This is a genomic window from Salmonella sp. GDC200615 (assembly GCF_050574145.1).
Classification (GTDB): Bacteria; Pseudomonadota; Gammaproteobacteria; order Enterobacterales; family Enterobacteriaceae; genus Salmonella; species Salmonella enterica.
On sequence record NZ_CP192247.1, the window covers coordinates 2,126,743 to 2,180,929 of the forward strand.

Below are 54,187 nucleotides of genomic sequence, written 5' to 3' on the forward strand. Positions count from 1 at the left end.
GCAGAAAAGATGTTACAGCAACTTTCTGACAGGAGCTAAAAATGAATCGAATTCACAGTAATAGCGACAGCGCCGCAGGAGTAACCGCCTTAACACATCATCACTTAAGCAATGTCAGTTGCGTTTCCTCGGGTTCGCTGGGAAAGCGCCAGCATCGTGTGAATTCTACTTTTGGCGATGGCAACGCCGCGTGCCTGTTATCAGGGAAAATTAGTCTTCAGGAGGCAAGCAATGCGTTGAAGCAACTGCTTGATGCCGTACCCGGAAATCATAAGCGTCCATCATTGCCTGACTTTTTGCAGACCAATCCCGCGGTTTTATCAATGTTGATGACGACATTAATACTCAGCGTTTTTGGTAATAACGCTCAATCGTTATGCCAACAGCTTGAGCGGGCAACTGAGGTGCAAAATGCATTACGTGATAAGCAGGTAAAGGAGTATCAGGAGCAGATCCAGAAAGCGATAGAGCAGGAGGATAAAGCGCGTAAAGCGGGCATTTTTGGCGCTATTTTTGACTGGATTACCGGCATATTTGAAACTGTGATTGGCGCCTTAAAAGTTGTGGAGGGGTTTCTGTCCGGTAATCCCGCAGAAATGGCTAGCGGCGTAGCTTATATAGCCGCAGGTTGTGCAGGAATGGTTAAAGCCGGAGCCGAAACGGCAATGATGTGCGGTGCTGACCACGATACCTGTCAGGCAATTATTGACGTGACAAGTAAGATTCAATTTGGTTGTGAAGCCGTCGCGCTGGCACTGGATGTTTTCCAGATTGGCCGTGCTTTTATGGCGACGAGAGGTTTATCTGGCGCAGCTGCAAAAGTGCTTGACTCCGGTTTTGGCGAGGAAGTGGTTGAGCGTATGGTAGGTGCAGGGGAAGCAGAAATAGAGGAGTTGGCTGAAAAGTTTGGCGAAGAAGTGAGCGAAAGTTTTTCCAAACAATTTGAGCCGCTTGAACGTGAAATGGCTATGGCGAATGAGATGGCAGAGGAGGCTGCCGAGTTTTCTCGTAACGTAGAAAATAATATGACGCGAAGCGCGGGAAAAAGCTTTACGAAAGAGGGGGTGAAAGCCATGGCAAAAGAAGCGGCAAAAGAAGCCCTGGAAAAATGTGTGCAAGAAGGTGGAAAGTTCCTGTTAAAAAAATTCCGTAATAAAGTTCTCCTCAATATGTTCAAAAAAATCCTGTATGCCTTACTGAGGGATTGTTCATTTAAAGGCTTACAGGCTATCAGATGTGCAACCGAGGGCTCCAGTCAGATGAATACTGGCATGGTTAACACAGAAAAAGCGAAGATCGAAAAGAAAATAGAGCAATTAATAACTCAGCAACGGTTTCTGGATTTCATAATGCAACAAACAGAAAACCAGAAAAAGATAGAACAAAAACGCTTAGAGGAGCTTTATAAGGGGAGCGGTGCCGCGCTTAGAGATGTATTAGATACCATTGATCACTATAGTAGCGTTCAGGCGAGAATAGCTGGCTATCGCGCTTAATCTGAGGATAAAAATATGGAAGCGAGTAACGTAGCACTGGTATTACCAGCGCCTTCCTTGTTAACACCTTCTTCCACTCCATCTCCCTCCGGGGAGGGAATGGGTACTGAATCAATGCTTCTGTTATTTGATGATATCTGGATGAAGCTAATGGAGCTTGCCAAAAAGCTGCGCGATATCATGCGCAGCTATAACGTAGAAAAACAACGGCTGGCCTGGGAACTGCAAGTCAATGTTTTACAGACGCAAATGAAAACAATTGATGAAGCGTTTAGAGCATCAATGATTACTGCGGGTGGCGCAATGTTGTCGGGTGTACTGACGATAGGATTAGGGGCCGTAGGCGGGGAAACCGGTCTTATAGCGGGTCAAGCCGTAGGCCACACAGCTGGGGGCGTCATGGGCCTGGGGGCTGGTGTAGCGCAACGTCAAAGTGATCAAGATAAAGCGATTGCCGACCTGCAACAAAATGGGGCCCAATCTTATAATAAATCCCTGACGGAAATTACGGAGAAAGCAACTGAAATTATGCAGCAAATCATCGGCGTGGGGTCGTCACTGGTCACGGTTCTTGCTGAAATACTCCGGGCATTAACGAGGTAAACATGGTGCAAGAAATAGAGCAATGGTTGCGTCGGCATCAGGTGTTTACTGAGCCTGCATATTTAGGGGAGACCGCCATATTACTTGGGCAGCAGTTTATATTATCGCCTTACCTGGTGATCTATCGTATTGAGGCAAAAGAAATGATTATTTGTGAGTTCAGGCGCCTGACGCCCGGGCAACCTCGACCACAGCAATTGTTTCACTTACTGGGACTTTTACGCGGGATATTTGTGCATCACCCGCAGTTAACATGTTTAAAGATGTTGATAATCACCGACGTTCTGGATGAAAAAAAAGCCATGCTACGCAGGAAATTATTGCGCATCCTGACAGTAATGGGAGCGACCTTTACACAGCTTGATGGCGATAACTGGACAGTTTTATCCGCCGAGCATCTTATCCAGCGACGTTTTTAAATGACCTTCCTAACGTAAATCATTATCACGTGAAAATAACAATCAATAGGTATGATGATGAAAGAAGATCAAAAAAATAAAATACCCGAAGACATTCTGAAACAGCTATTATCCGTTGATCCGGAAACCGTTTATGCCAGTGGTTACGCCTCATGGCAGGAGGGGGATTATTCGCGCGCCGTAATCGATTTTAGTTGGCTGGTGATGGCCCAGCCATGGAGTTGGCGTGCCCATATTGCATTGGCTGGCACCTGGATGATGCTTAAAGAATACACAACGGCCATTAATTTCTATGGACATGCCTTGATGCTGGATGCCAGCCATCCAGAACCGGTTTACCAAACGGGCGTCTGTCTCAAAATGATGGGGGAACCCGGGTTGGCGAGAGAGGCTTTTCAAACCGCAATCAAGATGAGTTATGCGGATGCCTCATGGAGTGAGATTCGCCAGAATGCGCAAATAATGGTTGATACTCTTATTGCTTAAATAACAGAACGAAATATGAAAATTCATATTCCGTCAGCGGCAAGTAATATAGTCGATGGTAATAGTCCTCCTTCCGATATACAAGCGAAGGAGGTATCGTTTCCTCCCCCTGAAATTCCAGCGCCTGGTACCCCCGCAGCCCCTGTGCTGCTTACGCCTGAACAAATAAGGCAGCAGAGGGATTATGCTATACATTTTATGCAATACACTATTCGTGCGCTGGGTGCGACAGTCGTGTTTGGGTTATCGGTTGCTGCAGCGGTAATTTCTGGCGGGGCAGGATTACCCATTGCTATTCTTGCGGGGGCGGCGCTCGTGATTGCTATTGGGGATGCTTGCTGTGCGTATCATAATTATCAATCGATATGTCAGCAAAAGGAGCCATTACAAACCGCCAGTGATAGCGTTGCTCTTGTGGTCAGTGCGCTGGCCTTAAAATGTGGGGCAAGTCTTAACTGCGCTAACACCCTTGCTAATTGTCTTTCTTTATTAATACGTTCAGGAATCGCTATTTCTATGTTGGTTTTACCCCTACAGTTTCCACTGCCCGCGGCTGAAAATATTGCGGCCTCTTTGGACATGGGGAGTGTAATTACCTCCGTTAGCCTGACGGCGATAGGTGCGGTACTGGATTATTGCCTTGCCCGCCCCTCTGGCGACGATCAGGAAAATTCTGTTGATGAACTTTATGCCGATCCCAGTGCGTTATTGGCGGAACAAATGGCAGCGCTCTGTCAATCTGCTACTGCACCTGCATTAATGGACAGTTCTGGTCATACATCTCGGGGAGAACCATGAAACCTGTTAGCCCAAATGCTCAGGTAGGAGGGCAACGTCCTGTTAACGCGCCTGAGGAATCACCTCCATGTCCCTCATTGCCACATCCGGAAACCAATATGGAGAGTGGTAGAATAGGTCCTCAACAAGGAAAAGAGCGGTTATTGGCCGGACTTGCGAAACGAGTGATAGAGTGTTTTCCAAAAGAAATTTTTAGTTGGCAAACGGTTATTTTGGGCGGACAGATTTTATGCTGTTCCGCTGGAATAGCATTAACAGTGCTAAGTGGTGGAGGCGCGCCGCTCGTAGCCCTGGCAGGGATTGGCCTTGCTATTGCCATCGCGGATGTCGCCTGTCTTATCTACCATCATAAACATCATTTGCCTATGGCTCACGACAGTATAGGCAATGCCGTTTTTTATATTGCTAATTGTTTCGCCAATCAACGCAAAAGTATGGCGATTGCTAAAGCCGTCTCCCTGGGCGGTAGATTAGCCTTAACCGCGACGGTAATGACGCATTCATACTGGAGTGGTAGTTTGGGACTACAGCCTCATTTATTAGAGCGTCTTAATGATATTACCTATGGACTAATGAGTTTTACTCGCTTCGGTATGGATGGGATGGCAATGACCGGTATGCAGGTCAGCAGCCCATTATATCGTTTGCTGGCTCAGGTAACGCCAGAACAACGTGCGCCGGAGTAATCGTTTTCAGGTATATACCGGATGTTCATTGCTTTCTAAATTTTGCTATGTTGCCAGTATCCTTACGATGTATTTATTTTAAGGAAAAGCATTATGGATATTGCACAATTAGTGGATATGCTCTCCCACATGGCGCACCAGGCAGGCCAGGCCATTAATGACAAAATGAATGGTAATGATTTGCTCAACCCAGAATCGATGATTAAAGCGCAATTTGCCTTACAGCAGTATTCTACATTTATTAATTACGAAAGTTCACTGATCAAAATGATCAAGGATATGCTTAGTGGAATCATTGCTAAAATCTGAAGTTATTAGCGACGATGTTCGACGGTTGCTGCTGGAAATCATGTTTGCGGGCGTTAACCATAGCCTGATTTCCCAGGTACATGCGATGTTACCAGCGCTAACGGTTATTGTTCCGGATAAAAAATTACAGTTGGTATGTCTGGCATTATTGTTGGCGGGTTTAAATGAGCCGCTAAAAGCCGCGAAAATTTTATCGGATATAGATTTGCCAGAGGCTATGGCGCTGCGTCTGTTATTTCCTGCACCAAATGAGGGGTTTGAAAATTGAATATTTCTGATATGAGCGTAGTGCCTGTAAGCACTCAATCTTATGTAAAGTCCTCTGCAGAACCGAGCCAGGAGCAAATTAATTTTTTTGAACAATTGCTGAAAGATGAAGCATCCACCAGTAACGCCAGTGCTTTATTACCGCAGGTTATGTTGACCAGACAAATGGATTATATGCAGTTAACGGTAGGCGTCGATTATCTTGCCAGAATATCAGGCGCAGCATCGCAAGCGCTTAATAAGCTGGATAACATGGCATGAAGGTTCATCGTATAGTATTTCTTACTGTCCTTACGTTCTTTCTTACGGCATGTGATGTGGATCTTTATCGCTCATTGCCAGAGGATGAGGCGAATCAAATGCTGGCATTACTTATGCAGCATCATATTGATGCGGAAAAAAAACAGGAAGAGGACGGTGTTACCTTACGTGTCGAGCAGTCGCAGTTTATTAATGCGGTTGAGCTACTTAGACTTAACGGTTATCCGCATCGTCAGTTTACAACGGCGGATAAGATGTTTCCGGCTAATCAGTTAGTGGTATCACCCCAGGAAGAACAGCAGAAGATTAATTTTTTAAAAGAACAAAGAATTGAAGGAATGCTGAGTCAGATGGAGGGCGTGATTAATGCAAAAGTGACCATTGCGCTACCGACTTATGGTGAGGGAAGTAACGCTTCTCCGAGCTCAGTTGCCGTATTTATAAAATATTCACCACAGGTCAATATGGAGGCCTTTCGGGTAAAAATTAAGGATTTAATAGAGATGTCAATCCCTGGGTTGCAATACAGTAAGATTAGTATCTTGATGCAGCCTGCTGAATTCAGAATGGTAGCTGACGTACCCGCGAGACAAACATTCTGGATTATGGACGTTATCAACGCCAATAAAGGGAAGGTGGTGAAGTGGTTGATGAAATACCCTTATCAGTTGATGTTATCGTTGACAGGACTGTTATTAGGAGTGGGCATCCTGATCGGCTATTTTTGCCTGAGACGCCGTTTTTGAGCCGACCTGATCCCGAGGTGTTGCAACTTTATCGTTATTTCTGGCAACCTGCTCGTTACGCTGTACCGGAATGGCTGGATAAGCTGGGCTTTCATCTTTCAAACTGCTGGCGTTATGGCGATCGGCCCGAGTTGGATCGTCTTCTTGACAGAGCGTTAAATAGACTAAGAGGAAGCTCTGTTATTCCAGCCTGTTTAAATGACAGGCAAAAACGGCAGGTTCGTCTTGCGCCGCGTATATCGGCATTTGCCTTTGGGCTGGGATTATTCAAACTCAGGTGTAGTGACTATTTTATGCTACCAGAGTATCGGCAATTGCTTCTACAGTGGTTTAGCGAGGATGAGATCTGGCAGCTATATGGTTGGTTGGGGCAAAGAGATGGCAAATTACTTCCTCCGCAAGTGATGCAACAAACTGCATTGCAGATCGGTACCGCCATTCTTAATCGGGAAGCGCATGACGATGCGGTTTTACATGCGCTATTAGTATTATTACCCCCTCCGCAGCGTATACTTTGGCCGAAGACTTCTCTTACCGAGATTATCTTCATGGAGCATTTGCTATGAGTTTTACTTCACTTCCTCTGACGGAAATTAACCATAAGCTACCCGCTCGAAATATTATTGAGTCACAGTGGATAATATTACAATTAACTTTATTTGCGCAAGAGCAACAAGCTAAGAGAGTTTCACATGCTATTGTGAGCTCCGCTTACCGTAAGGCTGAAAAAATCATCCGAGACGCCTATCGTTATCAGCGTGAACAGAAAGTTGAGCAGCAACAAGAACTAGCGTGCTTGCGTAAAAATACGCTGGAAAAAATGGAAGTGGAATGGCTGGAACAGCATGTAAAACATTTACAAGAAGATGAAAATCAATTTCGTTCATTGGTCGATCACGCAGCGCATCATATTAAAAATAGTATAGAACAGGTTCTGTTGGCCTGGTTCGACCAACAGTCGGTAGACAGTGTTATGTGCCATCGTCTGGTACGCCAGGCCACGGCTATGGCGGAAGAGGGAGCGCTTTATTTGCGTATTCATCCTGAAAAAGAGGCATTGATGCGTGAAACTTTTGGCAAGCGGTTTACGTTGATTATCGAGCCTGGTTTCTCTCCCGATCAGGCTGAACTTTCCTCAACACGATATGCCGTTGAGTTTTCACTTTCTCGTCATTTCAACGCGTTACTGAAATGGTTACGTAATGGTGAAGATAAAAGAGGTAGCGATGAATATTAAAATTAATGAGATAAAAATGACGCCCCCTACAGCATTTACCCCTGGCCAGGTTATAGAGGAACAAGAGGTTATTTCGCCTTCAATGTTAGCTCTCCAGGAGTTACAGGAAACGACGGGGGCAGCGCTCTATGAGACGATGGAAGAAATAGGAATGGCGCTGAGTGGTAAACTGCGCGAAAGTAATAAATTCACTGATGCTGAGAAACTGGAGCGCAGGCAGCAGGCTTTGCTGCGTTTGATAAAACAAATACAGGAGGATAATGGGGCAGCGTTGCGTCCGCTTACCGAAGAGAATAGTGATCCTGATTTACAGAATGCGTATCAAATTATCGCTCTTGCAATGGCGCTTACTGCCGGCGGGTTGTCAAAAAAGAAAAAACGCGATTTGCAATCGCAACTGGATACGCTTACAGCGGAGGAGGGATGGGAACTTGCCGTTTTTAGTTTACTGGAACTTGGCGAAGTGGATACCGCTACGCTGTCCTCGCTGAAGCGTTTTATGCAACAGGCGATAGACAACGATGAAATGCCCTTATCGCAGTGGTTCAGACGCGTGGCAGACTGGCCGGATCGCTGTGAACGGGTCCGTATTTTGCTAAGAGCAATAGCCTTTGAACTTAGCATATGCATCGAACCCTCGGAGCAAAGTCGTTTGGCCGCAGCATTAGTACGTTTGCGTCGTTTGCTGTTATTCCTTGGCCTTGAAAAAGAGTGCCAGCGTGAGGAGTGGATTTGCCAGTTGCCGCCTAATACATTACTGCCGCTACTACTCGATATTATTTGTGAGCGCTGGCTTTTCAGTGATTGGTTGCTTGATAGACTTACCGCTATAGTTTCTTCATCGAAGATGTTCAATCGGTTACTCCAACAACTTGATGCGCAGTTTATGCTGATACCCGATAACTGTTTTAACGACGAAGATCAACGTGAACAAATTCTCGAAACGCTTCGTGAAGTAAAGATAAATCAGGTTTTATTCTGATACCTGGCTTTCAATATTTAGGTAAATTGGCTTTCTGGCTCATCATGAGGCGTCAGGATGGATTGGGATCTCATTACTGAACGTAATATTCAGCTTTTTATTCAATTAGCAGGATTAGCTGAACGGCCTTTAGCGACCAATATGTTCTGGCGGCAAGGACAATATGAAACCTATCTAAACTATCATAACTGTCGTATTCACTTATGTCAGATACTCAAGCAAACCTTCTTAGACGAAGAACTGCTTTTTAAAGCGTTGGCTAACTGGAAACCCGCAGCGTTCCAGGGTATTCCTCAACGATTATTTTTGTTGCGCGATGGGCTTGCAATGAGTTGTTCTCCACCTCTTTCCAGCTCCGCCGAGCTCTGGTTACGATTACATCATCGACAAATAAAATTTCTGGAGTCGCAATGCGTTCATGGTTAGGTGAGGGAGTCAGGGCGCAACAGTGGCTCAGTGTATGCGCGGGTCGGCAGGATATGGTTCTGGCGACGGTGTTATTAATCGCTATTGTGATGATGCTGTTACCTTTGCCGACCTGGATGGTTGATATCCTGATTACTATCAACCTTATGTTTTCAGTGATCCTGCTCTTAATTGCTATTTATCTTAGTGACCCTCTCGATTTATCGGTATTTCCGTCTTTATTACTTATTACTACATTATATCGTTTGTCACTCACAATCAGCACATCACGGCTGGTACTGTTACAACATAATGCCGGTAATATTGTGGATGCTTTCGGTAAGTTTGTCGTAGGAGGAAATCTCACCGTTGGGTTGGTCGTATTTACCATCATTACTATCGTGCAATTTATTGTCATTACAAAAGGTATCGAGAGGGTGGCGGAAGTTAGCGCACGTTTCTCGCTTGATGGGATGCCAGGCAAACAAATGAGTATCGATGGCGATTTGCGTGCCGGAGTTATCGATGCAGACCATGCCCGTACATTAAGACAGCATGTCCAGCAGGAAAGCCGCTTTCTCGGTGCGATGGACGGTGCGATGAAATTTGTTAAAGGCGATACGATTGCCGGTATTATTGTTGTTCTGGTGAACATTATCGGCGGTATCATTATCGCTATCGTACAATATGATATGTCGATGAGTGAGGCTGTTCACACTTATAGCGTACTGTCAATCGGAGATGGTTTATGTGGGCAAATTCCATCGCTGCTGATTTCCCTTAGCGCGGGAATTATTGTCACCCGTGTCCCGGGTGAGAAACGCCAGAACCTGGCGACAGAGTTGAGTTCTCAAATTGCCAGACAACCTCAGTCGCTCATATTAACCGCTGTGGTTTTAATGCTCCTCGCTTTAATTCCTGGCTTTCCTTTTATCACTCTCGCTTTCTTTTCAGCGTTGTTAGCATTGCCAATTATCCTCATTCGCCGCAAAAAGTCTGTGGTTTCCGCAAATGGCGTCGAAGCACCGGAAAAAGATAGTATGGTTCCCGGCGCATGTCCTCTAATCTTACGTCTTAGCCCGACATTACATTCTGCCGACCTGATTCGTGATATTGACGCCATGAGATGGTTTTTATTTGAGGATACCGGCGTCCCTCTCCCTGAGGTGAATATTGAGGTTTTGCCTGAACCCACCGAAAAATTGACGGTACTGCTATATCAGGAACCCGTATTTAGTTTATCTATTCCCGCTCAGGCGGATTATTTATTGATAGGCGCGGACGCTAGTGTGGTGGGTGACAGCCAGACGTTACCGAACGGGATGGGGCAGATCTGTTGGCTTACAAAAGACATGGCCCATAAGGCGCAAGGTTTTGGACTGGACGTTTTCGCGGGCAGCCAACGTATCTCTGCCTTATTAAAATGTGTCCTGCTTCGGCATATGGGAGAGTTTATTGGTGTTCAGGAAACGCGTTATCTAATGAATGCGATGGAAAAAAACTACTCTGAGCTGGTGAAAGAGCTTCAACGCCAGTTACCCATTAATAAAATCGCTGAAACTTTGCAACGGCTTGTATCAGAACGGGTTTCTATTAGAGATTTACGTCTTATTTTCGGCACCTTAATTGACTGGGCGCCACGTGAAAAAGATGTCCTGATGTTGACAGAATATGTCCGTATCGCGCTTCGCCGTCATATTCTGCGTCGTCTTAATCCGGAAGGAAAACCGCTGCCGATTTTGCGGATCGGCGAAGGTATTGAGAACCTCGTGCGTGAATCCATTCGCCAGACGGTAATGGGGACCTATACTGCGCTGTCGTCTCGTCATAAGACGCAGATCCTGCAACTTATCGAGCAGGCGCTGAAGCAGTCAGCCAAATTATTCATTGTCACTTCTGTCGACACCCGACGTTTCTTGCGAAAAATTACAGAAGCCACCTTGTTCGACGTACCGATTTTGTCATGGCAGGAATTAGGAGAGGAGAGCCTTATACAAGTGGTAGAAAGTATTGACCTTAGCGAAGAGGAGTTGGCGGACAATGAAGAATGAATTGATGCAACGTCTGAGGCTGAAATATCCGCCCCCCGATGGTTATTGTCGATGGGGCCGAATTCAGGATGTCAGCGCAACGTTGTTAAATGCGTGGTTGCCTGGGGTATTTATGGGTGAGTTGTGCTGTATAAAGCCTGGAGAAGAACTTGCTGAAGTCGTGGGGATTAATGGCAGCAAAGCTTTGCTATCTCCTTTTACGAGTACAATCGGACTTCACTGCGGGCAGCAAGTGATGGCCTTAAGGCGACGCCATCAGGTTCCCGTGGGCGAAGCGTTATTAGGGCGAGTCATTGATGGTTTTGGTCGTCCCCTTGATGGCCGCGAACTGCCCGACGTCTGCTGGAAAGACTATGATGCAATGCCTCCTCCCGCAATGGTTCGACAGCCTATCACTCAACCATTAATGACGGGGATTCGCGCTATTGATAGCGTTGCAACCTGTGGCGAAGGGCAACGAGTGGGTATTTTTTCTGCTCCTGGCGTGGGGAAAAGCACGCTTCTGGCGATGCTGTGTAATGCGCCAGACGCAGACAGCAATGTTCTGGTGTTAATTGGTGAACGTGGACGAGAAGTCCGCGAATTCATCGATTTTACACTGTCTGAAGAGACCCGAAAACGCTGTGTCATTGTTGTCGCAACCTCTGACAGACCCGCCTTAGAGCGCGTGAGGGCGCTGTTTGTGGCTACCACGATAGCAGAATTTTTTCGCGATAATGGAAAGCGAGTCGTCTTGCTTGCCGACTCACTGACGCGTTATGCCAGGGCCGCACGAGAAATCGCTCTGGCCGCCGGAGAGACCGCAGTTTCTGGAGAATATCCGCCAGGCGTATTTAGTGCATTGCCACGACTTTTAGAACGTACAGGAATGGGGGAAAAAGGCAGTATTACCGCATTTTATACGGTACTGGTGGAAGGCGATGATATGAATGAGCCGTTGGCGGATGAAGTCCGTTCACTACTTGATGGACATATTGTGCTATCCCGGCGGCTTGCAGAGAGGGGGCATTATCCTGCCATTGACGTGCTGGCAACGCTCAGCCGCGTTTTTCCAGTCGTTACCAGCCATGAGCATCGTCAACTGGCGGCGATATTGCGGCGGCGCCTGGCGCTTTACCAGGAGGTTGAACTGTTAATACGCATTGGGGAATACCAGCGAGGAGTTGATACTGATACTGACAAAGCCATTGATACCTATCCGGATATTTGCACATTTTTGCGACAAAGTAAGGATGAAGTATGCGGACCCGAGCTACTTATAGAAAAATTACACCAAATACTCACCGAGTGATCATGGAAACTTTGCTGGAGATAATCGCGCGGCGTGAAAAGCAATTACGCGGCAAGCTTACCGTACTTGATCAGCAGCAACAGGCGATTATTACGGAACAGCAGATTTGCCAGACGCGCGCTTTAGCAGTGTCTACCAGACTGAAAGAATTAATGGGCTGGCAAGGTACGTTATCTTGTCATTTATTGTTGGATAAGAAACAACAAATGGCCGGGTTATTCACTCAGGCGCAGAGCTTTTTGACGCAACGGCAGCAGTTAGAGAATCAGTATCAGCAGCTTGTCTCCCAGCGAAGCGAATTACAGAAGAATTTTAATGCGCTTATGAAAAAGAAAGAAAAAATTACTATGGTATTAAGCGATGCGTATTACCAAAGTTGAGGGAAGTCTTGGGTTGCCATGCCAGTCTTATCAGGATGATAACGAGGCGGAGGCGGAACGTATGGACTTTGAACAACTCATGCACCAGGCATTACCCATTGGTGAGAATAATCCTCCTGCAGCATTGAATAAGAACGTGGTTTTCACGCAACGTTATCGTGTTAGTGGCGGTTATCTTGACGGTGTAGAGTGTGAAGTCTGTGAATCAGGGGGGCTAATTCAGTTAAGAATCAATGTCCCTCATCATGAAATTTACCGTTCGATGAAAGCGCTAAAGCAGTGGCTGGAGTCTCAGTTGCTGCATATGGGGTATATAATTTCCCTGGAGATATTCTATGTTAAGAATAGCGAATGAAGAGCGTCCGTGGATGGAGATGCTTCCAACGCAAGGCGCTACCATTGGTGAGCTGACATTGAGTATGCAACAATATCCAGTACAGCAAGGGACATTATTTACCATAAATTATCATAATGAGCTGGGTAGGGTGTGGATTGCAGAAGAATGCTGGCAGCGCTGGTGTGAAGGGTTAATTGGCACCGCTAATCGATCGGCTATCGATCCTGAATTGCTATATGGAATAGCTGAATGGGGGCTGGCGCCGTTATTGCAAGCCAGTGATGCAACCCTCTGTCAGAACGAACCGCCAACATCCTGCAGTAATCTACCACATCAGCTAGCGTTGCATATTAAATGGACAGTTGAAGAACATGAGTTCCATAGCATTATTTTTACATGGCCAACGGGTTTTTTGCGCAATATAGTCGGAGAGCTTTCTGCTGCGCGACAACAGATTTATCCTGCCCCTCCTGTAGTAGTCCCTGTATATTTAGGCTGGTGCCAGCTTACGTTAATTGAACTTGAGTCTATCGAAATCGGCATGGGCGTTCGGATTCATTGCTTTGGCGACATCAGACTCGGTTTTTTTGCTATTCAACTACCTGGGGGGATCTACGCGAGGGTGTTGCTGACAGAGGATAACACGATGAAATTTGATGAATTAGTCCAGGATATCGAAACGCTACTTGCGTCAGGGAGTCCAATGTCAAAGAGTGACGGAACATCTTCAGTAGAACTTGAGCAGATACCACAACAGGTGCTCTTTGAGATCGGACGTGCGAGTCTGGAAATTGGACAATTACGACAACTTAAAACGGGGGACGTTTTGCCTGTAGGTGGATGTTTTGCGCCAGAGGTGACGATAAGAGTAAATGACCGTATTATTGGGCAAGGTGAGTTGATTGCCTGTGGCAATGAATTTATGGTGCGTATTACACGTTGGTATCTTTGCAAAAATACAGCGTAAACCTGATAAGAAAAATAATATGCGAACAATATAATAGCGTTCTAGGTCGTGTCATGAGAGATACAGTATGTCTTTACCCGATTCGCCTTTGCAACTGATTGGTATATTGTTTCTGCTTTCAATACTGCCTCTCATTATCGTCATGGGAACCTCTTTCCTTAAACTGGCGGTGGTATTTTCGATTTTACGAAATGCTCTGGGTATTCAACAAGTTCCCCCAAATATCGCACTGTATGGCCTCGCGCTTGTACTTTCCTTATTCATTATGGGGCCGACGCTATTAGCTGTAAAAGAGCGCTGGCATCCGGTTCAGGTCGCTGGCGCTCCTTTCTGGACGTCTGAGTGGGACAGTAAAGCATTAGCGCCTTATCGACAGTTTTTGCAAAAAAACTCTGAAGAGAAGGAAGCCAATTATTTTCGGAGTTTGATAAAACGAACCTGGCCTGAAGACATAAAAAGAAAGATAAAACCTGATTCTTTGCTCATATTAATTCCGGCATTTACGGTGAGTCAGTTGACGCAGGCATTTCGGATTGGATTACTTATTTATCTTCCCTTTCTGGCTATTGACCTGCTTATTTCAAATATACTGCTGGCTATGGGGATGATGATGGTATCGCCAATGACCATTTCATTACCGTTTAAGCTGCTAATATTTTTACTGGCAGGCGGTTGGGATCTGACACTGGCGCAATTGGTACAGAGCTTTTCATGAATGATTCTGAATTGACGCAATTTGTAACGCAACTTTTATGGATCGTCCTTTTTACGTCTATGCCGGTGGTGTTGGTGGCATCGGTAGTTGGTGTCATCGTAAGCCTTGTTCAGGCCTTGACTCAAATACAGGACCAAACGCTACAGTTCATGATTAAATTATTGGCAATTGCAATAACCTTAATGGTCAGCTACCCATGGCTTAGCGGTATCCTGTTGAATTATACCCGGCAGATAATGTTACGAATTGGAGAGCATGGTTGAATGGCACAACAGGTAAATGAGTGGCTTATTGCATTGGCTGCGGCTTTTATTCGACCATTGAGCCTCTCTTTATTACTTCCCCTATTAAAAAGTGGCAGTTTAGGGTCCGCGATTTTACGTAATGGCGTGCTTATGTCACTTACCTTTCCCATATTACCAATCATTTACCAGCAGAAGATTATGATGCATATTGGTAAAGATTACAGCTGGTTAGGGTTAGTCACCGGAGAGGTGATTATTGGTTTTTTAATTGGGTTTTGTGCGGCGGTTCCCTTTTGGGCCGTTGATATGGCGGGGTTTCTGCTTGATACTTTACGTGGCGCGACAATGGGTACGATATTCAATTCTACAATAGAAGCTGAAACCTCACTTTTTGGCTTGCTTTTCAGCCAGTTCTTGTGTGTTATTTTCTTTATAAGCGGCGGCATGGAGTTTATATTAAACATTCTGTATGAGTCATATCAATATTTACCACCAGGGCGTACTTTATTATTTGACCAGCAATTTTTAAAATATATCCAGGCAGAGTGGAGAACGCTTTATCAATTATGTATCAGATTCTCTCTTCCTGCCATAATATGTATGGTATTAGCCGATCTGGCTTTAGGTCTTTTAAATCGGTCGGCACAACAATTGAATGTGTTTTTCCTCTCAATGCCGCTCAAAAGTATATTGGTTCTACTGACGCTCCTGATCTCATTCCCTTATGCTCTTCATCACTATTTGGTTGAAAGCGATAAATTTTATATTTATCTAAAAGACTGGTTTCCATCTGTATGAGCGAGAAAACAGAACAGCCTACAGAAAAGAAATTACGTGATGGCCGTAAGGAAGGGCAGGTTGTCAAAAGTATTGAAATAACATCATTATTTCAGCTGATTGCGCTTTATTTGTATTTTCATTTCTTTACTGAAAAGATGATTTTGATACTGATTGAGTCAATAACTTTCACATTACAATTAGTAAATAAACCATTTTCTTATGCATTAACGCAATTGAGTCATGCTTTAATAGAGTCACTGACTTCTGCACTGCTGTTTCTGGGCGCTGGGGTAATAGTTGCTACTGTGGGTAGCGTGTTTCTTCAGGTGGGGGTGGTTATTGCCAGCAAGGCCATAGGTTTTAAAAGCGAGCATATAAATCCGGTAAGTAATTTTAAGCAGATATTCTCTTTACATAGCGTAGTAGAATTATGTAAATCCAGCCTGAAAGTTATCATGCTATCTCTTATCTTTGCTTTTTTCTTTTATTATTATGCCAGTACTTTTCGGGCGCTACCGTACTGTGGGTTAGCCTGTGGCCTGCTTGTGGTTTCTTCTTTAATAAAATGGTTATGGGTTGGGGTGATGGCTTTTTATATCGTCGTTGGCATACTGGACTATTCTTTTCAATATTATAAGATTAGAAAAGATCTAAAAATGAGTAAAGATGACGTAAAACAGGAGCATAAAGATCTGGAGGGCGATCCTCAAATGAAGACACGGCGTCGGGAAATGCAGAGTGAAATACAAAGTGGGAGTTTAGCTCAATCTGTTAAACAATCTGTTGCGGTAGTGCGTAATCCAACGCATATTGCGGTTTGTCTTGGCTATCATCCCACCGATATGCCAATACCACGCGTCCTGGAAAAAGGCAGTGATGCTCAAGCTAACTATATTGTTAACATCGCTGAACGCAACTGCATCCCCGTTGTTGAAAATGTTGAGCTGGCCCGCTCATTATTTTTTGAAGTGGAACGCGGAGATAAAATTCCTGAAACGTTATTTGAACCCGTTGCAGCCTTGTTACGTATGGTGATGAAGATAGATTATGCGCATTCTACCGAAACACCATAAATGCTTTTGGTATGCTTCTTCAGGCCACTGCGAAGGTTAAGAGGGTAATAGCGTATAGAGCAGTGCTTGACGATAAAGGTGAGAGACTGAAAATAATCGCTTTTAGCCTGGCACAAGCACCAGATAGCGTATTTTAAAATTAAACAAGATAATGGATTGGTGCGTCTGAATGGACTCGAACCATCGACCCCCACCATGTCAAGGTGGTGCTCTAACCAACTGAGCTACAGACGCATTAAAATGATGGTGCGTTCAATTGGACTCGAACCAACGACCCCCACCATGTCAAGGTGGTGCTCTAACCAACTGAGCTATGAACGCAACGTTGTAGGTGACAACGGGGACGAATATTAGCGTCACAACCGCAATGAGGCAAGAGGGAAATCGCAATTTTCTTCCTGAAATCACCTGATTGCGGTGGAAATATGCAACATGTCGAGAAAATAGCCGCCATGCGACGGCTATCGTCGTATTATCGCGCAGCGCGCTGCAAAATGATGGCGGACGGCTGACGTTGTAGATAGCGCATCCGTAGCATCATTAACACCGCCGCCGAGGTCAGGCCGATGATGAACCCCATCCAGAAGCCTGCCGGTCCCATACGATCCACCACCAAATCCGTTAACGCCAGGATATAACCGCTGGGTAAACCTAACACCCAGTAGGCGGTAAAGGTTATAAAAAAGATGGAACGCGTATCTTTATAACCGCGCAGAATACCGCTGCCGATAACCTGTATAGAGTCGGAAATCTGGTAAACCGCAGCGAGCAGCATTAATTGCGCGGCAAGCGCCACGACCTCAGGGTTGTCATTGTAGAGCAAAGCAATATGCTTACGCAGAGTAACGGTAAAAATAGCGGTAACCACAGCCATACAAATGCCGACGCCTAAACCGGTACGCGCTGCGGTTTGCGCATCCAGCGTTGAGCCCTGGCCCAGACGATAACCCACTCGAATCGTTACCGCCGCAGCCAGCGACATCGGCAGTACGAACATCAGCGAGCTAAAGTTAAGCGCAATCTGATGACCGGCGACATCCACAATACCTAATGGCGAAACCAGCAGCGCAACGACCGCAAATAACGTCACTTCAAAGAACAGCGCCAGCGCAATCGGCAACCCCAGTTGAATCAGGCGCTTCATGACGATGCTATCAGGTTTGCCAAAGCCTTTTTCATTACGAATATCACGCATTGAACGCGCGTGTTTAATGTAAGAAAGCATGGCGATAAACATCACCCAATAGACCGCCGCAGTCGCAACGCCGCAGCCGATACCGCCGAGTTCCGGCATACCAAAATGGCCATAGATAAAAATATAGTTCACCGGAATATTCACCAGCAGGCCCAAAAATCCCATCACCATACCCGGTTTGGTTTTGGCCAGACCTTCGCACTGGTTTCGCGCTACCTGAAAGAAAAGGTATCCTGGCGCGCCCCACAGCAGCGCGCGAAGATAACCCACGGCTTTATCGGCCAGCGCCGGATCAATATTATGCATAGAGCGGATAATGTATCCGGCATTCCACAGGACGATCATCACCAGCACGGAGACAAAGCCCGCCAGCCAGAACCCTTGTCGAACCTGATGCGCGATACGCTCACGACGGCCGGAGCCATTGAGTTGCGCAATCACAGGCGTCAAGGCCAGCAGTAAGCCGTGACCAAACAAAATGGCGGGAAGCCAGATAGAGGTGCCGATAGCGACGGCAGCCATGTCCGTAGCGCTATAGCCTCCCGCCATGACGGTATCGACGAATCCCATTGCGGTCTGTGCCACTTGCGCAAGGATCACCGGTATCGCTAACGCTAATAACTGACGCGCTTCACTGGTATACTTCTGCACGTATTCACCTTTTATTTTGTTGTTATATGAAAGACTAAAAAGCCGCCGTAGTGGCAGCCAAAAGAAATAGCAGGGGAAATTTCAGTCTATTGTAGCGGGGTATTACTATTTCTCCAGTGAAAAAACAGTTGTTAACGGCGCATTGCTGGCAAGCTGTTTTTCCACCTGCTATTGTGCTGAACAGTTCTGCTTTTATTTATTTCAGGAGTTGAAGATATGTTTACGGGGATCGTACAGGGTACCGCGAAACTGGTATCGATTGATGAAAAACCCAACTTTCGCACCCATGTGGTGACGTTACCGGACTACATGCTGGAGGGGCTGGAGACGGGGGCGTCGGTAGCGCATAACGGATGCTGTTTGACGGTGACTGAAATAAACGGCAACCAGATAAGTTTTGATCTGATGAAAGAAACGTTGCGCATCACCAATCTGGGCACGTTGAGGGTAGGTGATGAGGTCAACGTAGAGCGTGCCGCTAAATTCAGCGATGAAATCGGTGGTCATCTGATGTCGGGGCATATTATTACGACGGCGGAGATCGCGAAAATCCTGACCTCCGAAAATAACCATCAGGTGTGGTTTAAAGTGCAGGATGCGTCCCTGATGAAGTATATCCTGTACAAAGGCTTTATCGGCGTCGACGGCATCAGTTTGACCGTCGGCGAGGTAACGCCAACGCGCTTCTGCGTGCATCTCATTCCGGAAACGCTGGAACGTACTACGCTTGGCAGAAAAAAACTGGGTGAGCGTGTGAATATCGAGATCGATCCGCAAACGCAGGCGGTTGTCGATACCGTAGAACGCGTACTGGCTGCGCGAGAAAATGCGGTCAGAAATCAGGCCGATATTGGCTAACGGAAAATAAGATTCCCCCGCATGAAATGCGGGGGAGATGATTAGCGAGGAACGCGCAGTCCGTTTTCAACGCCGCGCGTAAATACCACCTGCCAAAGCTGGATATCACGCGCGCGAAACGCACCCGCGCAGGCGTTGAGATAATAGCTGAACATACGTTTAAAGCGCTCGTTATAATTGCCCGCAATCTCTGGCCAGGCATTGATAAAGCGCTCATGCCACGCCATCAGAGTCGTGTCATAGTCGGCGCCAAAGTTATGCCAGTCTTCCATTACAAAGTGTGATTCGCTGGCCTCGGCGATTTGACGAACAGACGGCAAGCAACCGTTGGGGAAAATATACTTATTGATCCACGGATCGACATTATGATCGGTTTTTTTAGAACCAATAGTATGGAGCAGGAAAAGACCATCCGGTTTTAAATTCCTGTCAACAACCTCAAAATAGGTGTTGTAGTTTTTTGGCCCGACATGTTCGAACATGCCGACGGAGACGATTCGGTCAAACTGATCGTTAAGGTCGCGATAATCTTCCAGGAGAATGGAGACATCCAGACCTTCGCAACGCGTCTGCGCCATTTTTTGTTGTTCAGCGGAGATCGTTACGCCCACCACGCTAACGCCATAATGGGTCGCCATATATTGCGACAGACCGCCCCAGCCGCAGCCGATATCCAGCACACGCATCCCCGGTTGTAGCTGTAGCTTTTCGCAAATTAATTTCAGCTTGGCTTGCTGTGCCGCTTCCAGCGTATCGGCATCTTTCCAGTAGGCGCAAGAATATTGCATATAGGGATCGAGCATACGGGAAAAAAGGTCATTACCAAGATCGTAATGTTCCTTGCCGACAATCCAGGCGCGTTTTTTACTTTGTAGATTAATCAGACGCGCGCCGAGGATACGGAGCGTATCTTTAACATGGTGGGGGAGTTGATTTTCAAGACCGGCACGTAAGACTTTGCTGAAGAAAATATCCAGACGCTCGCATTCCCACCAGCCATCCATGTAACTCTCACCTAACCCCAACGATCCTTCCTGAAGGACGCGTTTAAAAAAATCGGGATTCTTAACACGAATGTCAGACGGGGCGGAACCATTAATTGTAATATCCGCGCGACTTAACAATTCGTTGGCGATTCGGTACCAGTTATCATCCGGTACGCTGACTTCTTCTATACACGATGAACTCATAGTTTCTCCATCACTGGACGGTGATCAGAACCTTAAAACAGCGTAGACGCTTTTTTGGCTTTGTGAGAAATCCCACGGACAATTCCGTGAGCCAGTTATCCGACGTAGAACAGAGGAAGGGAGGAACCCTTGCCGAAAAGGCCATCCATGGTGAATCGGGAACGCTCCGGTTCCCGTTAATGCCAAATAATTATCGTAATATAAACAACCGGGAATCAGTATAGGCCGCAATTTTTGATGATTCAACCGAAAATTGTTAGCGTGCTAATTACCAGCGGTTAACAAGTCTTTAGTGAGACTTGTCGTGGGCGACATTGGCATGGGGAAATCCGGTCTCAGCGCAATCTGCATGAGACTGCATTTTGTAGCCTAACGCCGCCAGAACAACGGTAGAGAGCATTACGCTGGTGGTGGTCAGCAGCGGCGTGCTGATGAGCCATGAAACCACCAGGCTTGCCAGGAAACATAACCCCAGTTGCAGCGTATTTTGTAGCGCCGCAGCGCGCCCCGTGGCTTGAGGGAAAGGGCGTAACGCTTGCGCGACGACGATAGGGTAGATGGCGCCATTAGCAATCGCCATTACGCAGAAAGGAATCAGGATCTCCACCAGTGAGGCATTATTCAGAAGGCCCGCTCCCCAGGTGGCGATAACGCTCAGCGCGTACAGCCCTAACAGCCACGGAAGCAATTGGTAACCCTGCCATTTTTGTAGCGCCGCGCGGCAACCATATCCGCCAATCAGAAAAGCGATGGTTTGCGGAACATAGCTCAGGCCAATCACTGCCGGGCTGTAACCCATCGCGCTGAGAATAAACGGGGACCCTGTTAGCCACGCAAAAAAGCTGGCGGAACAGGCGGCATAAATCAGCACATTACCGCGATAGGTTTTAGAGCGTAACAACGTCGCGAAAGTGAGTTTATCCTGTCCTTCGGTACGCGCTTTTACCGATGGTTTTAAACGCAGCGCCGGCAACATCAGCAACAACGTAATCACGAACAGAGTGGCGAAAATCGCCTGCCATGAGAAATGCGTCAGTATCCAGCTTCCCAGTAAGGGCGCAAGCGCCGGGGATAATCCCACCAGTGGCATGATCGTGGCGAAGATACGGTTAATTTTTTGCGAAGGGTAATAATCGGTCACCAGCGCTTGCCAGATTACCGTTGCCGCGCAAACGCCGACGGCCTGCACGAAGCGCAGCGTCAGCAGTGCTGCCGCGCTTTCTACCCACAGCATCCCCAGACTTCCGAGTGCAAAGATAGATAACCCTAGCAGTAAAATCGGTTTACGGCCATAACGATCCGATAGCGGTCCCCAGAGGAGTTGCGCGACGGCAAAGCCAGCTAAAAACAGGCTTAGGCTGGCGCTGACCGCGGCGGCAGGCGTTTGTAAATCCGCCTGTATGGCGGCAAACGCGGGCAGGTACATGTCCGTAGCCAGAAATCCCAGCACGCTAAGACCGGCTAACCAGACTAAAAAACCTTTTCCAGGTTGCATATTTGTTTCTCTTTCTTATCAGACAGACATTGTCGCAGAGTGTAGGGAGTGAAATTACGGTTGTGAAACGTTAATATTTGTCCAGTGAATTCAAAATTTTTGTAGGCAAATTATGTGGTCGGAATACTCGCTTGAAGTGGTTGACGCCGTAGCGCGCAATGGCAGTTTTAGCGCGGCGGCGCAGGAACTGCACCGTGTGCCTTCAGCAGTCAGTTACACCGTTCGTCAGTTAGAGGAGTGGCTGGCCGTACCGCTTTTTGTACGACGTCACCGTGATGTTGAACTGACGCCTGCTGGCGTCTGGTTTTTAAAAGAAGGGCGTTCTGTTATCAAAAAAATGCAGATCACTCGCCAACAGTGTCAGCAAATTGCTAATGGTTGGCGTGGGCAGTTAGCTATTGCGGTGGACAATATCGTCAGACCAGAACGTACCCGGCAGATGATCGTCGATTTCTATCGCCATTTTGACGATGTGGAACTGCTGGTTTTTCAGGAGGTGTTTAACGGCGTCTGGGACGCGCTCTCCGACGGGCGTGTCGAACTGGCGATTGGGGCGACGCAGGCGATTCCGGTAGGGGGGCGTTACGCTTTTCGGGATATGGGGACCCTGAGCTGGAGCTGCGTAGTGGCAAGCGATCACCCGCTGGCGTCGATGCCTGGGCCGTTAAGCGATGATACCCTGCGCAACTGGCCGTCGCTGGTCAGGGAAGACACTTCGCGAACCTTACCGAAACGGATTACCTGGCTGCTGGATAACCAAAAAAGGGTCGTCGTACCGGACTGGGAGTCATCGGCAACCTGCCTGTCGGCAGGACTATGCGTGGGAATGGTGCCGACGCATTTTGCCCGACAGTGGATAGACAGCGGAAAATGGGTGGCGCTGACGTTAGAGAATCCGTTTCCCGATGCGGCCTGTTGCGTGACGTGGCAGCAAAACGAAGCCTCGCCCGCGCTGGCATGGCTGCTGGACTATTTGGGCGATAGCGAAACGTTGAATCGGGAGTGGCTGCGGGAGCCAGAAGAGGCTCCCGACAGCGGGGATTAACGCCGATAGTCGCGGAACGGGCCGTCAGCGACCGAGCGACGCTCAACCAGGCGTGGATGAACTTCAATAGACTGTGACTCTTCGCGCTTATTGACGATGCGATCCAATAGCATATTAAATGCGGTTTCGCCTAAAGAGTCTTTGGGCTGGTGAATCGTCGTCAGCGCCGGGGTAAAGTAACGGGCGTTACGCACATTGTCATAACCGATCACCGAAACGTCCTGCGGTACGCGAAGCCCCATTTCGTCAGCCGCGCAAAGCGCGCCCATCGCCATAATATCGCCGCCGCAGAAAACGGCGGTAGGGCGATGTGACTGCGATAAAATTTGCTGCATCGCGTGGTAACCGGATTCCGGCTCGAAGTCGCCCTGAACAATCCAGTTGTCCGGCACGTTGATCAGCGCCTCCTCCATGGCTTTCATAAAGCCTGCCAGCCGGCCCGCGCCGGTGTTGCGCTCCAGCGGGCCGGGAATAACGCCGATATCCCGGTGGCCGCGCTCAACCAGATAACGACCCGCCATATAGCCGCCTGCAAAGGCGTTATCAATCACCGTGTCGGTAAAATCGGCCTTCGCTTCACCCCAGTCCATCACCACCATCGGAATATGGCGATACTCTTCCAGCATGGAAAGCAGAGGTTCTGGATACTCAGAACACATCACCAGCAGGCCATCCACGCGCTTTTGCGCCATCATGGACAGGTAGGCGCGCTGTTTTTCCAGGTTATTCCAGGCGTTGCCTAAAATCAGCGTATAGCCTTTCTGGAAACAGTTTTTTTCAACCGCCTCGATAATTTCGGCAAAATAGGCCGCTTCGCTGCTGGTCGCCAGTAAGCCTATCGACTTGGTATGGTTAACCTTCAGGCTACGCGCGACGGCGCTGGGAGAGTAGTGCAGCTCTTTAATTGCCGCCCAGACCGCGTTACGCGTTTCTTCAGCGACAAAACGCGTTTTGTTGATTACGTGTGATACAGTTGTAGTGGAAACGTTTGCTCGTTTCGCTACATCTTTAATTGTTGCCATTACATTTCACTCCAGACCCTCGCTAAGCTCCTGAGAAACGCCAGGTAAACGTTTGCCTACACACACCCTAATCGCAACATCAGGGTTGCGGCACGCCGGAAAAACGACACGGAACGTCAGGAAGGGGTCAATGGCCGTTACGCTAATTCAGTAAGCCTGGAATTTTGTCTGATCTTGAGGAAAAGGGGAAGCGTTAAAAACAGTTATCAATATAAAACATGAGAGATTTTTGTGCGGGAATGTGCAAAAATGCGCTATATCACTTTTTGTGTGGGAATAAAAAGGAGAAAACTTGATGAGTACCGACCTGAAATTTTCGTTGATTACTACGCTGATTGTTCTGGGCGTGATTGTCGCAGGTGGATTAACGGCCGCTCTGCACTGATTTCCTCTCTTCTGAGGGTGGGCGTCTCCTCTATTCTATCCCTCTCTAAAACGCAGAAGGCGTACCTTCTGCGTACTCAGACTTATGCGGCGAGATTTTTCGCAACAAATTCCCAGTTAACCAGCGCCCAGAAATGCTCCAGATAGTTTGGACGGGCGTTGCGGTAGTCGATGTAATACGCGTGTTCCCACACATCAACCGTCAGCAACGGCGTTGCATCCGTAGTCAGCGGCGTACCGGCATTTGAGGTAGAAACGATAGCCAGTTTGCCATCAGCGCTTTTTACCAGCCATGTCCATCCGGAACCAAAGTTTTTGATAGCGGCATCGGTGAACTGCGCTTTAAATTCCGCGAAGCTGCCAAAAGATGCCGCGATAGCATCAGCCAGTTTCCCGGTCGGTTCGCCGCCAGCGTTTGGCGCCAGGCAGTTCCAGTAGAAGGTGTGGTTCCACACCTGAGCGGCGTTATTAAAGATGCCGCCTTCGGAAGTGCGCACGATCTCTTCCAGCGATTTGCCTTCAAACGCCGTGCCTTTGATCAAATTGTTAAGATTGGTCACGTAAGTCTGATGATGTTTGCCATAGTGATATTCCAGCGTCTCAGCAGAAATATGCGGCGCCAGAGCATCTTTGGCATACGGTAATGCAGGTAATTCGAACGACATTGCTTCTCTCCTTATTATTAATATTGCGCACGCACAATACCCCTGGTGCGCGTAAGGATAGGGTAGCAAATTGAGCGGTGGCGCAAAAGAAGAAGTTATCCTGTCGTTAAACGACAGGATAAAATATTAGCGAATTGTTTTAGGCGTCATCACCCGGCGGGCGCCGACATAATGACGTTGCCAGTATTCTTCGTTCAGTGAGGTGATCTTAATTTCCTGACCGCTGCGCGGAGACTGGATAAACTTACCGTTGCCGACATAGACGCCAACGTGATCGGCGGTGCCGCGCCCCTGCGTACGGAAGAACACCAGATCGCCGTTTTTCAACTCGCTACGCTCAATGGGCGCCGCGTCACGCAGGTGATACATCTCATTCGCCGTTCGGGGGATACGGATCTTCACTAAATCTTTATAGGCATAATAAACCAGACCGCTGCAATCAAAACCGGTACGCGGCGACGCGCCTCCCCAATGATACGGTTTACCAATCTGGTTCATGAGTTTGGACATCGCGGTTTTCGTCGCTTTTTGTACTTTTGCACGATGCGCATCGGCAATAGAGACCGTCAATGTTCCTTTCCCCTTCACGCAGTGCGGCTTACGGCCTTTACGCGTCGTGCATTTTTCCGTTACGTCGAGGGCGGCGATTGACGTGGGCGCGGTTCTGTTACGACGATGCGTCGTATGACGAGATTTCGTGGCGGCGGTGGTACGTTTTGGCGTAGAAGCGGAAGAAGAACGGCTGGTTTTTGAGGTTTTTTTTACGTTTTTTTTGCTGGTCTTACTGATCTTTTTCGTTGTGCTTTTCTTTTTATCTGCCGTTTTCGTGACATGAGAAACAGCAGGCGTCGCTTTGGCTTGCCTGGAAGCATGGGCCATTGGCGTAAAAGGGAGAGTAGTAAAAAGTAAAGCACAGAGCGTGATCGAGATTTTGTTTATCCGCGCCACTGAGCAATCCTCTGTTAAAGGCAGGCGATTCATGCCTGCGTATGATTTACAAAACCTGATAATTCTAATCTACAAAAGCACAGATTGGTAATTGCTTTTGGTTTCTGAAGCTGTGTTTCGTTAACAGATGTAAAAAAAATAGCAATTAATGCTAAACACGAACGCGTTATCGACGAATCACTGCGTGGCAACCCGCTTAAAAGATATTTTGTATACAACTTATTCCCGCAGACGGTAAAATAATAAGGCATGATGAAAATGTTATTTTCCGTTGCCAGCCTGACCCGTTACAATGACAGGCTTCAGTCGTAAAAGTAGTTTAAGGAAGCGAGACAATGAGCACCACTATCGAAAAAATTCAGCGCCAGATCGCTGAAAACCCGATTCTCCTGTATATGAAAGGTTCACCGAAGCTGCCAAGCTGTGGTTTTTCTGCGCAGGCCGTTCAGGCGCTTTCAGCCTGCGGGGAACGTTTTGCCTATGTTGATATCCTGCAAAACCCGGATATTCGCGCTGAATTACCGAAATACGCCAACTGGCCGACATTCCCACAACTGTGGGTGGACGGCGAGCTGGTCGGCGGGTGTGATATTGTGATTGAGATGTATCAGCGTGGTGAGTTGCAGCAGCTTATTAAAGAAACTGCGGCAAAATATAAAACTCAGGAGCCGGACGCAGAGTAATCTGTGAAAGGGGAAAGCGACCTGTAAAGGTCGCTTTTTTACCGCCATCGTGAGCAAAAGCGGCGTCGTTAGCCACGTTATTTATCCGTCGGCAAAGGTAACGGCCAGCCGCCCAGGCGCTTCCAGCGATTGACGATTTCACAAAACAGCACCGCTGTCCGCTCGGTATCATACAAAGCGGAATGGGCCTTTTCGCCGTCAAACTCCATACCTGCCGCCAGGCACGCTTTTGATAACACCGTTTGCCCCAGCGCCAGTCCGCTCAATGCCGCGGTATCAAAGGTGACGAACGGATGAAACGGGTTACGTTTCAGCGAGGCGCGCTCTGCGGCGGCCATCATAAAACTGTGATCAAAAGTGGCGTTATGCGCGACCATAATGGCGCGGCTACAACCGCTTTCTTTGATACCTTTACGCACCATTTTGAAAATAGCGTGTAGCGCCTCATATTCACTCACCGCGCCTCGTAGCGGGTTAGAGGGATCGATACCGTTAAACGCAAGCGCTTCCGGCTGTAAGTTGGCTCCAGCGAACGGCTCCACATGGAAATGCAGCGTCATGTCCGGCATCAGCCAGCCTTGTTCATCCATTTTCAGCGTGATGGCGGCGATTTCGAGCAGCGCATCGGTTTTAGCGTTAAATCCTGCAGTTTCAACGTCGATGACGACAGGATAAAAACCACGAAAACGGTCGCACAGACCGGAAAGTTGAGCGTTATCGGACATCTGAGTCTCTTAATACGAAAAAATGCAGCGCGTATTATGGCAAATTTTACGCCGGGATGCAGTAAAACAACGGGCGCAGTGACCTGCGCCCGGCGGGGGATCAGTTACCCAGACCGCGGCCTGCGTCTTTAGCTTCAATCAATTCGATTTTATAGCCATCCGGATCTTCAACGAAGGCGATGATAGTCGAACCGCCTTTTACCGGCCCCGCTTCACGGGTCACGTTGCCGCCGTTCTGACGAATGCGTTCACAGGCTTCAGCGGCATTGTCAACGCTCAGCGCGATATGCCCGTACGCATTGCCCATGTCATAGCTCTCAACGCCCCAGTTATAGGTTAGTTCGATGACCGCTTCTTCCGTTTCCGGACCATATCCCACAAAGGCCAGCGAGTATTTGTATTCCGGATTCTCACTGGTACGCAGCAATTTCATGCCCAGAACGTTGGTGTAAAAAGCGATGGAACGCTGCAAATCGCCGACGCGCAGCATAGTATGCAATAAACGCATTTTCGTTGTCCTTAAAATAGTCAAGATATTCAAAGTATAGCGGCGATGTGCGGCCGCTATCAATGAAATTACAGAGTAGGGTAGTCAGTGTAGCCTTCCGCGCCGCCGCCATAAAAACTTTCGGGACGCTGTGGATTAAGTTCCGCTTTACGTTGCAGACGCGCCACCAGATCCGGGTTAGCGATGTAATCGCGACCAAACGCCACGGCGTCAATCAGCCCTTTTTCGATCAGATCTTCCGCTTTTTCTGGCGTATAGGCGCCAGCGCCGATGATGGGGCCGTGGAAACACGCGCGCACTTTTTCACGGAATGCGTCGCTGTACGGTTCTCCGCCCGCCCAGTCTGGTTCAGACATATGCAGATAAGCAATGCCGCGTTTGCCTAACGCTTCAATCAGATAAAGGGCGTCAGCTTCTTCATTCGGGCCGTTATCGACATTCTGGAAAGTGCCGACAGGAGAAAGGCGGATGCCGATACGGTCGGCGCCCCATTCCTTAATGCCGGCATCAACCACCTCCAGCACCAGACGGGCGCGATTCTCTACGCTGCCGCCGTACCGATCGGTACGGTGATTAGAAGACGGAGAGAGGAACTGGTGCAGCAGATAACCGTGCGCGGAGTGCAGCTCCACCAGGTCGAAGCCTGCCTCTCGGGCATTGGCGATAGCCTGGCGGAAATCGTTGACGATCCCGGGGATCTCGTGAGTATCCAGCGCGCGCGGCGTGGAAGTTTCTACGCGGATGGCCTGGCCGTTTTCGTCACGCAAAGAAGTGCGAGTTCCCGCATTGATAGCGGATGGCGCAACGGGCGCTTGTCCGCCTGGTTGCAGGCTGGCGTGTGAAATACGGCCCGTATGCCACAGTTGCACCGCCATATGGCCGCCCTGAGCATGAACTCCCTGAGTGATTTTTTTCCAGGCGGCGATCTGCTCATCGCTGTGTAATCCCGGTGCGCCGGCATAGCCTTTCGCCTGTGCGGAGATTTGTGTGGCTTCGCTGATGATCAATCCGGCGCTGGCGCGTTGACGGTAATATTCCGCCATTAACGGCGTAGGAATGTCGCCCGGTTCAATACTCCGCAAACGCGTCAAAGGCGCCATAAATACGCGATTTGTCGCCGTGATGGCACCCACCTTGAGGGGGGTAAACAGTTTTGCTGATGACATAGTGGCTCCTGATATAAGTAGACCGGTCGTCTTGTAATAAAGGAAATAAAAACGCCTGTTACTGCTCAGGCGTTGCAATGATGGTCTTAACATGCGCCAACGCATTTTCCAGCGGCGCGGCGCTACGGGATATTTTGGCCTGCAAATTGGCGCCCAGCCACAGGGCATAAAGTACCTGCGCCTGTGGCAACGGCTGGCCGGTGAAATGTAAACAGTGGCTATTACGGCCATCTTCCAGCGCGCGTGCAAGCAGTGCCATGATCTCCTGCGCCCCTTTATCCATCGTAGAGCGCATATCCTCCGACAGATCGCAGACCTCCGCTGACAGTTTCACCGTCAGGCAACCGCTGATGGCGCCTTGCTGGCAAAACTGCTTTAACGTTTCCTGATACCAGGCGAGAAGGCGATCGCGATGATTACCGGGACCGGAGGTGAAGTGCGCCGTAAGACGCTGATGATAGCAGGCGTAATGTCGCTCAAGCATGGCGACGCCGAAGGCTTCTTTCGAGCGAAAGTAGTGATAAAACGACCCTTTAGGCACCTGGGCGGTTTTGAGCAATTCGCTAAGCCCCATGCCGGTAAAACCCCGTTGCATACAAAGCTGCTCGCCGGTGGCCAGCAGATGTTCGCGGGTATCATGTTCGGTTTGCTTATTCATAGCAGGCAGTATAGTAGACCAGTCGGTCTACTGCAAGCAGAGTTGCCATAATGTCAGTTAGCGTCTTCAATAGTCATAAGCGCCAAACGTTGAGGAGGGGATGTGGCCGAGCAGTTGGAGTTTTTTCCTGTAGCAAGCCCATGTCGCGGTATCTGCCAGTCTGATGAGCGTGGCTTTTGTCGGGGCTGTATGCGCAGCCGCGACGAACGGTTTAACTGGCAAAAAATGAGCGATGCCGAGAAACAAAATGTACTGCGGCTTTGTCGCCAGCGTTTCTTGCGTAAAATACGCGCAAACAAGCCTCTCCCATCGGAAGATCCTCAACAACCTTCACTCTTTTAAACGCGGAATTGCGTATACTCAACCTCATTATTCTCTATGAGGAATCTGTTATGGTTCAGCGTGTCACCATCGCTCCACAAGGCCCGGAGTTTTCGCGTTTTGTCATGGGTTACTGGCGTTTGATGGACTGGAATATGTCCGCGCGTCAGTTAGTGAGTTTTATCGAAGAACATCTGGATTTGGGCGTCACTACCGTTGACCATGCGGACATTTATGGCGGTTATCAGTGCGAAGCGGCATTTGGCGAGGCGCTAACGCTGGCGCCGCATTTGCGGGAAAGACTGCAAATCGTCACCAAATGCGGTATTGCCACCACTGCCAGAGCGGAAAATAAGCTCGGTCATTATATTACCGATCGCCGCCATATTATTCTGAGCGCCGAACAGTCATTAAAAAATCTGGCGACAGATTATCTGGATATGTTGTTAATTCACCGTCCCGATCCGTTAATGGATGCGGATGACGTCGCCGAGGCGTTTCAACATCTGCACCAAAGCGGCAAAGTGCGCCATTTTGGCGTTTCTAATTTTACGCCAGCGCAATTTACGTTGCTGCAATCGCGCCTGCCTTTCACCCTGGCGACCAACCAGGTGGAGATCTCGCCGGTTCACCAGCCTTTGTTGCTGGACGGCACATTAGATCAATTACAGCAACTGCGTATTCGTCCGATGGCCTGGTCATGTCTTGGCGGCGGTCGGCTGTTTAATGATGAGGCTTATCAGCCGTTGCGCCAGGAACTTTCCGTTATCGCGCAAGAACTCAACGCCAGTTCTATTGAACAGGTGGTCTATGCCTGGATTTTACGTTTGCCGTCGCAGCCGCTGCCGATTATTGGCTCGGGTAAAATCGAACGCGTACGTGCCGCACTAGAAGCGGAAACGCTGTCATTGTCGCGTCAACAGTGGTTCCGAATCCGCAAGGCGGCACTGGGTTATGACGTGCCGTAATCGCCAACTCATTGACTTTCCGTACATGTTTTCGCCAGTGGTTTACACTTAACAGGCGACCACATGTAACGGAGGTTTTATGAAGCGATTAAGTTTAGCGATGGTGACGCTGCTGGCCTGTGCGGGTGCGCAGGCTGCCAGCGAGAAAGTAGAGATGAATCTGGTGACGGCGCAAGGCGTAGGACAGTCTATCGGCACCGTCGTCATCGATGAAACCGAAGGCGGCTTAAAATTTACCCCACACCTTAAAGCGTTGCCGCCGGGCGAGCATGGTTTTCACATTCATGCCAACGGTAGCTGCCAGCCAGCGATTAAAGACGGCCAAGCGGTTGCCGCAGAAGCCGCTGGTGGTCATCTGGACCCACAAAATACCGGCAAGCATGAAGGACCGGAAGGCCAGGGGCATCTGGGCGACCTCCCGGTGTTAGTCGTTAATAATGATGGTATCGCCACCGAACCGGTTACTGCGCCGCGTCTGAAGTCTCTTGATGAAGTGAAAGATAAAGCGCTCATGATCCATGTGGGCGGCGATAACATGTCCGATCAGCCGAAACCGCTCGGCGGCGGCGGAACGCGTTACGCCTGCGGCGTCATTAAATAACCCGGAGACAGTGTTCCCTGCGCTGGAGCCTGTTCCAGCTGCGACAGCGAACAGTGTAAACGCCAGATAATCGCCGCCAGTTCATGCGCGGCGGGTTGATGATGATGTGCGAGCGTGTCGCAGATACGCTGTAGTTCCTGTAGCGTAACGGCAAGCGGGCGTTGCTGTACGCCGCGCTCGCTCATCACATCGCGCAGCAGGGATATACAAATATCCCGCACCCGGGAAAGCGGATCGGAACGCGACTCCCAGGCGCGCAGCTGCCACACCACATGCGAGCAGTTCAGCAGTACCACTCCCCAACGTAATAACCACCGGCGCGCCAGCGCATCCTGGCTATTGCTGAGCTGACTGACGTGATGATAGGTCAGCGATTCAAACTCGCTTTCGTTATGGGAAGGGTGACGGCTAAGCTGATCGACGAAATCGCGGCGTAGCGCGCGGATATGGCGGCGGCTTTTTACGGCATCGGAACCGGGGCGCAAAATCGCAAACGCCAGCCAGGAAATCGCGACGCCGACGATCTTGGCGGTATTATCGTTAAGGAAGTCGGCGAAGTCGTACACCGGTGGATTGGTCACGGCGATGAATGAGCCCATAAAAACGATAAGCTGCCCCCACAGTCCCGCCAGCTTAGGCATCTGCAGTTTAAGCAGTTGCATCGTGACGAACAGCGGAAAAAGGAAAAGCAAGAATTGCCACAGATCGGTGATTTGCACCATCAGGCCAAATTTCACCACGAAGCTGAATAAGGACAGCAGCACTAAAGTACGCATCAATAAGGAAAGCGACTTAAACGGCGTGGCGACGATGGAGTAGAGGACGCAACTGATCGCCGCCAGGGTTAATGCGCCGGGCCCGGATTCCCATTGCGCGCCAATACTCCAGGCGCCAATTACCGTGAGCGTGCAAAAGGTACGCACGCCGCTCCAGATGGCCTCTGCGTTATCCGTATGCCGCGCAAGGCCGGGAGTGCGGCGGATATGGATTTGATCTACCGGCGCGCCGCTTTCGATCAGATATAACTGACGGCTGCTGCGCAGATATAGCTGGCAAAAATAGCGTAATCGCTGCCAGAACGCGAGGTGACGATAATCCTGTTCATCCTGAGGGCGTAGCGGCGCAATAATCCGCGCCACGGTGTAGCTGTCCGCGCACGGTTTTGCCAACTCAGCTAAGAGTTGTTCAATGACTTCGCGGCTGTTTTCCGGCGGCGTCGGCCAATTTAAAAGCATTCTACGCAGACTGGAGATCACGCTGGTTAGCCGTAATTGCTGGTGTAACAATGCATTTAGCAATGCATTCTGGCGGCGAAAACGGTAGTGACTCCAGAAGGCCTGAATACGCAGCAGGTTCATGGTCAGGATTTGCCCAATGACCCCCTCATGCGCGGAGCGGATAGCGTCGGTAGTCTCCGGCTGCCACAGTAGACTGGCATGTTCCAGCAAGCGCGCATGCATGTTTTTCAACGCGGTGAGCAGGGCGGTACCATCCGATGTGCTGGGTAGGATCATCATCATCATGCCGCCACAGAGGATGCCGACGATAACTTCACATACACGTGCCTGGGCGATATCCCACAACTGCGTGATTTCTACAATATTAACCATCGGGAACGCGATGATCGCCGCCGTGTAGCCGGACAACTGGAAAGCATAAGCGGCATTATTGGTAAAATGCGCGCAGGCCCAGGTACAAAAACCGATCCAGGCGGCCATGCTAAATAAGAACAACCAGGGTTCATTCAGCGTATGGCCGGCAATAATCAACGCGGCGGTCGCGCCGAGTAAACTCCCGGCAATACGCCCCAGACTTTTACTGATTACGCCGCCTACGGTCGGAAAGCTCACCACTGCGGCCGAAGTCATCGCCCAGTAGGGCTCATCCAGATTGAGATAATAAGCGAATGTCAGCGCGAGACACATGGCAATGGTATTGCGCAACGCGTAACGCCACTGGCCGGAGGTCGCTTTAAACCAGGGCGTATTTCGCAGGGCTGGCAGGGAGAGTTTCATTACCGCTGCCCAATGGCTACGCTGCAGGTAGTGCCGGAGACGAGCGTGATATCCTGCGGCAAAGCGTCAAATTCGATACGTACCGGTACGCGTTGCGCCAGACGTACCCACGGTACGTTGGGTTTAATATCGGGCACTAAACCGGAGTCACTTTCCACGCTTTGGTCGTAAATAGCGCGCCCGATACTGCCAACGTGACCCTGTAACTTAACATTGCCACTATACAGTGTTATTAATGCAGGCTCACCTTCGCGGATATGGCGTAGTTTGGTTTCTTCGAAATATCCCATTACATAAAATGAATGGCTATCTACTAGGGCGAAAAGTGGCTTACCGGTACTGGCATAATCACCGGTACGCGTGGAAAGGTTGGTCACCCAGCCGGATACCGACGCTTTTACTTCCGTCTGGCTAAGCTGCCACTGCGCCTGTTTTAACGTCGCCAGTGCGACATCTACGCTGGCCTGCATCGCTTTAACATTCAGATTGGCGCTATCCAGATCTTCAGCAGAGATGTAGTTACGCGATAAATGTCGACGTCGATCGGCTTCATTATTCGCTTTTGCCAGATCGGACTGCGCTTTGGCCAACTGCGCCTGCGCGTTAAGTTCTGCAATATGGAAGGGCGTTTTATCAATGACAAAAAGAACGTCCCCGGCGTTGACGAACTGATTATCTTTGATATTGAGTTGGGTAATGCTGCCAGAAACCTGCGGCGTTACGCTGACCTGTTCCGCGCGGATTTTACCATCGCGCGTCCACGGTGACTGCATATAGTAATTCCATAACCACCATGCGGCCAGAACGGCGACGACGGCGACAATGAGAGTAGAAAAATATTTTATTGTTTTTAACGACATATTTACCACGCGATCAGTAAAACGAGGCCCAGACATACGCAAAGCGTAAAGAGGGAGAGATCCATTAACAGGGGATGCCAGATTTCATCAGAGTATATCCGGTCACGCAGGAGTCGGTGAATAAACAACCAGATAACGAACCCAAGCGCAAAGGCTTTAAAGAATGGCGGAAAGTAAACAGATGCTCCCAACATGAGATCTTGTAAGGGCAATCCTGTGGCGTTGAGTATACACTTCACAAGCAATGTTCCTTTGCGTCAGACATCGATGCTTTAGTTTTAGCCAAAACTGAAGCTACAGGTGCCAGGTGCGCACTATGTCTGAAAAAATGTCTATTGGTAAGCAAATTTAGCAATACATTTGTTTTGAGAATACAAATACTGCACACTATTCTAAAATCAGCATAATAACTTAGCAAGCTAATTATAAGGAGATGAAATTGGAATCGCCACTAGGTTCTTATCTGGCACGGTTGGTGCGCATTTGGCGTGCTCTGATTGACCATCGCCTCAAGCCTCTGGAATTGACGCAGACACATTGGGTCACGTTGCACAATATTCATCAATTGCCGCCTGACCAGTCGCAGATTCAATTGGCTAAAGCGATAGGCATTGAGCAGCCATCGCTGGTGCGCACGTTGGATCAACTTGAAGATAAGGGGCTAATTTCGCGGCAAACCTGCGCCAGCGATCGTCGCGCTAAGCGCATTAAACTGACCGAGAAAGCGGAGCCGCTGATCGCTGAGATGGAAGCGGTCATTCATAAAACGCGCGGTGAAATTTTGGCTGGGATTTCTTCAGAGGAGATTGAGCTTCTGATTAAACTTATCGCCAAACTTGAACACAATATTATGGAATTGCACTCTCACGATTGAGGTGCAGGGGCATACGTGTGGCCATGTGACCACACGTAAAGCCTGGTTTAGCGTGGAGAGACGGTAACCTGGCTGCCGTTGCTGGCCAGCACGACACGCTGACCTGCCGAGAAACGCGTATTTCCTTGTTTCTGCACAACCATAATGGTGTTGCCATCGTCTTTACGAATTTCCAGTTCCACACCCTGGGTTTTATTCATTGCGCTCTGGACGCCCTGGCCCGCTACGCCGCCAGCCACCGCGCCTGCCGCGGTCGCCAGTGAACGACCCGTACCGCCGCCGATAGTGTTGCCGAGGAATCCGCCCAACACCGCGCCGCCGATAGCGCCAATCACGTTAGAATCATCACCGCCCTGAATTTGAACCGGACGAACGTTAACGATAGTACCGTACGTTACATTCTGAACTTGTTTAGCCTCGGATGCGGTATAAACATCACCCGAAAGGCTATCATTGTTAACACACCCAGCTAAGGATAACCCCATCAGTGAAACGGCCAGTACACGTTTAATCATTTACCCATCTCCTGTTCTTCACGAAACGCTATGTCAGCATCCCTATAGCTAAATTATATGGCATTTATGCAGTTAAGGTCATATCTTCTGCTGAAAGAATGTAAAAATCATAATCAGAAGTTAATTAACCAATCTTAAACGAAGTCGGAAGCAAGAAAAGATAGGTCATTGATATCCGTGGACGACACGGCAAAAAACGTGACGTGGGCATAGCATTACAAAATACGTTATGCCGAGTGTTAAGGCTTAACCCAGCTTAAAAGGAAGAGGTATGAAATCGGGCCGTTTTATTGGCGTTATGTCCGGAACCAGCCTTGATGGCGTGGATGTTGTACTGGCGGCAATTGATGAAACTATGGTTGCGCAACAGGCAAGTCTCACCTGGCCTATTCCCGTTCATCTGAAAAAAGGCATTCTCGATATTTGCCAGGGACAGCCGCTTACGCTCTCGCAACTCGGCCAGCTGGATACCCAGTTAGGCCGGCTTTTTGCACAGGCGGTTAATGCGCTGTTAGCGCGACAACGTTTGCAGCCGCGGGATATCGTCGCCATTGGTTGTCATGGGCAAACGGTCTGGCATGAACCGACCGGCGAGGCCCCGCATACGCTGCAAATTGGCGATAATAATCACATCGTCGCCCATACGGGGATTACAGTGGTCGGCGATTTTCGGCGGCGGGATATTGCGCTGGGCGGACAAGGCGCGCCGTTGGTGCCTGCTTTCCATCACGCGCTGTTGGGACATCCGACGGAAAAACGTATGGTCCTGAATATCGGCGGCATCGCCAATTTATCTCTGCTTTTCCCCGGACAGGCGGTGCGCGGGTACGACACGGGGCCGGGTAATATGTTGATGGATGCGTGGATTTGGCGACAATGCGCGCAGCCCTACGACAAAGACGCGGCATGGGCGAAAGAAGGTCAGGTTATTCTTCCATTGCTGCAAAAGATGTTGCGCGATCCGTACTTTGCTGCGTCGGCGCCCAAAAGTACAGGACGCGAATATTTCAACTATGGCTGGTTAGAGCGTCATCTTACGGCTTTCCCTGGCGCAGACGCGCGCGATGTACAGGCCACGCTGGCGGAGCTGACGGCGGTCTCCATCGCCCAACAGGTGCTGCTCAATGGCGGCTGCGAGCGGCTGATGGTCTGTGGCGGCGGAAGCCGGAATCCGTTAGTGATGGCCCGTCTGGCGGCGCTGTTGCCCGGTATCGAGGTTTCGACCACCGATAAGGCGGGGATCAGCGGCGATGATATGGAAGCGCTGGCCTTTGCATGGCTTGCCTGGCGAACGCTCGCGGGCCTGCCGGGAAATTTACCTTCCGTGACGGGGGCTACAGAAGCCAGTGTTTTAGGCGCTATTTACCCGGCTAACCCAATAACTCAGAGTTAACTTAATTTTTCCCGGACCCTATATCGGTAAACTAGCAAGGTCAGGAAGGGGCGTTTGCCCTTCCAGAAGCAGGAGAGCTTTCGGGATATGCCTATGAAAAAGATCGCAATAATGTGTTTACCTGTGCTGCTGACCGGCTGTAGCGTTTATCAACAATTTGTTGAACGTATGCAAACGGATACGCTGGAATACCAGTGTGATGAGAAGCCGCTTACCGTTAAAGTCAATAACCCGCGTGAAGAGGTCAGTTTTGTTTATGACAATAAGCTGCTGACCCTGAAGCAAGGAATCTCGGCCTCGGGCGCGCGTTATACCGACGGGATTTATGTTTTCTGGTCGCAAGGCGAGAGCGCCACGGTCTATAAACGAGACAGAATTGTGCTTAATAACTGTCAGTTACAAAATCCGAAGCGTTGAGATTTTCAGTATGGGGGCGCACAATAGCGCCACCCACTGATTATTTCTGATCAACGCCATGTCTGATAACGACCAATTGCAGCAGATCGCGCATCTGCGCCGTGAATACACGAAAGGCGGCTTGCGTCGCCGCGATTTACCCGCTGAACCGTTAACCTTATTTGAGCGCTGGCTTGGGCAAGCGTGCGACGCCAGACTGGCCGATCCGACGGCAATGGTCGTGGCGACCGTAGATGACAAGGGGCAACCGTACCAGCGTATTGTATTGCTCAAGCATTATGATGAAAAAGGCCTGGTCTTTTATACCAACCTGGGAAGCCGCAAGGCGCATCAAATTGAGCACAATCCGCGTATCAGCCTGTTATTTCCCTGGCATATGCTTGAACGCCAGGTGATGGTGACAGGCAAAGCCGAGCGTCTCTCCACACTTGAGGTGGTGAGGTATTTCCACAGCCGTCCGCGCGACAGCCAGATCGGCGCATGGGTTTCTAAACAATCCAGCCGCATTTCCGCGCGCGGTATCCTCGAAAGCAAATTCCTGGAGCTCAAGCAGAAGTTTCAACGGGGCGAAGTGCCGTTACCCAGCTTTTGGGGTGGTTTTCGCGTGAGTATCGAACAGATGGAGTTCTGGCAGGGCGGCGAACATCGTCTGCACGATCGCTTTTTATACCAACGCGACGACGGCGCATGGAAAATCGACCGTCTTGCGCCCTAAAGATGCAAAAATCTTGTTTTAAGCACTGGTGCGGATGAATCCGCCGTTTTATGCTATGTCTCTTTCGCGTCTGGCGAAAAGTCGTGTACCGGCAAAGGTGCAGTCGTTTTATACATGGAGATTTTGATGGCAAGCAGTAACTTGATTAAACAATTGCAAGAGCGGGGACTGGTAGCCCAGGTGACGGACGAAGACGCGTTGGCAGAGCGACTGGCGCAAGGCCCGATCGCGCTCTATTGCGGCTTCGATCCTACCGCTGACAGCTTGCATTTGGGGCATCTGGTTCCATTGTTATGCCTGAAACGCTTCCAGCAGGCAGGGCACAAACCTGTTGCGCTGGTAGGTGGCGCGACCGGTCTGATTGGCGACCCGAGCTTTAAAGCCGCCGAGCGTAAACTGAACACTGAAGAGACCGTTCAGGAGTGGGTGGCGAAAATTCGTAAACAGGTTGCCCCATTCCTGGACTTTGATTGCGGCGAAAACTCCGCCATCGCGGCCAATAACTATGACTGGTTCGGCAGCATGAATGTGCTGACTTTCCTGCGCGATATCGGTAAACATTTTTCCGTTAATCAGATGATCAACAAAGAAGCGGTGAAGCAGCGTCTGAACCGTGACGATCAGGGTATCTCTTTCACGGAGTTCTCTTATAACCTGCTACAGGGGTACGACTTCGCTTGTCTGAATAAACTGCACGGCGTTGCCTTACAGATTGGCGGTTCTGACCAGTGGGGGAACATCACTTCCGGTATCGACCTGACCCGTCGCCTGCACCAGAATCAGGTATTTGGTTTGACCGTTCCGCTGATCACCAAAGCTGACGGCACGAAATTCGGTAAAACCGAAGGCGGCGCTGTCTGGCTGGATCCGAAGAAAACCAGTCCGTACAAATTCTACCAGTTCTGGATTAACACCGCAGATGCCGATGTTTATCGCTTCCTGAAATTCTTCACTTTTATGGACATTGAGGAGATCAATGCCCTGGAAGAAGAAGATAAAAACAGCGGTAAAGCGCCGCGCGCGCAGTATGTACTGGCCGAGCAGGTGACGTGCCTGGTTCATGGTGAAGAGGGGCTGGTCGCGGCGAAACGGATCACTGAATGCCTGTTCAGCGGTTCACTGAGCGCGCTGAGCGAAGCTGACTTTGAGCAGTTGGCGCAGGACGGCGTACCGATGGTTGAAATGGAAAAAGGCGCCGACCTGATGCAGGCGCTGGTAGACGCCGAACTCCAGCCGTCACGTGGTCAGGCGCGTAAGACTATCGCCTCCAACGCTGTCACTATCAATGGTGAAAAACAATCCGATCCTGAATACATCTTTAACGATGAGGACCGTCTGTTTGGCCGCTATACCTTATTACGTCGCGGCAAAAAGAACTATTGTCTGATTTGCTGGAAATAAGGCATTAAGTAACAGGGAGTGAGAAATCACTCCCTTATTTTTGATGTTCAGGTAAAAAAATGAAGAATATCCTCGCTATCCAGTCCCATGTTGTTTTCGGACATGCGGGCAACAGCGCCGCCGAATTTCCCATGCGCCGTCTTGGCGCGAATGTTTGGCCGCTGAATACCGTTCAGTTTTCTAACCACACGCAATATGGTAAATGGACCGGCTGTGTCATGCCGCCCAGCCATCTGACTGAGATTGTCCAGGGGATTGCGGACATTGGCCAGTTAGCGCACTGCGACGCCGTACTTAGCGGTTACCTGGGATCTGCCGAGCAGGGAGAACACATTCTCGGTATTGTGCGCCAGGTTAAAGCAGCAAATCCGCAGGCAAAATATTTCTGCGATCCCGTGATGGGGCATCCGGAAAAGGGTTGTATCGTGGCGCCTGGCGTCGCAGAGTTCCATGTGCGTTATGCGCTACCCGCCAGCGATATTATCGCGCCTAACCTGACTGAACTGGAAATTCTCAGCAAACATAGCGTGAATAATGTGAATGACGCCGTGCAGGCGGCGCGAGAACTGATTGCTCAGGGGCCAGAAATTGTACTGGTAAAACATCTCGCCCGCGCCGGTTACAGTTCAGAACGCTTTGAAATGCTGCTGGTGACAGCGCAGGAAGCCTGGCATATTAGCCGTCCGCTGGTGGATTTCGGTTCACGTCAGCCGGTTGGCGTTGGCGATGTCAACAGTGGTTTATTGCTGGTCAAACTTTTGCAGGGCGCGACGTTGCAGCAGGCGCTGGAGCACGTTACGGCGGCAGTCTATGAGATTATGATCGCCACCAAAACGATGCAGGAGTACGAACTGCAGGTCGTGGCGGCCCAGGACAGGATCGCTAACCCTGAACATTACTTCAGCGCAACGCGGCTGTAATTATTGCTGCTAAAAAGAGGCCGGATGGCGGTACAGCGAGCTATCCGGCAACATGACATTAATTCAGTCCTTCCGCTTTAAGCGCTGCCGCAACGGTCGGTCTTTTTGCGACACGCTGCATATAACTTTCAATATGCGTTAACCCGTCCATATTCAGTTTTACGCCATAGGCCCAACGCAATACGGTAAACAGATAAGCGTCTGCGATGGTAAAACGCTGGCCGCAAATCCACTGGTCGTCTGAAAGCGATTCATCCACATACTGAAATTTCTTTTCCAGAGCGGCGCGAACGGCGGGTTTAAGAGTTTCCGGCGTGTCAGGGCGGAACAGCGGGGTAAAGCCTTTATGCAGTTCCGTTGCAATATAGTTGAGCCATTCCAGTACCGGCGCCAGAAGCTGGCGGTCGGGAACGCTGTCGGCGAGGTACTGCATAATGGCGACGCCTTCAGTCAACAGTGTGCCGTCATCCAGCAGCAGAGCCGGAACCTGTCCTTTAGGGTTGACTGCCAGGTAATCATCACCGTTTTCCAGGCGTTTTTTTGCGAGATCGACGCCATCAAGCGTAAAGTCTTTGCCAATTTCGCGCAGGGTAATGTGGGAAGCAAGAGAGCAGGCACCCGGTTTGTAGAACAGTTTCATCGGTAACTCCTTTTTGCTGGGGTTTAAAGTATGGTAGTGCGGGGACGAGCAAAAAAAAGCCGCTAACGCACAGTTAGCGGCCTGAATGTTGTTTCCCGGAAAATTAAACTGTAGCGGCTTTAGAGCCTTTTTCAGCGGTATCATCGTCCTGGGTCATACGGTTCAGCTTAGGCGCTGTCAGCAGCATCAGGACGGCGATAACGGCGGTTGCTATGCCAATCTGCATAAATACGCGACCATAGACTTCCAGGGACATCAGTGGGTCAGTCACGTCGCTCGGCACAGCCATCAGGTTGGCGACATAACCGCCGATGATGTTAGCGCCTGCCGTTGTCAGGAACCAGCTACCCATGATGAAACCCATCAGACGCTGCGGAACCAACTGTGCGACCATTGCCAGTCCCAGACCGGAGATCATCAGCTCACCGATACTTTGCAGGCCGTAGCTTGCGATCAGCCAGTTTACGGATACGATGCCGGCATCGTTCGCAAATTTGGCGCCCAGCGGCAGAATCAGGAACGCGCCGGAACACAGCACCATACCAATGGCGAATTTCATCGGCATCGGCAGCGTATCGCCCATCCTGTTATAGATAGCGGCCAGAATCGGGCTGCCGATAATGATCCAGAATGGGTTCAGCGCCTGATACTGTTCCGGTTCGAACGCGATACCGAGAATAGAGTGCTCGACGTTACGAATGGCAAAGAAGTTCAGCGACGTCGGCATCTGGCTGTACAGTACGAAGAAGATAATCGCCTGCAGCATCAAAATAAAGGCGACGATCATTTTACGGCGAGCCGCGCCGTGCATGGAAAACGCTTCTTTACCGAAGATAATGACGATGCCAAGAGCGATTACGCCCAGCACCATACGCGCGATATCCTGGTTGTGCAGCAGCCAGGTGGCGACCGCAATCAGAACGACAATACCCACGATTGTCAGCAGCAGATTACGGAAGTTGATCGGTTCAAAGTCGGGTTTGGAACCGTAGCTTTTCACCCAGCGCTGGCAGAAAGCAAAGTTAACGACGGTTATCAGCATACCGACGACGCTAAGCGCAAACGCGGTGCTCCAGCCATAACGCGCCGCCAGCCACGGCGTCGCCAGCATAGAGAAGAAGGAGCCGATGTTGACGGACATATAATACATCGTAAATGCGCCGTCGAGACGCGGATCATCCTTCGCGTAGCAGGTAGACAGCAGGGAGGACGGGTTAGCTTTAAACAGACCGTTACCCACAGCGATAGCCACCATGCCCATATAGACGATGCCAGCGTCATGACCAGACCATGCGACCAGCGCATAACCGATAGCCAGCACCACGGCACCCAACATAATAACGCGTTTGGTGCCCAGAATTTTATCACCTAACCAACCGCCAATGGCGACCAGGCCGTACACCAGCGCACTGAAGGAAGAGAAAAGGGTGATGGAATCCGCTTCTGACATACCCAGTTGTTTTACCAGGTAGACGGCCATAATGCCTTGCAGGCCGTAATAACCAAAACGCTCCCATAACTCTATCGAGAAGATGAGATAGAACGCCTTCGGTTGTTTGAAAGCGTTCAAACTGACGCTTTCAGTTGGTTTTTTGTTTGCAGTAGACACTTTTACCTCTTTTTTACGCCCCGTATTAACAGGGATTGTCTGGCGCGTGATGAGTCAGACTCATCCGTCCGATTGTTATATTGGAGGGGAAACGGCAGGTAATGTTCACTATCTTTCCTCTCCAGACAAGAGCTTTGTAATAATCTGTTACATATAACTCTTCTGGTTGAATCGTCCGATGTCAGAAATGTTATCCAGCGTTAAATTTCTTCATTTGAAGAGTGGCAGATTTTTACACTGCAAAAAGGCCATTAGTTTGGGTGAAAGGCGATATCTTCTGCTATTTAAGGTAAAAAGCAGTGATATAGGCCATTATCTGAAAAAATGGCAGAGTAATGTTTTGTAGTGAAAACGGGGCGTCAGTCTATCCGGTTGTAAATGTAACCTTAGATGTCATTAAATTTCACATGAAGTTATCAAAGTGATCCTGATCACGGATAGATAGAAATTTTTGCGATTAAAAAATGATTAACCTGACGTGGAGGGAAAACGAAAGCACATTACATCAGAAAAAGGACAGAGACTGGAATGATTGATGGCTAAAATAGATCCAGGCCGAAGGTGGGAGCGCGCTGGTGTGACGGACGCACTCCGACCATATCAAATATCGACTTTTTCTTTGTATTCGCAAAGGTCTTCAATGAGGCAGGAGCCGCAGCGGGGTTTTCGGGCGATACAGGTATAGCGGCCATGCAAAATTAACCAGTGATGGCAGTCCACTTTGAACTCATTCGGCACCACTTTCAGCAACTTCTCTTCTACCTGTTCGACATTTTTACCCGGCGCGAACTGTGTTCGGTTGCATACACGAAATATATGCGTATCAACGGCGATGGTCGGCCAGCCGAAGGCGGTATTTAGTACTACGTTAGCGGTTTTTCGCCCCACGCCGGGAAGCGCTTCCAGCGCCGCCCGATCCTCCGGCACTTCGCCATTATGCTTGTCCAGTAAAATACGGCAGGTCTTAATCACGTTTTCCGCTTTACTGTTAAATAAACCGATGGTTTTGATATAGGATTTCACGCCTTCTACGCCCAGTTCCAGCATCGCGGCTGGCGTATTGGCGACCGGGTAAAGTTTGGCGGTAGCCTTGTTCACGCTGACGTCGGTTGCCTGCGCGGAAAGCAACACGGCAATCAGCAACTCAAACGGCGACGTGAAATTGAGTTCCGTTGTGGGGTGCGGATTGTTGTCGCGCAGGCGCGTCAGAATTTCCAGCCTTTTTGCTTTGTTCATCAGACTTTCCCTGTTTCACCTGCCGGAACAGCGGAAGGCGCGGTTTCGGCGCGGCGTTTCTTCATTTTTTCATCAATAAGATATTTTACCGCCAGCATGAGCCCCAGGCCGATAAACGCGCCTGGCGGCAGCATCGCCAGCAGGAAAGGCGAGTCGGTGTGAAATATCTCGACCCGTAATACTTTTGCCCAGCCTCCCAGCAGGCTATCCGCGCCATCGAAAAGCGTACCATTCCCGAGGATCTCGCGCAGCGAACCCAGCACGAACATCGCGCCTGTCGCGCCCATGCCGATAGAAAAACCGTCCAACGCGGAAAGCCACGGTCCTTTTTTCGCGGCAAACGCTTCGGCGCGACCAACAACAATGCAGTTCGTTACAATCAGCGGAATAAAAATCCCTAAAGACTGATACAAACCGAACGCATACGCATTGATCAGCATCTGTACTGCGCTTACCACCGAGGCAATGATCATAACGTAAATCGGGATACGGATTTCTGCCGGCGTCCAGCGACGTAGTGCGGACACCGTAAGGTTGGTCAGCGTTAATACCAGCGTTGTGGCCAGACCCAGCCCCAGAGCGTTGGTTGCCGTAGACGTCACTGCCAGTAAAGGGCACAGGCCAAGTAGCTGCACCAGAGCAGAGTTATTTTTCCATAACCCCTGAACAACAATGTCTTTTATTTCGCTCATGGCTATTCTCCACAGGCGGTTAAATGGGGGAGCTGAGCGGGCAGTGATTCGGCGTACAGCCCGGCGCGTTTAACCGCATTCACTACGGCACGCGGCGTTATTGTCGCCCCGGTAAATTGATCAAAATCACCGCCATCTTTTTTCACCGCCCAGTGCGTATCATTTTCACCGCTGATGGTTTTACCGCTAAAGTGGGTAATCCAGTCAGACAAACGGCGCTCAATTTTATCACCTAACCCTGGCGTCTCATGATGTTCCGTCACACGCGTCCCCAGGACGGTACCGTTGAAATCTGCGCCAACAATAAGCTGGATAGCGCCGGAATAGCCATCTGGCGCGGTGGCCTCAATGATGGCCGCTACGGGTTTATCATCCTTGCGAGCGATAAAAACACGGTGTGTGCCTTTGCCGAGGGCGGGCGCATCGACCAGATAACAACTCTCTTGCAGATTATTATTGTAACGATCTGGCGGCAATACCTGATCGAACAGGGCATGTTGTTGTTGCAGCGCTTGTTCGTGGATGGTTGATTTTGTCATCTGATTAATCACCGCGGTCAATCCCGTAGAGCCTGCGGCAAAAAGCGCCAGCGTAATACCGTGTTTACGAATCGTTTTCAGCATGGTTTATCCTTTGCGATGTCCATAGACGCGGGGGCGCGTGTAGTAGTCGATCAGAGGAACCGTGATATTCGCCAACAGGACAGCAAAAGCAACGCCGTCCGGATAGCCGCCGAAGCTACGAATCAGCCACACTAATACCCCAGCCAGCGCGCCGAAAATTAAACGTCCATGGTTGGTCGTGGAGGCGGTAACCGGATCCGTTAAGATAAAAAATGCACCCAGCATGGTGGCGCCTGACAGCAGATGAAGCTGCGGCGAGGCCAGCGTAGCGGGCGAGAAAAGCCAACCTAACGCGGCGCATAGCGCCAGCGTCAGCAGAAAACTGACCGGGATATGCCAGCGGATAGCTTTTTGCCACAGCAGGAATACGCCGCCGACAAGCCAGGCGAGGTTAACCCACTGCCAGCCCACGCCGGCCAGCGCGCCGCTGTATATCGGGTACTGCATAATTTGCTCAACGGAATGTCCGGCGCGCAAGGACGTTTTAAACGTATCCAGCGGCGTCGCCTGGCTGATACCGTCAATACCGATACGTAGCAGCGTCATATCGCCGCCGCTGGCGGTATGCCCGCTAAAAATCATCCGTAACGTGTCCAGCATATCGGGCGTTGTTGCGGCTATTTCATAAGCCGGCAACCAGCTTGTCATTTGTACCGGAAAGGAAATTAATAGCACCACGTAACCGATCATTGCCGGATTAAAGGGGTTTTGTCCCAGCCCGCCATATAACTGTTTAGCGATAATAATGGCGAATCCGGTTCCCAGCACGACCATCCACCAGGGCGCAAGCGGAGGGATGCTGACCGCCAGCAAAAGCCCCGTCAATAACGCGGAATAATCCTGCAGGTGACTGGCGACCGATTGTTTGCGCAGCCTGAGGACAATGGCTTCTGCGACGAGCGCCGTGATAGCAGCCAGAACGATCTGGAAAAGCGTTCCCCAACCAAAAAACCACGTCTGCGCGGCAATCCCCGGCAGAGCGGCGATTACTACCAGCAACATGATTCGCGATGTCTGGCGCTGGTTATGGGTATAAGGCGAGCTTGCGATTCTGAATACCATTTAATCCTCGTTAACAACCTGCTGCTGTGCTGCTTTTTTTGCCTGAACGCGGGCGATAGCCGCAGCAACCGCGGCTTTACGCGGGTCGGCCGGTTCGGCAGGTTCGCTTCCGGCCTGCTGCTCCTGCTTACGGGCTTTGGCGCGGGCGATGGCCGCTTCCACCGCGGCTTTACGCGGATCGACCGGTTCGGCAGGTTCGCCTCCGGCCTGCTGCTCCTGCTTGCGGGCTTTGGCGCGGGCGATAGCCGCTTCCACCGCGGCTTTGCGCGGGTCGACCGGTTCGGCAGGTTCGCTTCCGGCCTGCTGCTCCTGTTTGCGGGCTTTGGCGCGGGCGATGGCCGCCTCCACTGCGGCTTTACGCGGGTCGCCGCCGGATATCGCGCTGTCAGCCACCGGATGAGCGGCTTGTTTAGCGCGCGCTTGCGCTTTACGCGCTTCACGGGCCGCGATGACGGCGCTATTGTCTGGCAGACTACCCGCCTGAATAACCACCGGTTGCGTGGCCTGCGCCTGTTTCTCTTTTACCCGCGCCAGCGCAGCGGCAATGGCATCCTGATCTTTTGCCGCTGGTTGTACCGCTGCGCTCTTATGACGTGCAAGGCGGGCGGCTTTTTCGCGCTCCAGTCTTGCCTGACGAGCCTCAAAACGCGCTTTGGCTTCGGCGGCGCGTTTTTCTTCAAGCCTGATCGCATTAATCTCCGCTTTTTCCTGACGGAAATATTGGACGAGCGGAATATTACTGGGGCAGACCCAGGCGCAGGCGCCGCATTCTATACAATCAGCAATATGGTGAGCGGTAGCCTTGTCATGCTGCTGCCCTTTGCTGAACCAATAAAGCTGCTGCGGTAAAAGGTCGGCAGGGCAAGCGTCAGCGCAAGCGCTGCAACGAATACAGCTTTTCTCTTCCTGAGGCGCTCCCATTTCAGTCACGGATGGCGCCAGCAGGCAGTTGGTGATTTTTACGACCGGTACGTCAAGCCAGGGAAGGGTGAATCCCATCAACGGGCCGCCCATGATGACCATCTGGTCAGCAGAAGGGCAGAATCCGGCATCGTTAAGCAAATGACGAACGGGAGTGCCGAGCCGCGCCCAGACGTTACCCGGACGGCTTACCGCTTCACCCGTTAAGGTGACGACGCGTTCTGTGATCGGTTCGCCGTCAACCACGGCGCGTTTAACGGCATAAGCCGTACCGACGTTTTGCATCAGCACGCCAATATCAGAGGAGCGCCCGCCGTGGGGAACCTGTTTTCCCGTCAGTATTTGGGTGAGTTGTTTTGCGCCGCCGGAAGGGTATTTGGTTGGGATCACACGTAACGAAATGTCGTGAGCGTCAGCCAGTACGGCGCGCAGCATGGAAATAGCCTGCGGTTTGTTATCTTCAATGCCGATTAATACCTCACGCGGTTGCAGAATATGCGCCAGGATGCGAATACCTTCCACAATCTGCGCGGCGCAGTCCTGCATCAGACGATCGTCCGCCGTAATGTAAGGTTCGCACTCTGCGGCATTGATAATAAGCGTGGTGATTTTATCGCCGCCGCCCTGCAATTTAACGCCGGTGGGAAACCCTGCGCCGCCAAGCCCGGCAACGCCATACTGATGAATGCGTTCAATGAGCGCTTCACGGCTGTGGGCGCGGTAATCAGACCAGCCCTCGCGTTCAATCCAGCGGTCCTCGCCGTCGGCATCAATGATGACGCTTAACTCCGCCAGCGCCGAAGGATGTGCCGTCGAGTGGGGGGCAATAGCGATAACCGTCCCGGAGGTGGGCGCGTGTACCGGCAGCATTCTCCCACGTCCACGGGTCAGCGCCTGGCCGCGCAGCACGCGATCGCCGACGCTAACGCACAACTCGCCCTCAGCGCCAATGTGCTGTTTTAAGGGGATAACGAAGCGCGGCGCTAAAGGCACCTGACGCAGCGGCGTGCCGTTTGACTGGGTCTTCATTTCGGGCGGATGAATACCACCGTCGAAATCCCAGATTTTATCTTTTCTGAAAGCGGAAAATAGTTTAAGCATGTTGTTCCACGGGAATGATGCGAACGGGAATGGTGTTCAAATCCCATTTCCAACTGTCGGGCGTCTCATTCACCGGACGTAATTCGATGCAGTGCGTCGGACACGGATCGACGCACAGATTACAGCCAGTACAGAGATCGCTCATGACCGTGTGCATGGCGCGCGTTGCGCCAACAATGGCGTCAACCGGGCAGGACTGAATACATTTTGTGCAGCCAATGCAGTTATTTTCATCAATAACTGCCAGCATACGTACTGGCGCGGCCTGCTGTTCTTCGCCATCGCATGGCTGCGGCTCTACGTTTAGCAGCTCTGCCATTTTCAGCATGACGGCTTCGCCGCCGGGCGCGCAACGATTGATTTTCTCGCCCTGGAGACCCACGGCTTCAGCGTAGGGGCGACAGCCGGGATAGCCGCACTGACCACACTGGCTCTGCGGCAAAATCGCATCGATTTTTTCAACAACCGGATCATCTTCAACCGCGAATCGGCGGGAGGCATAACCCAGAATGGCGCCGAACACCAGGCCCAGAAGGGTCAGGGCGCCAACGGCAATCCAGATAGTATTCATTACAACTTCACCAAACCACTAAAGCCCATAAAGGCCAAAGACATTAATCCTGCGGTAATCAATGCTATCGCGTTACCACGAAAAGGGGCGGGCACATCCGCCACGGCAAGGCGTTCGCGGATGGCGGCAAACAGAACCATCACTAATGAAAAACCGACGGCGGCGGAAAATCCGTACAGCGCCGACTGAAGAAAGTGATGACCGAGATTAATATTCAGTAACGCTACGCCCAGAACCGCACAGTTAGTGGTAATCAGTGGTAAGAAGATGCCTAACAAGCGGTATAACGCCGGGCTGGTTTTCCGTACAACCATTTCGGTAAATTGCACGACCACAGCAATGACGAGGATAAAGGCCAGCGTCCGCAGATAAATCAGATCCAGCGGAATAAGTATCCAGGTGTCGATAAGCCAGGCGCATATCGACGCCAGCGTCATGACAAAGGTCGTCGCGAGGCCCATCCCCATGGCGGTTTCCAGTTTTTTGGATACGCCCATAAAGGGACAAAGGCCCAGGAATTTGACCAGTACAAAGTTATTGACCAGTACAGTTCCGACAAAGAGCAGCAGGTAATCAGTCATGTTTCGGCCTGAAATAAAAAAGCCGCCTATTATCTGTCAAACTACCACAGGCGACAACAGGTTAACTGTAGGGTTATTACGGATTAACAAACGTTGTTTTAACGCGCGCTGAACGTTTGAGATAAGGCACAATGAGCGCCGTCGCCAACAGTGGGAAGAGTAACTGACGCACTGCAAAGGCATCTGAGACGGGCGAAAAGGCAAATGCTTTAACCGCCAGTAACACCGACACCAGCAGCCAGATAATGTAATGCTTCGGCACGCAGCGTCTGCGCTTGAAGAATGCGATCGTCAACCACAGGGTATAGTACCACATGGCGATAGCGGTAATAAATGAAATGCCCCATAGCAGTAAATTACCGGTTTCCTGTCCGCTAAGCGTCTTGAACGTTTGCGGTGTGGCAAGCGCCATAACGTAGAGTAATAACGCCAGCGAGGCGCTCAACAACGCGACTAACAGCCAGGCTAACGGGCCAAGAAGCCAGCCTCCAATTCGTTGTGGCGGTGTTGTAGTCATATCTTCTCCGGGGTTACGCGCATTAACGGTCATGCCGCTCATTTTGGGGCAAATATTATAAGGTTTTTGATGTTAAACGCTACTTTCTTTATTGCACATAGCGCCAGACGGATTGCGGAACCTGACCTACATCAAACAGGCGTCCTCCGGAAACCAGTTCGGCACGGCGGTGATCTGCAGCGCGATACATATTAACAATGTCCATGTCATCAGTAAGGGTATAGTTAAGGTGGTCGAACAGTTTTTCCAGACTTTCGAGCGAACTAATTTTGCGGAATTTTAATAGATAATCCTGAACAGTCATATAAAGTTGATCCATATTAAATATAATGCCAACGGAGTAGTCACTGATAAAAAATAAACAAAACCGCACCAGTGAGAGGTCAGGGGTGCAGGTAAAAAGGGAATATTCTTACCGGTAAAGAGTCAGGCGCCACATGGCGCCTAGGGCGAAAGGTTAACGCGCTTTCCTACAACAGGCAATAAACGTCAGACCAGATAGGACATACTTTCGTTTTTTTTGCCGGTTTTTGACTTTTCTTTGCCCCCCCGGGGCGCCGCTTACCGTGCCACGCGAAAATGCCTTTACATTATCTGACGCTTACTTCTTCTGAACGGAAGCCGTGGGCTCTGGTGGTTGGTAATTGTCAATATGGTTGGCAATACCTAAAAGAATGACTGAGATAACGAGAACTATCCACCCAGTTAATTCAATAAGACGATTCATTATTGACGACATTTGCTTTGATTTATCCATAAACACAGGGGGTAAATGTTACTTTCCTGGCGAACGGTCGGCAAGAGGGAGGGAAACGTTTTCAGCCTCTGTTCTGTAACAAGTTAATCATTTGATGCTACGTTGATGGTCAGGACGCTATTGCGGCTAATCGCACGATGGTGTGGAATAGCGATATCTAAAACCGGAGGCAGTGAGATGAATGACAAAATCCGCGTTGGGTTAATCGGTTATGGCTACGCCAGTAAAACCTTTCATGCGCCCTTAATTATGGGAACGCTAGGGCTAGAGCTTGCGGCGGTATCCAGCAGCGATGAAACAAAAGTGAAAGCAGATTGGCCGGCGGTTTCCGTGGTCTCTGAGCCCCGACATTTATTTAACGATCCGCATATCGACCTTATCGTGATCCCGACGCCCAACGATACCCATTTCCCGCTGGCGAAAGCTGCGCTGGAAGCCGGTAAACATGTGGTGGTTGATAAACCCTTTACCGTGACACTGTCACAGGCGCGAGAATTGGATGCGCTTGCGCAGAGCACTGGCCGGGTACTTTCCGTCTTCCACAACCGACGCTGGGACAGCGATTTTTTGACGCTGAAAGCCTTGCTGGCGGATGGCGTGCTCGGCGAGGTGTCCTTGTTTGAATCCCACTTTGATCGCTTCCGTCCCCAGGTGCGCGACCGCTGGCGCGAGCAAGGCGGGCCGGGAAGTGGTATCTGGTACGATCTGGCGCCGCACTTGTTGGATCAGGCCATTCAGCTTTTTGGCCTGCCGGTCAGCATGACGGTGGATTTAGCGCAACTGCGTCCGGGCGCGCAATCTACAGATTATTTCCACGCGATTTTATCCTACCCCCAGCGCCGCGTGATTTTGCACGGTACGATGCTGGCCGCGGCGGAATCCGCGCGATACATCGTTCATGGTTCGCGCGGTAGCTATGTTAAATATGGCCTCGATCCCCAGGAAGAACGGTTAAAAAACGGCGAGCGTTTACCGCAGGAAGACTGGGGATACGACATGCGTGACGGCGTATTGACCCTGGTTGAGGGAGAGACGCGCAAAGAAGAGAACTGGCTTACGTTGCCGGGTAGCTACCCGGCATATTATGCCGCCATCCGCGATGTGTTAAACGGTAACGGTGAAAATCCCGTGCCGGCAAGCCAGGCGATTCAAATTATGGAGTTGATTGAACTGGGCATGGAATCGGCAAAACATCGCGCGACGCTGTGTCTTGCCTGAGATGTCGCATTTCTCCGCCTGGGATAGCATTAAATCGCAGGCGGAGAGAGGGCGTTAGCATCAATAAAGCAATCTTACGCCGCGGCCACTTTTTCGCGCAGCGCACGTTTTTCGCCATCGCTCAAAAAGGCGATTTCCAGACCGTTAATCTGCGCCTGGCGAATCTGTTCGCGGCTCAATCCTGCCGCTGGCGCGGCAACGTGATATTCATGGATAATATCTACGCCCTGAACAGCCGGATCGTCCGTATTAAGACTGGCGAGAACGCCATGCTCAAGGAAGGTTTTGAGCGGATGATCTGCCAGCGATGCGACGGTACTGGTCTGAATATTCGAGGTCAGACAGGATTCAATACCGATACGCTGTTGTACAAGAAAATCCATTAACGCGCGATCTTCGACAGCTTTTACGCCATGTCCGATACGCTCGGCCCCCAGTTCGCGAATCGCCTGCCAGATACTTTCCGGCCCTGCGGCTTCGCCAGCGTGAACGGTAATATGCCAGCCCGCATCGCGCGCCCGATTAAAGTGCGACAAAAACAGACTGCCGGGAAAGCCCAGCTCATCACCGGCTAAATCCAGCGCGGTGATGTTCTCTCTGTGCGCCAGCAGCGCATCAAGCTCCTGTAAACATGCCGCCTCGCCGAAGGTACGGCTCATAATGCCAATGAGTCGCGCCTCGACGCCAAACGTGTTACAGCCGTCGCGTACGCCGTCGATAACGGCTTCAACCACGCCTGCTATCGGTAACTGATGCGCCATCGCCATATAGCCGGGCGAAAAGCGAAGCTCGACGTAATGCAGGCCGTTACGTGCGGCATCTTCAATATTTTCAAAGGCCACACGGCGGCAGGCGTCAAGCGATGCCAGGACTTTTACCCCCCAATCGAGCTTCGTGAGAAAGCTCACTAAATCGGGTTCGGTTGAGGTGACCTGGACATGCGGAATCAGCGTTTCCAGCGTTTGGGCGGGAAGGGCGATGTTGAACTGCCGACCAAGATCCAGAATTGTTTGGGCGCGAATGTTGCCATCAAGGTGGCGGTGGATGTCAGTCAAAGGAAGCGTAATATCAATCATGGGCGCACTCAATTTTTAATAAAAGTGCGCACCATTATACTACAGATTGATAATGCTCTGGAAATTTTGCAAAAACGGAGTCATTACGTTGCAACTTCGCGAGAGCGCGGGAGAAATTTTGTATCATTCTCTTTAACGCGCCCCCAGTCAGCTCACGGGGGCCGTCTCTGTTATCGCCTCTTAGGATAAAGGGTCAACCCCCCGCTTGTAGACAGTATCAGCGAACGGTGCGGTGGCAAAATCCATATCCGAGATCGTAAAGGGGAGCAGATCGGCTTCGCCAAAACGATCGGCGACATAATCCCACTACGTACACCATGTCCCGCGTCGGTCAACTTCCTGTGAAAAATCGAACATATCCCTTCTTTATGCCTGAACGGTATTCATCAGGCCAACCATTTCATCTTTTACCGACTGAACCTGCGGGCCGATAATTACCTGCAAATTATGCTGATTGAGCTGTACGATGCCTGTCGCGTGATTGTCCTTCAATGCCTGGACATCGACAAACGACATATCTTTCACTGACAGGCGTAGGGGGGGATGCAGTTGTCCAGACTCACGATGATTTCCGTGCCGCCTAATGCTCACGACGAGCACCATGTGCGGAGTCAAACGATAGCCGCTCGCCTGGTAACGCAAAAGTAGAGGCTGCGCGTCGTTCGGCGCAGACCGGGTGCAGCGTCGCGACACCCGGCAAGGCGATTATTGTTGAGGCAGCGCCGGAACGTCCGGTACGGAAAGCGCCGGCATCCCAAACAGGCCGACAAAGTCTTCCAACGGCATTTTTTGTCCGTTGAGCGTGATCTGGCCATTGGCGTACTGCAAACTGGAGGCGATAGTATTATCCTTCAGC

At 50.3% G+C, this 54,187-nt stretch carries 66 protein-coding genes, 2 tRNA genes and 2 pseudogenes (2 of these 70 running past the window's edge); 38 read left to right on the plus strand and 32 right to left on the minus strand.

The annotated features are described in order from the left end of the window. From sscA to ssaU, 24 genes are all read left to right on the plus strand, one after another. A protein-coding gene (gene sscA / locus ACQ29O_RS10100; protein ID WP_000711025.1) for a SycD/LcrH family type III secretion system chaperone SscA crosses the window boundary here: on the plus strand, positions 1–39 show its end. It extends 435 nt beyond the left edge of the window; 39 of the gene's 474 nt are visible here — the last part of the coding sequence; the start codon falls outside the window, past its left edge; it ends in the stop codon at positions 37–39. A gap of 2 nt (positions 40–41) precedes the next feature. Beyond that, positions 42–1,496 carry an SPI-2 type III secretion system translocon protein SseC gene (gene sseC / locus ACQ29O_RS10105; RefSeq protein WP_020936957.1) on the plus strand — a complete coding sequence of 485 codons (1,455 nt, stop codon included), beginning with the start codon at positions 42–44 and terminating at the stop codon, positions 1,494–1,496. A gap of 15 nt (positions 1,497–1,511) precedes the next feature. Further along, positions 1,512–2,099 carry an SPI-2 type III secretion system translocon protein SseD gene (gene sseD / locus ACQ29O_RS10110; RefSeq protein ID WP_000388325.1) on the plus strand — a complete coding sequence of 196 codons (588 nt, stop codon included), beginning with the start codon at positions 1,512–1,514 and terminating at the stop codon, positions 2,097–2,099. Positions 2,100–2,101: 2 nt separating this feature from the next. Continuing rightward, positions 2,102–2,518, plus strand: coding sequence for an LcrR family type III secretion system chaperone SseE (gene sseE, locus ACQ29O_RS10115; RefSeq protein ID WP_000249606.1), 417 nt, complete (start codon positions 2,102–2,104; stop codon positions 2,516–2,518). Between the two features lie 51 nt (positions 2,519–2,569). Next, entirely contained in the window at positions 2,570–3,004 is a 435-nt protein-coding gene (gene sscB, locus ACQ29O_RS10120; RefSeq protein ID WP_000979963.1) for a SycD/LcrH family type III secretion system chaperone SscB, read from the plus strand. A gap of 15 nt (positions 3,005–3,019) precedes the next feature. Further along, on the plus strand, positions 3,020–3,802 hold the full coding sequence (sseF, locus tag ACQ29O_RS10125) for a type III secretion systems effector SseF (protein ID WP_000690719.1): 783 nt from the start codon (positions 3,020–3,022) through the stop codon (positions 3,800–3,802). Next, on the plus strand, positions 3,799–4,488 hold the full coding sequence (gene sseG / locus ACQ29O_RS10130) for a pathogenicity island 2 effector protein SseG (protein ID WP_000805846.1): 690 nt from the start codon (positions 3,799–3,801) through the stop codon (positions 4,486–4,488). Before sseF ends, sseG begins: the two co-directional genes overlap by 4 nt. A gap of 93 nt (positions 4,489–4,581) precedes the next feature. Beyond that, positions 4,582–4,797 (plus strand): type III secretion system needle filament protein SsaG, encoded by a 216-nt coding sequence (gene ssaG / locus ACQ29O_RS10135; protein WP_000350226.1) that lies wholly within the window; start codon positions 4,582–4,584, stop codon positions 4,795–4,797. Next, positions 4,775–5,065, plus strand: a complete 291-nt coding sequence (locus tag ACQ29O_RS10140) for an EscG/YscG/SsaH family type III secretion system needle protein co-chaperone (RefSeq protein WP_000444713.1) — start codon at positions 4,775–4,777, stop codon at positions 5,063–5,065. The genes ssaG and ACQ29O_RS10140 overlap by 23 nt, the downstream gene beginning before the upstream one ends. An 11-nt stretch (positions 5,066–5,076) precedes the next feature. After that, on the plus strand, positions 5,077–5,325 hold the full coding sequence (ssaI, locus tag ACQ29O_RS10145; RefSeq protein WP_001574409.1) for a SctI family type III secretion system inner rod subunit SsaI: 249 nt from the start codon (positions 5,077–5,079) through the stop codon (positions 5,323–5,325). Beyond that, complete coding sequence (ssaJ, locus tag ACQ29O_RS10150) at positions 5,322–6,071, plus strand: SPI-2 type III secretion system apparatus lipoprotein SsaJ (protein WP_000862884.1); 750 nt, start codon at positions 5,322–5,324, stop codon at positions 6,069–6,071. Before ssaI ends, ssaJ begins: the two co-directional genes overlap by 4 nt. Before the next feature lie 17 nt (positions 6,072–6,088). Then, positions 6,089–6,637, plus strand: a complete 549-nt coding sequence (locus ACQ29O_RS10155; RefSeq protein WP_001526945.1) for a type III secretion system domain-containing protein — start codon at positions 6,089–6,091, stop codon at positions 6,635–6,637. Beyond that, the gene (gene ssaK, locus ACQ29O_RS10160) at positions 6,634–7,308 is read left to right on the plus strand and encodes an SPI-2 type III secretion system apparatus protein SsaK (RefSeq protein WP_253336045.1); all 675 of its coding nucleotides are present in this window, start codon (positions 6,634–6,636) and stop codon (positions 7,306–7,308) included. The genes ACQ29O_RS10155 and ssaK overlap by 4 nt, the downstream gene beginning before the upstream one ends. After that, complete coding sequence (ssaL, locus tag ACQ29O_RS10165) at positions 7,274–8,290, plus strand: SPI-2 type III secretion system apparatus protein SsaL (RefSeq protein ID WP_000238880.1); 1,017 nt, start codon at positions 7,274–7,276, stop codon at positions 8,288–8,290. The genes ssaK and ssaL overlap by 35 nt, the downstream gene beginning before the upstream one ends. A gap of 57 nt (positions 8,291–8,347) precedes the next feature. Further along, positions 8,348–8,716 carry an SPI-2 type III secretion system apparatus protein SsaM gene (gene ssaM, locus ACQ29O_RS10170; RefSeq protein WP_000383696.1) on the plus strand — a complete coding sequence of 123 codons (369 nt, stop codon included), beginning with the start codon at positions 8,348–8,350 and terminating at the stop codon, positions 8,714–8,716. Further along, the gene (gene ssaV / locus ACQ29O_RS10175) at positions 8,701–10,746 is read left to right on the plus strand and encodes an SPI-2 type III secretion system apparatus protein SsaV (RefSeq protein WP_001258232.1); all 2,046 of its coding nucleotides are present in this window, start codon (positions 8,701–8,703) and stop codon (positions 10,744–10,746) included. Before ssaM ends, ssaV begins: the two co-directional genes overlap by 16 nt. After that, positions 10,736–12,037 carry a SctN family type III secretion system ATPase SsaN gene (ssaN, locus tag ACQ29O_RS10180; protein ID WP_000787216.1) on the plus strand — a complete coding sequence of 434 codons (1,302 nt, stop codon included), beginning with the start codon at positions 10,736–10,738 and terminating at the stop codon, positions 12,035–12,037. The genes ssaV and ssaN overlap by 11 nt, the downstream gene beginning before the upstream one ends. Before the next feature lie 2 nt (positions 12,038–12,039). Continuing rightward, on the plus strand, positions 12,040–12,417 hold the full coding sequence (ssaO, locus tag ACQ29O_RS10185) for an SPI-2 type III secretion system apparatus protein SsaO (RefSeq protein ID WP_000449088.1): 378 nt from the start codon (positions 12,040–12,042) through the stop codon (positions 12,415–12,417). Further along, positions 12,398–12,772, plus strand: a complete 375-nt coding sequence (gene ssaP / locus ACQ29O_RS10190; RefSeq protein WP_001223304.1) for an SPI-2 type III secretion system apparatus protein SsaP — start codon at positions 12,398–12,400, stop codon at positions 12,770–12,772. Before ssaO ends, ssaP begins: the two co-directional genes overlap by 20 nt. Then, a complete protein-coding gene (ssaQ, locus tag ACQ29O_RS10195) occupies positions 12,753–13,721 on the plus strand; it encodes an SPI-2 type III secretion system cytoplasmic ring protein SsaQ (protein ID WP_000944182.1) in 969 nt (322 codons plus the stop codon). Before ssaP ends, ssaQ begins: the two co-directional genes overlap by 20 nt. 67 nt (positions 13,722–13,788) lie before the next feature. Next, positions 13,789–14,436, plus strand: a complete 648-nt coding sequence (ssaR, locus tag ACQ29O_RS10200; RefSeq protein WP_000056368.1) for an SPI-2 type III secretion system export apparatus protein SsaR — start codon at positions 13,789–13,791, stop codon at positions 14,434–14,436. Continuing rightward, a complete protein-coding gene (ssas, locus tag ACQ29O_RS10205) occupies positions 14,433–14,699 on the plus strand; it encodes an SPI-2 type III secretion system apparatus protein SsaS (protein ID WP_000999982.1) in 267 nt (88 codons plus the stop codon). The genes ssaR and ssas overlap by 4 nt, the downstream gene beginning before the upstream one ends. Further along, complete coding sequence (gene ssaT / locus ACQ29O_RS10210) at positions 14,700–15,479, plus strand: SPI-2 type III secretion system apparatus protein SsaT (protein ID WP_001746577.1); 780 nt, start codon at positions 14,700–14,702, stop codon at positions 15,477–15,479. Beyond that, positions 15,476–16,534: an SPI-2 type III secretion system apparatus protein SsaU gene (gene ssaU, locus ACQ29O_RS10215; RefSeq protein ID WP_001291714.1), complete on the plus strand. Its 1,059-nt coding sequence runs from the start codon at positions 15,476–15,478 to the stop codon at positions 16,532–16,534. Before ssaT ends, ssaU begins: the two co-directional genes overlap by 4 nt. A gap of 157 nt (positions 16,535–16,691) precedes the next feature. On the opposite strand, the gene ACQ29O_RS10220 is transcribed toward ssaU, so the two are convergent. The 3 genes from ACQ29O_RS10220 to mdtK all read right to left on the minus strand — a co-directional run bounded on the left by ACQ29O_RS10220 (position 16,692) and on the right by mdtK (position 18,380). Then, positions 16,692–16,768: transfer RNA gene (locus tag ACQ29O_RS10220), tRNA-Val, on the minus strand. A gap of 10 nt (positions 16,769–16,778) precedes the next feature. Then, a tRNA-Val gene (locus ACQ29O_RS10225) sits at positions 16,779–16,855 on the minus strand. Between the two features lie 151 nt (positions 16,856–17,006). After that, complete coding sequence (gene mdtK / locus ACQ29O_RS10230; protein WP_001175071.1) at positions 17,007–18,380, minus strand: multidrug efflux MATE transporter MdtK; 1,374 nt, start codon at positions 18,378–18,380, stop codon at positions 17,007–17,009. A 216-nt stretch (positions 18,381–18,596) separates the two neighbouring features. Here mdtK and ACQ29O_RS10235 point away from each other — a divergent pair, with 216 nt between their 5' ends. After that, complete coding sequence (locus tag ACQ29O_RS10235) at positions 18,597–19,238, plus strand: riboflavin synthase (RefSeq protein ID WP_000493976.1); 642 nt, start codon at positions 18,597–18,599, stop codon at positions 19,236–19,238. 41 nt (positions 19,239–19,279) lie between these two features. Here ACQ29O_RS10235 and cfa read toward each other — a convergent pair whose 3' ends face one another. Continuing rightward, positions 19,280–20,428 carry a cyclopropane fatty acyl phospholipid synthase gene (gene cfa / locus ACQ29O_RS10240; RefSeq protein WP_000098879.1) on the minus strand — a complete coding sequence of 383 codons (1,149 nt, stop codon included), beginning with the start codon at positions 20,426–20,428 and terminating at the stop codon, positions 19,280–19,282. 289 nt (positions 20,429–20,717) lie between these two features. Next, the gene (gene punC / locus ACQ29O_RS10245; protein WP_001182316.1) at positions 20,718–21,923 is read right to left on the minus strand and encodes a purine nucleoside transporter PunC; all 1,206 of its coding nucleotides are present in this window, start codon (positions 21,921–21,923) and stop codon (positions 20,718–20,720) included. A gap of 112 nt (positions 21,924–22,035) precedes the next feature. Here punC and punR point away from each other — a divergent pair, with 112 nt between their 5' ends. After that, entirely contained in the window at positions 22,036–22,968 is a 933-nt protein-coding gene (gene punR, locus ACQ29O_RS10250; RefSeq protein WP_000269523.1) for a DNA-binding transcriptional activator PunR, read from the plus strand. Here the strand turns inward: punR and purR are convergent. Next, entirely contained in the window at positions 22,965–23,990 is a 1,026-nt protein-coding gene (gene purR / locus ACQ29O_RS10255) for an HTH-type transcriptional repressor PurR (protein WP_000190993.1), read from the minus strand. The genes punR and purR overlap by 4 nt on opposite strands. Positions 23,991–24,285: 295 nt before the next feature. Between purR and ACQ29O_RS10260 the strand changes: the two genes are divergently transcribed. After that, positions 24,286–24,375: a YnhF family membrane protein gene (locus ACQ29O_RS10260; RefSeq protein ID WP_000102277.1), complete on the plus strand. Its 90-nt coding sequence runs from the start codon at positions 24,286–24,288 to the stop codon at positions 24,373–24,375. A gap of 82 nt (positions 24,376–24,457) precedes the next feature. Here ACQ29O_RS10260 and sodB read toward each other — a convergent pair whose 3' ends face one another. Further along, the gene (sodB, locus tag ACQ29O_RS10265; protein ID WP_000007299.1) at positions 24,458–25,039 is read right to left on the minus strand and encodes a superoxide dismutase [Fe]; all 582 of its coding nucleotides are present in this window, start codon (positions 25,037–25,039) and stop codon (positions 24,458–24,460) included. Between the two features lie 126 nt (positions 25,040–25,165). Then, entirely contained in the window at positions 25,166–25,987 is an 822-nt protein-coding gene (locus ACQ29O_RS10270) for a C40 family peptidase (RefSeq protein WP_014341074.1), read from the minus strand. 335 nt (positions 25,988–26,322) lie between these two features. Here ACQ29O_RS10270 and grxD point away from each other — a divergent pair, with 335 nt between their 5' ends. Continuing rightward, positions 26,323–26,670 (plus strand): monothiol glutaredoxin 4, encoded by a 348-nt coding sequence (gene grxD, locus ACQ29O_RS10275; protein WP_000108176.1) that lies wholly within the window; start codon positions 26,323–26,325, stop codon positions 26,668–26,670. Positions 26,671–26,747: 77 nt separating this feature from the next. Here the strand turns inward: grxD and rnt are convergent, their stop codons facing one another. The 4 genes from rnt to ACQ29O_RS10295 all read right to left on the minus strand — a co-directional run bounded on the left by rnt (position 26,748) and on the right by ACQ29O_RS10295 (position 29,727). Further along, a complete protein-coding gene (gene rnt, locus ACQ29O_RS10280; protein ID WP_001282270.1) occupies positions 26,748–27,395 on the minus strand; it encodes a ribonuclease T in 648 nt (215 codons plus the stop codon). A 100-nt stretch (positions 27,396–27,495) separates the two neighbouring features. After that, complete coding sequence (gloA, locus tag ACQ29O_RS10285; protein ID WP_001237787.1) at positions 27,496–27,903, minus strand: lactoylglutathione lyase; 408 nt, start codon at positions 27,901–27,903, stop codon at positions 27,496–27,498. A 68-nt stretch (positions 27,904–27,971) separates the two neighbouring features. Further along, positions 27,972–29,069, minus strand: coding sequence for an alkene reductase (locus tag ACQ29O_RS10290; RefSeq protein ID WP_000092933.1), 1,098 nt, complete (start codon positions 29,067–29,069; stop codon positions 27,972–27,974). 58 nt (positions 29,070–29,127) lie between these two features. Further along, on the minus strand, positions 29,128–29,727 hold the full coding sequence (locus ACQ29O_RS10295; protein WP_001041823.1) for a TetR/AcrR family transcriptional regulator: 600 nt from the start codon (positions 29,725–29,727) through the stop codon (positions 29,128–29,130). A gap of 102 nt (positions 29,728–29,829) precedes the next feature. Between ACQ29O_RS10295 and ACQ29O_RS10300 the strand changes: the two genes are divergently transcribed. The 3 genes from ACQ29O_RS10300 (at position 29,830) to sodC2 (ending at position 31,617) form a co-directional block, all read left to right on the plus strand. Further along, complete coding sequence (locus ACQ29O_RS10300; RefSeq protein WP_001538148.1) at positions 29,830–30,069, plus strand: DUF1289 domain-containing protein; 240 nt, start codon at positions 29,830–29,832, stop codon at positions 30,067–30,069. Between the two features lie 50 nt (positions 30,070–30,119). Then, on the plus strand, positions 30,120–31,016 hold the full coding sequence (locus ACQ29O_RS10305) for an aldo/keto reductase (protein ID WP_000250724.1): 897 nt from the start codon (positions 30,120–30,122) through the stop codon (positions 31,014–31,016). Between the two features lie 79 nt (positions 31,017–31,095). After that, positions 31,096–31,617, plus strand: a complete 522-nt coding sequence (sodC2, locus tag ACQ29O_RS10310; RefSeq protein ID WP_000826825.1) for a superoxide dismutase [Cu-Zn] SodC2 — start codon at positions 31,096–31,098, stop codon at positions 31,615–31,617. On the opposite strand, the gene ACQ29O_RS10315 is transcribed toward sodC2, so the two are convergent. The 3 genes from ACQ29O_RS10315 to ACQ29O_RS10325 are packed head-to-tail and all read right to left on the minus strand — an operon-like array spanning position 31,593 to position 34,731. Next, positions 31,593–33,632: an FUSC family protein gene (locus ACQ29O_RS10315; RefSeq protein ID WP_253336047.1), complete on the minus strand. Its 2,040-nt coding sequence runs from the start codon at positions 33,630–33,632 to the stop codon at positions 31,593–31,595. The two genes, sodC2 and ACQ29O_RS10315, sit on opposite strands and share 25 nt — an antisense overlap. After that, entirely contained in the window at positions 33,632–34,492 is an 861-nt protein-coding gene (locus ACQ29O_RS10320) for an efflux RND transporter periplasmic adaptor subunit (RefSeq protein ID WP_001746979.1), read from the minus strand. The genes ACQ29O_RS10315 and ACQ29O_RS10320 overlap by 1 nt, the downstream gene beginning before the upstream one ends. Before the next feature lie 2 nt (positions 34,493–34,494). Continuing rightward, positions 34,495–34,731 carry a DUF1656 domain-containing protein gene (locus ACQ29O_RS10325; protein WP_000649755.1) on the minus strand — a complete coding sequence of 79 codons (237 nt, stop codon included), beginning with the start codon at positions 34,729–34,731 and terminating at the stop codon, positions 34,495–34,497. 194 nt (positions 34,732–34,925) lie between these two features. On the opposite strand from ACQ29O_RS10325, the gene slyA reads away from it, so the two are divergent. Further along, positions 34,926–35,366, plus strand: coding sequence for a transcriptional regulator SlyA (gene slyA, locus ACQ29O_RS10330; protein WP_000764577.1), 441 nt, complete (start codon positions 34,926–34,928; stop codon positions 35,364–35,366). A 47-nt stretch (positions 35,367–35,413) separates the two neighbouring features. On the opposite strand, the gene slyB is transcribed toward slyA, so the two are convergent. After that, positions 35,414–35,881 (minus strand): outer membrane lipoprotein SlyB, encoded by a 468-nt coding sequence (gene slyB / locus ACQ29O_RS10335; RefSeq protein WP_000597179.1) that lies wholly within the window; start codon positions 35,879–35,881, stop codon positions 35,414–35,416. Positions 35,882–36,152: 271 nt separating this feature from the next. Here slyB and anmK point away from each other — a divergent pair, with 271 nt between their 5' ends. The 5 genes from anmK to pdxY all read left to right on the plus strand — a co-directional run bounded on the left by anmK (position 36,153) and on the right by pdxY (position 40,727). After that, a complete protein-coding gene (gene anmK / locus ACQ29O_RS10340; protein WP_000835028.1) occupies positions 36,153–37,274 on the plus strand; it encodes an anhydro-N-acetylmuramic acid kinase in 1,122 nt (373 codons plus the stop codon). Positions 37,275–37,361: 87 nt separating this feature from the next. Then, on the plus strand, positions 37,362–37,691 hold the full coding sequence (mliC, locus tag ACQ29O_RS10345; protein ID WP_001132086.1) for a C-type lysozyme inhibitor: 330 nt from the start codon (positions 37,362–37,364) through the stop codon (positions 37,689–37,691). Positions 37,692–37,749: 58 nt separating this feature from the next. Continuing rightward, positions 37,750–38,406, plus strand: a complete 657-nt coding sequence (gene pdxH, locus ACQ29O_RS10350) for a pyridoxamine 5'-phosphate oxidase (RefSeq protein ID WP_020936964.1) — start codon at positions 37,750–37,752, stop codon at positions 38,404–38,406. A 126-nt stretch (positions 38,407–38,532) separates the two neighbouring features. Further along, the gene (gene tyrS / locus ACQ29O_RS10355) at positions 38,533–39,807 is read left to right on the plus strand and encodes a tyrosine--tRNA ligase (protein WP_000168621.1); all 1,275 of its coding nucleotides are present in this window, start codon (positions 38,533–38,535) and stop codon (positions 39,805–39,807) included. A 59-nt stretch (positions 39,808–39,866) separates the two neighbouring features. Further along, the gene (gene pdxY, locus ACQ29O_RS10360) at positions 39,867–40,727 is read left to right on the plus strand and encodes a pyridoxal kinase PdxY (RefSeq protein WP_020936965.1); all 861 of its coding nucleotides are present in this window, start codon (positions 39,867–39,869) and stop codon (positions 40,725–40,727) included. A gap of 58 nt (positions 40,728–40,785) precedes the next feature. Here pdxY and gstA read toward each other — a convergent pair whose 3' ends face one another. From gstA to blr, 12 genes are all read right to left on the minus strand, one after another. After that, positions 40,786–41,367, minus strand: a complete 582-nt coding sequence (gstA, locus tag ACQ29O_RS10365; RefSeq protein WP_020936966.1) for a glutathione transferase GstA — start codon at positions 41,365–41,367, stop codon at positions 40,786–40,788. Positions 41,368–41,470: 103 nt separating this feature from the next. Then, complete coding sequence (gene dtpA / locus ACQ29O_RS10370; protein ID WP_000100915.1) at positions 41,471–42,976, minus strand: dipeptide/tripeptide permease DtpA; 1,506 nt, start codon at positions 42,974–42,976, stop codon at positions 41,471–41,473. Positions 42,977–43,576: 600 nt separating this feature from the next. Then, on the minus strand, positions 43,577–44,212 hold the full coding sequence (gene nth / locus ACQ29O_RS10375; protein ID WP_001030318.1) for an endonuclease III: 636 nt from the start codon (positions 44,210–44,212) through the stop codon (positions 43,577–43,579). Further along, a complete protein-coding gene (locus ACQ29O_RS10380) occupies positions 44,212–44,904 on the minus strand; it encodes an electron transport complex subunit E (RefSeq protein WP_001289628.1) in 693 nt (230 codons plus the stop codon). The genes nth and ACQ29O_RS10380 overlap by 1 nt, the downstream gene beginning before the upstream one ends. A 2-nt stretch (positions 44,905–44,906) precedes the next feature. Continuing rightward, complete coding sequence (gene rsxG / locus ACQ29O_RS10385; RefSeq protein ID WP_000920822.1) at positions 44,907–45,527, minus strand: electron transport complex subunit RsxG; 621 nt, start codon at positions 45,525–45,527, stop codon at positions 44,907–44,909. Positions 45,528–45,530: 3 nt separating this feature from the next. Next, positions 45,531–46,589 carry an electron transport complex subunit RsxD gene (rsxD, locus tag ACQ29O_RS10390; protein WP_000231958.1) on the minus strand — a complete coding sequence of 353 codons (1,059 nt, stop codon included), beginning with the start codon at positions 46,587–46,589 and terminating at the stop codon, positions 45,531–45,533. After that, positions 46,590–48,611, minus strand: coding sequence for an electron transport complex subunit RsxC (gene rsxC / locus ACQ29O_RS10395; RefSeq protein ID WP_001746977.1), 2,022 nt, complete (start codon positions 48,609–48,611; stop codon positions 46,590–46,592). Next, the gene (gene rsxB / locus ACQ29O_RS10400) at positions 48,604–49,182 is read right to left on the minus strand and encodes an electron transport complex subunit RsxB (protein WP_001092601.1); all 579 of its coding nucleotides are present in this window, start codon (positions 49,180–49,182) and stop codon (positions 48,604–48,606) included. The genes rsxC and rsxB overlap by 8 nt, the downstream gene beginning before the upstream one ends. Next, complete coding sequence (gene rsxA / locus ACQ29O_RS10405; RefSeq protein WP_000133179.1) at positions 49,182–49,763, minus strand: electron transport complex subunit RsxA; 582 nt, start codon at positions 49,761–49,763, stop codon at positions 49,182–49,184. Before rsxA ends, rsxB begins: the two co-directional genes overlap by 1 nt. Before the next feature lie 76 nt (positions 49,764–49,839). After that, positions 49,840–50,280, minus strand: a complete 441-nt coding sequence (locus ACQ29O_RS10410; protein WP_000214061.1) for a DUF2569 domain-containing protein — start codon at positions 50,278–50,280, stop codon at positions 49,840–49,842. Positions 50,281–50,368: 88 nt separating this feature from the next. After that, positions 50,369–50,584, minus strand: a complete 216-nt coding sequence (gene ydgT, locus ACQ29O_RS10415) for a transcription modulator YdgT (protein WP_000217946.1) — start codon at positions 50,582–50,584, stop codon at positions 50,369–50,371. A 297-nt stretch (positions 50,585–50,881) separates the two neighbouring features. Next, complete coding sequence (gene blr, locus ACQ29O_RS10420; protein ID WP_001708800.1) at positions 50,882–51,007, minus strand: division septum protein Blr; 126 nt, start codon at positions 51,005–51,007, stop codon at positions 50,882–50,884. 207 nt (positions 51,008–51,214) lie between these two features. Between blr and ACQ29O_RS10425 the strand changes: the two genes are divergently transcribed. Beyond that, entirely contained in the window at positions 51,215–52,255 is a 1,041-nt protein-coding gene (locus ACQ29O_RS10425; RefSeq protein ID WP_000998234.1) for an oxidoreductase, read from the plus strand. 74 nt (positions 52,256–52,329) lie between these two features. On the opposite strand, the gene add is transcribed toward ACQ29O_RS10425, so the two are convergent. From add to ACQ29O_RS10445, 4 genes and pseudogenes are all read right to left on the minus strand, one after another. Beyond that, positions 52,330–53,331: an adenosine deaminase gene (gene add, locus ACQ29O_RS10430; protein ID WP_000565571.1), complete on the minus strand. Its 1,002-nt coding sequence runs from the start codon at positions 53,329–53,331 to the stop codon at positions 52,330–52,332. Between the two features lie 225 nt (positions 53,332–53,556). Beyond that, positions 53,557–53,688 (minus strand): annotated as a pseudogene (locus ACQ29O_RS10435) (transcriptional regulator); the annotation flags it as partial. Between the two features lie 9 nt (positions 53,689–53,697). Further along, positions 53,698–53,918 (minus strand): annotated as a pseudogene (locus ACQ29O_RS10440) (glucose PTS transporter subunit EIIB); the annotation flags it as partial. A 118-nt stretch (positions 53,919–54,036) separates the two neighbouring features. Then, a protein-coding gene (locus ACQ29O_RS10445) for a YdgA family protein (RefSeq protein WP_000753342.1) crosses the window boundary here: on the minus strand, positions 54,037–54,187 show its final stretch. The gene runs 1,358 nt beyond the window's last position; the window shows 151 of its 1,509 coding nt (coding positions 1,359–1,509); its start codon lies beyond the right edge, outside the window — the gene reads right to left on this strand; its stop codon occupies positions 54,037–54,039.

What these genes read in the sequence shown, in the direction of transcription:
- sseC (WP_020936957.1), top strand. Translation starts at nt 42, where the DNA reads ATGAATCGAATTCACAGTAATAGCGACAGCGCCGCAGGAGTAACCGCC.
- sseD (WP_000388325.1), top strand. Translation starts at nt 1,512, where the DNA reads ATGGAAGCGAGTAACGTAGCACTGGTATTACCAGCGCCTTCCTTGTTA.
- sseE (WP_000249606.1), top strand. Translation starts at nt 2,102, where the DNA reads ATGGTGCAAGAAATAGAGCAATGGTTGCGTCGGCATCAGGTGTTTACT.
- sscB (WP_000979963.1), top strand. Translation starts at nt 2,570, where the DNA reads ATGATGATGAAAGAAGATCAAAAAAATAAAATACCCGAAGACATTCTG.
- sseF (WP_000690719.1), top strand. Translation starts at nt 3,020, where the DNA reads ATGAAAATTCATATTCCGTCAGCGGCAAGTAATATAGTCGATGGTAAT.
- sseG (WP_000805846.1), top strand. Translation starts at nt 3,799, where the DNA reads ATGAAACCTGTTAGCCCAAATGCTCAGGTAGGAGGGCAACGTCCTGTT.
- ssaG (WP_000350226.1), top strand. Translation starts at nt 4,582, where the DNA reads ATGGATATTGCACAATTAGTGGATATGCTCTCCCACATGGCGCACCAG.
- ssaI (WP_001574409.1), top strand. Translation starts at nt 5,077, where the DNA reads ATGAGCGTAGTGCCTGTAAGCACTCAATCTTATGTAAAGTCCTCTGCA.
- ssaJ (WP_000862884.1), top strand. Translation starts at nt 5,322, where the DNA reads ATGAAGGTTCATCGTATAGTATTTCTTACTGTCCTTACGTTCTTTCTT.
- ssaK (WP_253336045.1), top strand. Translation starts at nt 6,634, where the DNA reads ATGAGTTTTACTTCACTTCCTCTGACGGAAATTAACCATAAGCTACCC.
- ssaL (WP_000238880.1), top strand. Translation starts at nt 7,274, where the DNA reads ATGGTGAAGATAAAAGAGGTAGCGATGAATATTAAAATTAATGAGATA.
- ssaM (WP_000383696.1), top strand. Translation starts at nt 8,348, where the DNA reads ATGGATTGGGATCTCATTACTGAACGTAATATTCAGCTTTTTATTCAA.
- ssaV (WP_001258232.1), top strand. Translation starts at nt 8,701, where the DNA reads ATGCGTTCATGGTTAGGTGAGGGAGTCAGGGCGCAACAGTGGCTCAGT.
- ssaN (WP_000787216.1), top strand. Translation starts at nt 10,736, where the DNA reads ATGAAGAATGAATTGATGCAACGTCTGAGGCTGAAATATCCGCCCCCC.
- ssaO (WP_000449088.1), top strand. Translation starts at nt 12,040, where the DNA reads ATGGAAACTTTGCTGGAGATAATCGCGCGGCGTGAAAAGCAATTACGC.
- ssaP (WP_001223304.1), top strand. Translation starts at nt 12,398, where the DNA reads ATGCGTATTACCAAAGTTGAGGGAAGTCTTGGGTTGCCATGCCAGTCT.
- ssaQ (WP_000944182.1), top strand. Translation starts at nt 12,753, where the DNA reads ATGTTAAGAATAGCGAATGAAGAGCGTCCGTGGATGGAGATGCTTCCA.
- ssaR (WP_000056368.1), top strand. Translation starts at nt 13,789, where the DNA reads ATGTCTTTACCCGATTCGCCTTTGCAACTGATTGGTATATTGTTTCTG.
- ssas (WP_000999982.1), top strand. Translation starts at nt 14,433, where the DNA reads ATGAATGATTCTGAATTGACGCAATTTGTAACGCAACTTTTATGGATC.
- ssaT (WP_001746577.1), top strand. Translation starts at nt 14,700, where the DNA reads ATGGCACAACAGGTAAATGAGTGGCTTATTGCATTGGCTGCGGCTTTT.
- ssaU (WP_001291714.1), top strand. Translation starts at nt 15,476, where the DNA reads ATGAGCGAGAAAACAGAACAGCCTACAGAAAAGAAATTACGTGATGGC.
- ACQ29O_RS10235 (WP_000493976.1), top strand. Translation starts at nt 18,597, where the DNA reads ATGTTTACGGGGATCGTACAGGGTACCGCGAAACTGGTATCGATTGAT.
- cfa (WP_000098879.1), bottom strand. Translation starts at nt 20,428, where the DNA reads ATGAGTTCATCGTGTATAGAAGAAGTCAGCGTACCGGATGATAACTGG.
- punC (WP_001182316.1), bottom strand. Translation starts at nt 21,923, where the DNA reads ATGCAACCTGGAAAAGGTTTTTTAGTCTGGTTAGCCGGTCTTAGCGTG.
- punR (WP_000269523.1), top strand. Translation starts at nt 22,036, where the DNA reads ATGTGGTCGGAATACTCGCTTGAAGTGGTTGACGCCGTAGCGCGCAAT.
- purR (WP_000190993.1), bottom strand. Translation starts at nt 23,990, where the DNA reads ATGGCAACAATTAAAGATGTAGCGAAACGAGCAAACGTTTCCACTACA.
- ACQ29O_RS10260 (WP_000102277.1), top strand. Translation starts at nt 24,286, where the DNA reads ATGAGTACCGACCTGAAATTTTCGTTGATTACTACGCTGATTGTTCTG.
- sodB (WP_000007299.1), bottom strand. Translation starts at nt 25,039, where the DNA reads ATGTCGTTCGAATTACCTGCATTACCGTATGCCAAAGATGCTCTGGCG.
- grxD (WP_000108176.1), top strand. Translation starts at nt 26,323, where the DNA reads ATGAGCACCACTATCGAAAAAATTCAGCGCCAGATCGCTGAAAACCCG.
- rnt (WP_001282270.1), bottom strand. Translation starts at nt 27,395, where the DNA reads ATGTCCGATAACGCTCAACTTTCCGGTCTGTGCGACCGTTTTCGTGGT.
- gloA (WP_001237787.1), bottom strand. Translation starts at nt 27,903, where the DNA reads ATGCGTTTATTGCATACTATGCTGCGCGTCGGCGATTTGCAGCGTTCC.
- ACQ29O_RS10290 (WP_000092933.1), bottom strand. Translation starts at nt 29,069, where the DNA reads ATGTCATCAGCAAAACTGTTTACCCCCCTCAAGGTGGGTGCCATCACG.
- ACQ29O_RS10295 (WP_001041823.1), bottom strand. Translation starts at nt 29,727, where the DNA reads ATGAATAAGCAAACCGAACATGATACCCGCGAACATCTGCTGGCCACC.
- ACQ29O_RS10305 (WP_000250724.1), top strand. Translation starts at nt 30,120, where the DNA reads ATGGTTCAGCGTGTCACCATCGCTCCACAAGGCCCGGAGTTTTCGCGT.
- sodC2 (WP_000826825.1), top strand. Translation starts at nt 31,096, where the DNA reads ATGAAGCGATTAAGTTTAGCGATGGTGACGCTGCTGGCCTGTGCGGGT.
- ACQ29O_RS10315 (WP_253336047.1), bottom strand. Translation starts at nt 33,632, where the DNA reads ATGAAACTCTCCCTGCCAGCCCTGCGAAATACGCCCTGGTTTAAAGCG.
- ACQ29O_RS10320 (WP_001746979.1), bottom strand. Translation starts at nt 34,492, where the DNA reads ATGTCGTTAAAAACAATAAAATATTTTTCTACTCTCATTGTCGCCGTC.
- slyA (WP_000764577.1), top strand. Translation starts at nt 34,926, where the DNA reads ATGAAATTGGAATCGCCACTAGGTTCTTATCTGGCACGGTTGGTGCGC.
- slyB (WP_000597179.1), bottom strand. Translation starts at nt 35,881, where the DNA reads ATGATTAAACGTGTACTGGCCGTTTCACTGATGGGGTTATCCTTAGCT.
- anmK (WP_000835028.1), top strand. Translation starts at nt 36,153, where the DNA reads ATGAAATCGGGCCGTTTTATTGGCGTTATGTCCGGAACCAGCCTTGAT.
- mliC (WP_001132086.1), top strand. Translation starts at nt 37,362, where the DNA reads ATGCCTATGAAAAAGATCGCAATAATGTGTTTACCTGTGCTGCTGACC.
- pdxH (WP_020936964.1), top strand. Translation starts at nt 37,750, where the DNA reads ATGTCTGATAACGACCAATTGCAGCAGATCGCGCATCTGCGCCGTGAA.
- tyrS (WP_000168621.1), top strand. Translation starts at nt 38,533, where the DNA reads ATGGCAAGCAGTAACTTGATTAAACAATTGCAAGAGCGGGGACTGGTA.
- pdxY (WP_020936965.1), top strand. Translation starts at nt 39,867, where the DNA reads ATGAAGAATATCCTCGCTATCCAGTCCCATGTTGTTTTCGGACATGCG.
- gstA (WP_020936966.1), bottom strand. Translation starts at nt 41,367, where the DNA reads ATGAAACTGTTCTACAAACCGGGTGCCTGCTCTCTTGCTTCCCACATT.
- nth (WP_001030318.1), bottom strand. Translation starts at nt 44,212, where the DNA reads ATGAACAAAGCAAAAAGGCTGGAAATTCTGACGCGCCTGCGCGACAAC.
- ACQ29O_RS10380 (WP_001289628.1), bottom strand. Translation starts at nt 44,904, where the DNA reads ATGAGCGAAATAAAAGACATTGTTGTTCAGGGGTTATGGAAAAATAAC.
- rsxG (WP_000920822.1), bottom strand. Translation starts at nt 45,527, where the DNA reads ATGCTGAAAACGATTCGTAAACACGGTATTACGCTGGCGCTTTTTGCC.
- rsxD (WP_000231958.1), bottom strand. Translation starts at nt 46,589, where the DNA reads ATGGTATTCAGAATCGCAAGCTCGCCTTATACCCATAACCAGCGCCAG.
- rsxC (WP_001746977.1), bottom strand. Translation starts at nt 48,611, where the DNA reads ATGCTTAAACTATTTTCCGCTTTCAGAAAAGATAAAATCTGGGATTTC.
- rsxB (WP_001092601.1), bottom strand. Translation starts at nt 49,182, where the DNA reads ATGAATACTATCTGGATTGCCGTTGGCGCCCTGACCCTTCTGGGCCTG.
- rsxA (WP_000133179.1), bottom strand. Translation starts at nt 49,763, where the DNA reads ATGACTGATTACCTGCTGCTCTTTGTCGGAACTGTACTGGTCAATAAC.
- ACQ29O_RS10410 (WP_000214061.1), bottom strand. Translation starts at nt 50,280, where the DNA reads ATGACTACAACACCGCCACAACGAATTGGAGGCTGGCTTCTTGGCCCG.
- ydgT (WP_000217946.1), bottom strand. Translation starts at nt 50,584, where the DNA reads ATGACTGTTCAGGATTATCTATTAAAATTCCGCAAAATTAGTTCGCTC.
- blr (WP_001708800.1), bottom strand. Translation starts at nt 51,007, where the DNA reads ATGAATCGTCTTATTGAATTAACTGGGTGGATAGTTCTCGTTATCTCA.
- ACQ29O_RS10425 (WP_000998234.1), top strand. Translation starts at nt 51,215, where the DNA reads ATGAATGACAAAATCCGCGTTGGGTTAATCGGTTATGGCTACGCCAGT.
- add (WP_000565571.1), bottom strand. Translation starts at nt 53,331, where the DNA reads ATGATTGATATTACGCTTCCTTTGACTGACATCCACCGCCACCTTGAT.